This is a genomic window from Tardiphaga sp. 285_C5_N1_2 (assembly GCF_052076065.1).
Taxonomy (GTDB): Bacteria; Pseudomonadota; Alphaproteobacteria; order Rhizobiales; family Xanthobacteraceae; genus Tardiphaga; species Tardiphaga robiniae.
Window position 1 is genome coordinate 3,288,866 of sequence record NZ_CP197241.1, and the last position, 56,723, is coordinate 3,345,588.

At 61.8% G+C, this 56,723-nt stretch carries 55 protein-coding genes and 2 tRNA genes (2 of these 57 running past the window's edge); 22 read left to right on the forward strand and 35 right to left on the reverse strand.

All coding sequences use genetic code 11. The annotated features are described in order from the left end of the window. A protein-coding gene (locus AB7951_RS15770) for a CoA-acylating methylmalonate-semialdehyde dehydrogenase (RefSeq protein ID WP_120290210.1) crosses the window boundary here: on the reverse strand, positions 1-806 show its 5' portion. It extends 691 nt beyond the left edge of the window; the window shows 806 of its 1,497 coding nt (coding positions 1-806); the start codon lies at positions 804-806; its stop codon lies off the left edge, out of view. A gap of 163 nt (positions 807-969) precedes the next feature. Beyond that, on the reverse strand, positions 970-1,665 hold the full coding sequence (locus AB7951_RS15775; protein WP_120290212.1) for a TetR/AcrR family transcriptional regulator: 696 nt from the start codon (positions 1,663-1,665) through the stop codon (positions 970-972). A gap of 176 nt (positions 1,666-1,841) precedes the next feature. On the opposite strand from AB7951_RS15775, the gene AB7951_RS15780 reads away from it, so the two are divergent. The 4 genes from AB7951_RS15780 to fabF all read left to right on the forward strand — a co-directional run bounded on the left by AB7951_RS15780 (position 1,842) and on the right by fabF (position 6,588). Next, positions 1,842-2,612 carry an enoyl-CoA hydratase gene (locus AB7951_RS15780; protein WP_089267272.1) on the forward strand — a complete coding sequence of 257 codons (771 nt, stop codon included), beginning with the start codon at positions 1,842-1,844 and terminating at the stop codon, positions 2,610-2,612. Positions 2,613-2,721: 109 nt separating this feature from the next. Continuing rightward, positions 2,722-3,918, forward strand: a complete 1,197-nt coding sequence (locus tag AB7951_RS15785; protein WP_120290384.1) for an acetyl-CoA C-acyltransferase — start codon at positions 2,722-2,724, stop codon at positions 3,916-3,918. 74 nt (positions 3,919-3,992) lie between these two features. Beyond that, positions 3,993-5,276, forward strand: a complete 1,284-nt coding sequence (locus AB7951_RS15790) for an MFS transporter (protein WP_120290214.1) — start codon at positions 3,993-3,995, stop codon at positions 5,274-5,276. 49 nt (positions 5,277-5,325) lie between these two features. Beyond that, positions 5,326-6,588: a beta-ketoacyl-ACP synthase II gene (fabF, locus tag AB7951_RS15795; protein WP_120290216.1), complete on the forward strand. Its 1,263-nt coding sequence runs from the start codon at positions 5,326-5,328 to the stop codon at positions 6,586-6,588. A 1-nt stretch (position 6,589) separates the two neighbouring features. On the opposite strand, the gene AB7951_RS15800 is transcribed toward fabF, so the two are convergent. Next, positions 6,590-8,146 carry a carboxyl transferase domain-containing protein gene (locus AB7951_RS15800; protein WP_120290218.1) on the reverse strand — a complete coding sequence of 519 codons (1,557 nt, stop codon included), beginning with the start codon at positions 8,144-8,146 and terminating at the stop codon, positions 6,590-6,592. Continuing rightward, positions 8,076-9,044: an IclR family transcriptional regulator gene (locus AB7951_RS15805; protein ID WP_120290220.1), complete on the reverse strand. Its 969-nt coding sequence runs from the start codon at positions 9,042-9,044 to the stop codon at positions 8,076-8,078. The genes AB7951_RS15800 and AB7951_RS15805 overlap by 71 nt, the downstream gene beginning before the upstream one ends. A 238-nt stretch (positions 9,045-9,282) precedes the next feature. Between AB7951_RS15805 and AB7951_RS15810 the strand changes: the two genes are divergently transcribed. The 3 genes from AB7951_RS15810 to AB7951_RS15820 all read left to right on the forward strand — a co-directional run bounded on the left by AB7951_RS15810 (position 9,283) and on the right by AB7951_RS15820 (position 13,085). Beyond that, positions 9,283-9,504 (forward strand): acetyl-CoA carboxylase biotin carboxyl carrier protein subunit, encoded by a 222-nt coding sequence (locus AB7951_RS15810; protein ID WP_120290222.1) that lies wholly within the window; start codon positions 9,283-9,285, stop codon positions 9,502-9,504. 179 nt (positions 9,505-9,683) lie between these two features. Then, the gene (locus tag AB7951_RS15815; protein WP_092151923.1) at positions 9,684-10,835 is read left to right on the forward strand and encodes a TAXI family TRAP transporter solute-binding subunit; all 1,152 of its coding nucleotides are present in this window, start codon (positions 9,684-9,686) and stop codon (positions 10,833-10,835) included. A 45-nt stretch (positions 10,836-10,880) separates the two neighbouring features. Next, on the forward strand, positions 10,881-13,085 hold the full coding sequence (locus AB7951_RS15820) for a TRAP transporter permease (protein WP_120290224.1): 2,205 nt from the start codon (positions 10,881-10,883) through the stop codon (positions 13,083-13,085). A 35-nt stretch (positions 13,086-13,120) separates the two neighbouring features. On the opposite strand, the gene AB7951_RS15825 is transcribed toward AB7951_RS15820, so the two are convergent. Beyond that, positions 13,121-13,573 carry a hypothetical protein gene (locus AB7951_RS15825; RefSeq protein WP_089267265.1) on the reverse strand — a complete coding sequence of 151 codons (453 nt, stop codon included), beginning with the start codon at positions 13,571-13,573 and terminating at the stop codon, positions 13,121-13,123. A gap of 159 nt (positions 13,574-13,732) precedes the next feature. Further along, the gene (gene ilvA, locus AB7951_RS15830) at positions 13,733-15,250 is read right to left on the reverse strand and encodes a threonine ammonia-lyase, biosynthetic (RefSeq protein ID WP_120290226.1); all 1,518 of its coding nucleotides are present in this window, start codon (positions 15,248-15,250) and stop codon (positions 13,733-13,735) included. 228 nt (positions 15,251-15,478) lie between these two features. Between ilvA and AB7951_RS15835 the strand changes: the two genes are divergently transcribed. Further along, on the forward strand, positions 15,479-16,552 hold the full coding sequence (locus AB7951_RS15835; protein ID WP_120290228.1) for an acyltransferase family protein: 1,074 nt from the start codon (positions 15,479-15,481) through the stop codon (positions 16,550-16,552). Here AB7951_RS15835 and AB7951_RS15840 read toward each other — a convergent pair. After that, the gene (locus tag AB7951_RS15840) at positions 16,549-17,979 is read right to left on the reverse strand and encodes an O-antigen ligase family protein (protein WP_199712069.1); all 1,431 of its coding nucleotides are present in this window, start codon (positions 17,977-17,979) and stop codon (positions 16,549-16,551) included. The genes AB7951_RS15835 and AB7951_RS15840 overlap by 4 nt on opposite strands. A gap of 105 nt (positions 17,980-18,084) precedes the next feature. Between AB7951_RS15840 and AB7951_RS15845 the strand changes: the two genes are divergently transcribed. Further along, a tRNA-Arg gene (locus AB7951_RS15845) sits at positions 18,085-18,161 on the forward strand. 46 nt (positions 18,162-18,207) lie between these two features. Here the strand turns inward: AB7951_RS15845 and AB7951_RS15850 are convergent. Further along, entirely contained in the window at positions 18,208-19,131 is a 924-nt protein-coding gene (locus AB7951_RS15850; protein WP_120290230.1) for a hypothetical protein, read from the reverse strand. Between the two features lie 275 nt (positions 19,132-19,406). Between AB7951_RS15850 and AB7951_RS15855 the strand changes: the two genes are divergently transcribed. The 3 genes from AB7951_RS15855 (at position 19,407) to AB7951_RS15865 (ending at position 20,477) form a co-directional block, all read left to right on the forward strand. After that, entirely contained in the window at positions 19,407-19,718 is a 312-nt protein-coding gene (locus AB7951_RS15855; protein ID WP_175365533.1) for a PilZ domain-containing protein, read from the forward strand. A 205-nt stretch (positions 19,719-19,923) separates the two neighbouring features. After that, entirely contained in the window at positions 19,924-20,094 is a 171-nt protein-coding gene (locus tag AB7951_RS15860; protein ID WP_210269013.1) for a hypothetical protein, read from the forward strand. Between the two features lie 104 nt (positions 20,095-20,198). Beyond that, the gene (locus tag AB7951_RS15865; protein WP_175365532.1) at positions 20,199-20,477 is read left to right on the forward strand and encodes a hypothetical protein; all 279 of its coding nucleotides are present in this window, start codon (positions 20,199-20,201) and stop codon (positions 20,475-20,477) included. Here AB7951_RS15865 and AB7951_RS15870 read toward each other — a convergent pair. Next, complete coding sequence (locus tag AB7951_RS15870; RefSeq protein ID WP_093758827.1) at positions 20,446-20,685, reverse strand: hypothetical protein; 240 nt, start codon at positions 20,683-20,685, stop codon at positions 20,446-20,448. The two genes, AB7951_RS15865 and AB7951_RS15870, sit on opposite strands and share 32 nt — an antisense overlap. A gap of 497 nt (positions 20,686-21,182) precedes the next feature. Here AB7951_RS15870 and AB7951_RS15875 point away from each other — a divergent pair, with 497 nt between their 5' ends. Continuing rightward, complete coding sequence (locus AB7951_RS15875; protein WP_199712070.1) at positions 21,183-22,382, forward strand: MFS transporter; 1,200 nt, start codon at positions 21,183-21,185, stop codon at positions 22,380-22,382. Positions 22,383-22,386: 4 nt separating this feature from the next. On the opposite strand, the gene AB7951_RS15880 is transcribed toward AB7951_RS15875, so the two are convergent. Then, on the reverse strand, positions 22,387-22,839 hold the full coding sequence (locus tag AB7951_RS15880; protein ID WP_089267260.1) for a hypothetical protein: 453 nt from the start codon (positions 22,837-22,839) through the stop codon (positions 22,387-22,389). 402 nt (positions 22,840-23,241) lie between these two features. On the opposite strand from AB7951_RS15880, the gene AB7951_RS15885 reads away from it, so the two are divergent. Continuing rightward, positions 23,242-23,601 (forward strand): GrlR family regulatory protein, encoded by a 360-nt coding sequence (locus AB7951_RS15885; RefSeq protein ID WP_089267259.1) that lies wholly within the window; start codon positions 23,242-23,244, stop codon positions 23,599-23,601. 9 nt (positions 23,602-23,610) lie between these two features. Here the strand turns inward: AB7951_RS15885 and AB7951_RS15890 are convergent, their stop codons facing one another. Then, entirely contained in the window at positions 23,611-26,292 is a 2,682-nt protein-coding gene (locus AB7951_RS15890) for a PAS domain S-box protein (protein WP_120290234.1), read from the reverse strand. 102 nt (positions 26,293-26,394) lie between these two features. Beyond that, complete coding sequence (locus tag AB7951_RS15895) at positions 26,395-28,455, reverse strand: PQQ-dependent dehydrogenase, methanol/ethanol family (protein WP_246297257.1); 2,061 nt, start codon at positions 28,453-28,455, stop codon at positions 26,395-26,397. 363 nt (positions 28,456-28,818) lie between these two features. Here AB7951_RS15895 and AB7951_RS15900 point away from each other — a divergent pair, with 363 nt between their 5' ends. Beyond that, the gene (locus AB7951_RS15900; RefSeq protein ID WP_120290238.1) at positions 28,819-30,387 is read left to right on the forward strand and encodes a long-chain-fatty-acid--CoA ligase; all 1,569 of its coding nucleotides are present in this window, start codon (positions 28,819-28,821) and stop codon (positions 30,385-30,387) included. Between the two features lie 9 nt (positions 30,388-30,396). On the opposite strand, the gene AB7951_RS15905 is transcribed toward AB7951_RS15900, so the two are convergent. The 10 genes from AB7951_RS15905 to AB7951_RS15950 all read right to left on the reverse strand — a co-directional run bounded on the left by AB7951_RS15905 (position 30,397) and on the right by AB7951_RS15950 (position 39,699). Then, positions 30,397-31,197 carry an NUDIX hydrolase gene (locus AB7951_RS15905; protein WP_120290240.1) on the reverse strand — a complete coding sequence of 267 codons (801 nt, stop codon included), beginning with the start codon at positions 31,195-31,197 and terminating at the stop codon, positions 30,397-30,399. A 161-nt stretch (positions 31,198-31,358) separates the two neighbouring features. Next, on the reverse strand, positions 31,359-32,315 hold the full coding sequence (locus AB7951_RS15910) for a dihydrodipicolinate synthase family protein (RefSeq protein ID WP_089267331.1): 957 nt from the start codon (positions 32,313-32,315) through the stop codon (positions 31,359-31,361). 68 nt (positions 32,316-32,383) lie between these two features. After that, positions 32,384-32,848 (reverse strand): GNAT family N-acetyltransferase, encoded by a 465-nt coding sequence (locus tag AB7951_RS15915; RefSeq protein WP_439067357.1) that lies wholly within the window; start codon positions 32,846-32,848, stop codon positions 32,384-32,386. A 4-nt stretch (positions 32,849-32,852) separates the two neighbouring features. Continuing rightward, positions 32,853-33,731: an SDR family oxidoreductase gene (locus AB7951_RS15920; RefSeq protein ID WP_120290244.1), complete on the reverse strand. Its 879-nt coding sequence runs from the start codon at positions 33,729-33,731 to the stop codon at positions 32,853-32,855. 142 nt (positions 33,732-33,873) lie between these two features. Further along, positions 33,874-34,734, reverse strand: a complete 861-nt coding sequence (locus tag AB7951_RS15925) for a MaoC/PaaZ C-terminal domain-containing protein (RefSeq protein ID WP_120290246.1) — start codon at positions 34,732-34,734, stop codon at positions 33,874-33,876. A gap of 141 nt (positions 34,735-34,875) precedes the next feature. Continuing rightward, complete coding sequence (locus AB7951_RS15930; protein WP_089267252.1) at positions 34,876-35,265, reverse strand: Zn-ribbon domain-containing OB-fold protein; 390 nt, start codon at positions 35,263-35,265, stop codon at positions 34,876-34,878. After that, positions 35,265-36,413 carry a thiolase domain-containing protein gene (locus tag AB7951_RS15935; RefSeq protein WP_068730675.1) on the reverse strand — a complete coding sequence of 383 codons (1,149 nt, stop codon included), beginning with the start codon at positions 36,411-36,413 and terminating at the stop codon, positions 35,265-35,267. The genes AB7951_RS15930 and AB7951_RS15935 overlap by 1 nt, the downstream gene beginning before the upstream one ends. Positions 36,414-37,452: 1,039 nt before the next feature. Then, positions 37,453-37,890, reverse strand: a complete 438-nt coding sequence (locus AB7951_RS15940) for a DUF1489 family protein (protein ID WP_089267250.1) — start codon at positions 37,888-37,890, stop codon at positions 37,453-37,455. A 50-nt stretch (positions 37,891-37,940) separates the two neighbouring features. Then, positions 37,941-38,894, reverse strand: coding sequence for a hypothetical protein (locus tag AB7951_RS15945; protein ID WP_120290248.1), 954 nt, complete (start codon positions 38,892-38,894; stop codon positions 37,941-37,943). Between the two features lie 148 nt (positions 38,895-39,042). Next, the gene (locus AB7951_RS15950) at positions 39,043-39,699 is read right to left on the reverse strand and encodes a glutathione S-transferase family protein (protein ID WP_120290250.1); all 657 of its coding nucleotides are present in this window, start codon (positions 39,697-39,699) and stop codon (positions 39,043-39,045) included. Between the two features lie 128 nt (positions 39,700-39,827). On the opposite strand from AB7951_RS15950, the gene AB7951_RS15955 reads away from it, so the two are divergent. Beyond that, positions 39,828-40,544: a DUF599 domain-containing protein gene (locus AB7951_RS15955; protein WP_081421764.1), complete on the forward strand. Its 717-nt coding sequence runs from the start codon at positions 39,828-39,830 to the stop codon at positions 40,542-40,544. Here AB7951_RS15955 and AB7951_RS15960 read toward each other — a convergent pair. Beyond that, positions 40,519-41,454 (reverse strand): hypothetical protein, encoded by a 936-nt coding sequence (locus AB7951_RS15960; RefSeq protein WP_439061495.1) that lies wholly within the window; start codon positions 41,452-41,454, stop codon positions 40,519-40,521. The two genes, AB7951_RS15955 and AB7951_RS15960, sit on opposite strands and share 26 nt — an antisense overlap. Before the next feature lie 116 nt (positions 41,455-41,570). Here AB7951_RS15960 and AB7951_RS15965 point away from each other — a divergent pair, with 116 nt between their 5' ends. Further along, positions 41,571-41,882, forward strand: coding sequence for a DUF3253 domain-containing protein (locus tag AB7951_RS15965; protein WP_120290252.1), 312 nt, complete (start codon positions 41,571-41,573; stop codon positions 41,880-41,882). A 4-nt stretch (positions 41,883-41,886) separates the two neighbouring features. On the opposite strand, the gene AB7951_RS15970 is transcribed toward AB7951_RS15965, so the two are convergent. From AB7951_RS15970 to mgtE, 7 genes are all read right to left on the reverse strand, one after another. After that, positions 41,887-42,690 (reverse strand): YdcF family protein, encoded by an 804-nt coding sequence (locus tag AB7951_RS15970; RefSeq protein ID WP_120290254.1) that lies wholly within the window; start codon positions 42,688-42,690, stop codon positions 41,887-41,889. Between the two features lie 86 nt (positions 42,691-42,776). Next, on the reverse strand, positions 42,777-43,595 hold the full coding sequence (locus tag AB7951_RS15975; protein ID WP_120290388.1) for an aldo/keto reductase: 819 nt from the start codon (positions 43,593-43,595) through the stop codon (positions 42,777-42,779). A gap of 96 nt (positions 43,596-43,691) precedes the next feature. Further along, the gene (locus AB7951_RS15980) at positions 43,692-44,012 is read right to left on the reverse strand and encodes a helix-turn-helix domain-containing protein (protein ID WP_199712072.1); all 321 of its coding nucleotides are present in this window, start codon (positions 44,010-44,012) and stop codon (positions 43,692-43,694) included. A 292-nt stretch (positions 44,013-44,304) separates the two neighbouring features. After that, entirely contained in the window at positions 44,305-44,967 is a 663-nt protein-coding gene (locus tag AB7951_RS15985; protein ID WP_147421662.1) for a hypothetical protein, read from the reverse strand. Positions 44,968-45,154: 187 nt separating this feature from the next. Continuing rightward, positions 45,155-45,640, reverse strand: coding sequence for a lysozyme inhibitor LprI family protein (locus AB7951_RS15990; protein ID WP_120290258.1), 486 nt, complete (start codon positions 45,638-45,640; stop codon positions 45,155-45,157). A 1,047-nt stretch (positions 45,641-46,687) separates the two neighbouring features. Continuing rightward, entirely contained in the window at positions 46,688-47,911 is a 1,224-nt protein-coding gene (locus tag AB7951_RS15995; RefSeq protein WP_120290262.1) for a CaiB/BaiF CoA transferase family protein, read from the reverse strand. Positions 47,912-48,159: 248 nt separating this feature from the next. Further along, positions 48,160-49,590: a magnesium transporter gene (mgtE, locus tag AB7951_RS16000; RefSeq protein WP_120290264.1), complete on the reverse strand. Its 1,431-nt coding sequence runs from the start codon at positions 49,588-49,590 to the stop codon at positions 48,160-48,162. 166 nt (positions 49,591-49,756) lie between these two features. On the opposite strand from mgtE, the gene AB7951_RS16005 reads away from it, so the two are divergent. Together AB7951_RS16005 and AB7951_RS16010 are read left to right on the forward strand one after the other, a co-directional pair. Next, complete coding sequence (locus AB7951_RS16005; RefSeq protein ID WP_439061494.1) at positions 49,757-50,536, forward strand: polysaccharide deacetylase family protein; 780 nt, start codon at positions 49,757-49,759, stop codon at positions 50,534-50,536. Between the two features lie 117 nt (positions 50,537-50,653). After that, entirely contained in the window at positions 50,654-51,952 is a 1,299-nt protein-coding gene (locus AB7951_RS16010; RefSeq protein ID WP_120290266.1) for a polysaccharide deacetylase family protein, read from the forward strand. Positions 51,953-51,963: 11 nt separating this feature from the next. Here AB7951_RS16010 and AB7951_RS16015 read toward each other — a convergent pair whose 3' ends face one another. Beyond that, positions 51,964-52,335 (reverse strand): hypothetical protein, encoded by a 372-nt coding sequence (locus AB7951_RS16015; RefSeq protein WP_120290268.1) that lies wholly within the window; start codon positions 52,333-52,335, stop codon positions 51,964-51,966. Between the two features lie 382 nt (positions 52,336-52,717). Between AB7951_RS16015 and AB7951_RS16020 the strand changes: the two genes are divergently transcribed. Further along, complete coding sequence (locus AB7951_RS16020) at positions 52,718-53,914, forward strand: MFS transporter (protein WP_120290270.1); 1,197 nt, start codon at positions 52,718-52,720, stop codon at positions 53,912-53,914. A 124-nt stretch (positions 53,915-54,038) separates the two neighbouring features. Continuing rightward, entirely contained in the window at positions 54,039-54,467 is a 429-nt protein-coding gene (locus AB7951_RS16025; RefSeq protein ID WP_093758853.1) for a hypothetical protein, read from the forward strand. 27 nt (positions 54,468-54,494) lie between these two features. On the opposite strand, the gene AB7951_RS16030 is transcribed toward AB7951_RS16025, so the two are convergent. From AB7951_RS16030 to AB7951_RS16040, 3 genes are all read right to left on the reverse strand, one after another. Further along, a complete protein-coding gene (locus AB7951_RS16030; RefSeq protein ID WP_139285848.1) occupies positions 54,495-54,902 on the reverse strand; it encodes a hypothetical protein in 408 nt (135 codons plus the stop codon). Positions 54,903-55,270: 368 nt separating this feature from the next. Further along, positions 55,271-55,355, reverse strand: a tRNA-Leu gene (locus AB7951_RS16035). Between the two features lie 101 nt (positions 55,356-55,456). Then, complete coding sequence (locus tag AB7951_RS16040; protein ID WP_068730739.1) at positions 55,457-55,699, reverse strand: FliM/FliN family flagellar motor switch protein; 243 nt, start codon at positions 55,697-55,699, stop codon at positions 55,457-55,459. 81 nt (positions 55,700-55,780) lie between these two features. Between AB7951_RS16040 and lipB the strand changes: the two genes are divergently transcribed. After that, positions 55,781-56,509 carry a lipoyl(octanoyl) transferase LipB gene (lipB, locus tag AB7951_RS16045; RefSeq protein ID WP_120290272.1) on the forward strand — a complete coding sequence of 243 codons (729 nt, stop codon included), beginning with the start codon at positions 55,781-55,783 and terminating at the stop codon, positions 56,507-56,509. Positions 56,510-56,524: 15 nt separating this feature from the next. On the opposite strand, the gene AB7951_RS16050 is transcribed toward lipB, so the two are convergent. Beyond that, positions 56,525-56,723, reverse strand: the 3' portion of a protein-coding gene (locus AB7951_RS16050; RefSeq protein WP_120290274.1) for an acylphosphatase. 101 nt of this gene lie beyond the right edge of the window; 199 of the gene's 300 nt are visible here — the last part of the coding sequence; its start codon lies off the right edge, out of view — the gene reads right to left on this strand; it ends in the stop codon at positions 56,525-56,527.

Here is a 56,723-nt window from a genome sequence, read left to right on the forward strand (position 1 = left end):
AGCGCATCGACGGTCTGGTCCATATCCGCATCGGGCATGATGATGGCGTGGTTCTTGGCGCCGCCGAAGCATTGAGCGCGTTTGCCGGTCGCGGCCGCGCGCTCATAGATGTACTGGGCAATCGGCGACGAGCCGACGAAGCCGACGGCCTTGATGTCTTCGTCGTCGAGGATGGCGTCGACGGCTTCCTTGTCGCCGTTGACAACATTGAGGATGCCCGGCGGCAGACCGGCTTCTATCATCAATGCGGCGAGCATCATCGGCACGCCCGGATCGCGCTCCGAGGGCTTCAGGATGAAGGCGTTGCCGCAGGCGATGGCCGGACCGAATTTCCACATCGGGATCATCGCCGGGAAGTTGAACGGCGTGATGCCCGCGACGACACCGAGCGACTGGCGCATTGAATAGATGTCGATGCCGGGACCTGCGCCTTCGGTGTATTCGCCCTTCATCAGATGCGGAATGCCGCAGGCGAATTCGATCACCTCCAAGCCGCGCTGGATATCGCCCTTGGCGTCCGGCACAGTCTTGCCATGCTCACGCGCCAGGCAATCAGCCAGCTTGTCGTAGTCGCGATTGGCGAGTTCGAGGAATTTCATCAGCACGCGGGCGCGGCGCTGTGGATTGGTGTTGCCCCAGGCGACCTGCGCCTCGGCGGCATTGAGCACCGCGGCGCGCATCTCGGCCTTGCTGGCCAGCGCAACCTTGGCCTGAACTTCGCCTGTCATCGGCTCGAAAACGTCGGCGAAACGCCCCGACTTGCCCTCGACCTCACGGCCGCCAATGAAATGTCCGATCGTGCGCATGCGTTTCCTCCTGGGAGCCAAATTTGGCCCGATGTTGATCAGGCTTTATGGCGTTTGGAAAGGCCCTGCACGCGCGGCGGATTTGCGAAATTGCAGGCTCACTGCAGTTTCGCCCTGTCAGAATGTCACCGCCGCGACAATGTCGCAGGCAGTGTGCCAATTATCAGTTCTTGGCTGGAGGTACGGCCTTGGTTGCCGCCTTCTTTGCAGTCGGCTTTCTAGCCCCGCGCTTGGGAGCCTCAGCCTTGGACGCTGCAGGGTTGGACGCTGCAGGCCTCGGCGCTGCAGCACGGCCCAGCACGGCCTCGCGGCCAGCGCTCAAAAGCTCTTCGGACAACTCGCCATTACCGGCGGCGCGGGCCAGCACGATGGTGCCCATCATGGTGGCAAGCGCCGCCATCGCCTGTTTGCGCGCCGATTTGCTCGGTCCGCCATGAAACTGCTCGGACATCATTTCGATCATCTGATCGAGCTTGGCGGCAAACACCTTGCGCGTTTTGGGGCTCTCGCGCGCGATCTCAGCGCCCAGCGCGGGGACGGCACAGCCATGACCTGGGTTGTCGCGGTGCTGCGGCGACAGGTAAGAATCCACGATCGTGGCCAGGCGCTGATCCGGCGCCGCCTGCCCAGCCAACTGACGCCAGCGATCGGTCGATTGATCCATTGCATAGGCAAAGGCTTCGATCACCAGTGCCTCGCGCGAATCGAAATGCGCGTAGAAGCCGCCGTGGGTGAGACCCGCGTCTTTCATGAGGTCGGCCACGCCGATGCCATGCGCGCCCTTTTCGCGTAGACGCACGGAAGCCTTCTTCACGATCCGCGCATGCGTCTCGAGCTTGTGTTCCTTCGAATAGCGCATCGGCGGTCCATTCAAGACAAATAGATGATGTCGATCATATTACTCACGCTGCTCCGCATGCGCAACGCACACCTGGCCGCAGGCCTTGACAACACCGCAGTTTGACGCGGAATTGATAGGAGCAAGACCGGCGATCCGCGCCGGCCCAAGGAAATGCCAAGGGACGAGACGATTTCATGCATATGCTCAATCCCCATTGCGGTGTCGAACGTGACCCGCGAGGTATAGTTCGGCTGACGATCTGCAACGCCGGCTCACTCAATATTCTCAATTCAGCCGCAATCAAGGGTGTTCGCGAAGGCATTGAGGTATTGGCCACGGAACGCGCCATTCGCGCGCTTGTCATCGCCGGCCAGAGCGAAAAGAGCATGATTGGCGGCGCCGACATCAAGGAAATGGCGACGCTGGATCAGGCCTCCGCCGAGAAGTTCATTTCCGGCTTGCGCGATCTCTGCGAAGCCGCCCGCGCTTTTCCCGCGCCTGTGATCGCCCGCATCCCCGGCTGGTGCCTTGGCGGCGGCCTCGAATTTGCTGCCGCCTGCGATTTCCGGATCGCGTCGCATGATTCCAAATACGCCATGCCCGAGGTCAGGGTCGGTATCCCCTCGGTGATTCACGCTGCCCTCTTGCCGCGCCTGATCGGTTGGGGCCGTGCCCGCTGGCTGATCATGACCGCCGCCACCATCGATGCACCGACCGCGCTCAATTGGGGTCTGGTCGATGTGGTTGCGGCCGAAGGCGCGCTTGATGCCGAAGTTGAAAAGACGATCGAAGCCATACTCGAGTGTGGACCCGAGGCTATGCGGTCGCAAAAAGCCCTGCTGAAACAGTGGGAAGAGCTGCCGCTGAAGGAATCCGTCAATCTCAGCGTCGGCGTGTTCGGCGAGGCCTATCTGACCGGCGAGCCGCAGCGACTGATGCAGGGTTTCATCAACCGCAAACGCTAGCAGTTCGACCTCACGAGAATTTTGCACAGGCCGGCATTGCGTATCTTGCAGCGCATCATATGATGAGTGTCATCCAAATGACCCGCGCTTGCGCGAAGGAGCCTCCATCATGTCCGCAGCTTCAGATCCGGTCGTCATCGTCTCGGCCACCCGCACTCCGCTCGGCCGCTTCCAGGGCGAACTATCGCCCTTCTCCGGCCACAAGCTCGGCAGCCACGTCATCGGTGCCGCCGTGGCACGCGCGAAACTGACACCCGAGCGCATCGACGAAGTCTTCATGGGCTGCGTACTTCCCGCCGGCCAGGGTCAGGCGCCCGCCCGCCAGGCCGCCCGAGGTGCCAAGCTGCCGGATGCCACGGGGGCCACGACGATTAACAAGGTCTGCGGCTCCGGCATGAAGGCGACCATGCTTGCCCACGACATCATCCATGCCGGCTCGGCGGAGATCGTCGTCTCCGGGGGCATGGAGAGCATGACCAATGCGCCCTATTTGCTGCAGAAGGCACGCGGCGGTTACCGCGTCGGCCATGATCGCATCATCGATCACATGCTGATGGATGGACTCGAGGATGCCTATGAGGTCGGTCGCTCGATGGGTGACTTCGGCGAAGCCACCGCTGAGGCCTATCAGTTCACGCGTGGAGATCAGGACGCCTATGCGATCGAAACGCTGACCCGCGCGCGTAAGGCGGTGGAGAGCGGCGCCTTCAGGGCCGAGATCACGCCACTGACCATCGTCGAGAAGTCCGGACCACGCGAGATCGCCAATGACGAACATCCGCTGAAGGTCGATCCCGCCAAGATCCCGAACCTCAAACCAGCCTTCCGCAGCAACGGCACCATCACGCCCGCTGCTTCGTCCGCGAATGCCGATGGCGCTGCTGCCCTGGTGCTCGCCAAGCGTTCCCTCGTAGATCGTGAGGGCCTGCCCGCGCTGGCTGTTATCCATGGCCACGCCACGCACAGCCAGGAACCGCAATGGTTCACGACTGCGCCCATTCCGGCAATCCGCAAACTGCTCGACAAGGTCGGCTGGAGCGTCGGCGATGTCGATCTGTTCGAGATCAATGAGGCCTTCGCCGTGGTGCCAATGGCTGCGCAACGCGACCTTGGCATCCCTCGCGAGAAGCTCAACGTCAACGGCGGCGCCTGCGCGCTGGGCCACCCCATCGGCGCCACCGGCGCGCGGCTGATCGTGACGCTGCTGCACGCGCTGGAAGCCAGAGGCCTGAAACGCGGCGTCGCGGCACTGTGCATCGGCGGCGGCGAAGCCACCGCGATTGCCATCGAACGCATCGTTCGCTGAACCGCCTTTCCCAGATATGATCGTCGCGGCGATGGTCGCCGCGACGCCTATTCTCATTGATTGCAGGAAACCAGATGATTTCCGGATGGCTCTCCACTGCCCTCGCCCGCCGCAACATTCACTATGGATGGGCAATGATCGCCGTAACCTTCGTGACGGCGCTGGTCAGCGCCGCCGCGGTGGGAGCGCCCGGCGTGTTCATCGTGCCGCTGCAGAAGGAGTTCGGCTGGAGCACCGCCGAGATTTCCTCGGCGATGTCGATCCGCTTCGTATTGTTCGGCCTGATGGCACCGTTCGCCGCGGCACTAATGAACCGCTATGGGTTGCGCAACGTCACGCTGATCGCCCTGCTCGTCGTCGCTGCAAGCCTCATCTTGTCGCTCGGGATGACGCAGGTCTGGCAGCTCATGGCGCTCTGGGGCGTCGCCGTTGGTATTGGCACCGGCATGACGGCGCTGGTACTCGGTGCCACCGTCGCAGCGCGCTGGTTCAGCGCACGCCGTGGTCTCGTCGTGGGTATCCTCACCGCGAGCGCGGCCACCGGCCAACTGATCTTCCTGCCGATCCTCGCCAGCATCACCGAGCACAGCAACTGGCGCTGGGCACTGGCGCTCATGTGCGTGATGCTGGCCATAGCCGCACTCGGGGTGCTGCTGGTGATGCGGGACCGTCCCAGCGACATCGGCATTCGCCCCTATGGCGACACCAGCACCGAACCGCTGGCCGCGCCGCCACCGAACACCTCGCCGATCATGGCGGCAGCGCTCGGTGCCCTGCGTGATGCTGCCCAGACCAAGGTGTTCTGGATCCTGTTCGCGACCTTCTTCATCTGCGGCGCCAGCACCAACGGGCTCGTGCAGGTGCACCTGATCCCGATGTGCCTCGACTTCGGCATCCCGCAGATTCAGGCGGCCGGCCTACTTGCGGCGATGGGCGTGTTCGATTTCGTCGGCACCATCGCGTCGGGCTGGCTGTCGGATCGCTATGACAACCGCTACCTGTTGTTCTGGTATTACGGCCTGCGCGGCCTGTCGCTGCTGGCGCTACCGTTCACCGACTTCTCGTTCTACGGTCTGTCGCTGTTCGCGCTGTTCTACGGCCTGGACTGGATCGCCACCGTGCCGCCGACCGTGCGCCTCACCGCATCCAAGTTCGGGCCGGAACGCGCAGGCCTGGTGTTCGGCTGGATCTTCGCCGGTCATCAACTGGGCGCAGCAACGGCGGCATTCGGCGCTGGCCTGTCGCGCACGGTACTGCTCAGCTATCTGCCTGCCTTTTTCGCGGCAGGTGCGCTATGTATTATTGCAGCGCTGATCGTGCTGGCGATTTCAAAAGACAAGAAGGTCGCGATCGCCTGATCCCCGGGATTCGGGCCGCTCGCCACTCATATCAGAACGGGAATACATCATGCGCCGCGTTGTAATTACGGGGATGGGAGCGGTGTCGCCGCTCGGTTGCGGCGTCGAGATCAACTGGTCTCGGCTGCTCGCCGGCCAATCCGGCCTTCGCCTGTTGCCGGAGGCCATGACCGCTGATCTCGCCGCCAAGGTCGGCGGCCAGGTACCCGACATCGCGAACGATCCGGAAGGCGGTTTCGATCCTGACAAGGCGGCGCCGCGCAAGGATCAGAAGAAGATGGATCGCTTCATCCTGTTTGCGCTGATGGCTGCCGATGAAGCCATCGCGCAAGCCGGCTGGCAGCCGAAAGATGCGCGGGACCGCCAGCGCACGGCCACGATCATCGCCTCCGGTATCGGCGGCTTTCCGGCCATTGCCGACGCGGTCCGCACCACCGACACCAAGGGCATCCGCCGGCTGTCGCCGTTCACCGTACCCTCCTTCCTGGTCAATCTCGCGGCCGGTCATATCTCAATCCGCTACGGCTTCGAAGGTGCACTCGGCGCACCCGTGACAGCCTGCGCCGCCGGCGTGCAGGCGATCGGCGATGCAGCGCGTCTCATTCGCTCCGGCGAAGCGGATGTCGCCATCGCCGGGGGTGCCGAAGCCTGTATCGACCGTGTCAGCCTCGGCGGATTCGCCGCCGCTCGCGCACTCTCCACCGACTTCGTCGCCAATCCGGAGCGCGCCTCGCGTCCGTTCGATCGCGACCGCGACGGCTTTGTCATGGGCGAAGGCGCCGGCATCGTGGTGCTCGAGGAACGCGACCATGCCCTGGCACGCGGCGCGAAACCGATTGCCGAACTGATCGGCTACGGTACGACCTCCGATGCGTTCCATATGACAGCCGGCCGCGAGGACGGCGATGGCGCCAGGCGCGCGATGGATATCGCTCTGGCACAGGCCAACATCACGCCTGCCGATGTCCAGCATCTGAACGCCCACGCGACATCGACTCCGGTCGGCGATCACGGCGAGCTCGAAGCGATCAAGTCGATCTTCGGAACGAACGGCGGAGTCGCTGTAAGCTCGACCAAATCCGCCACGGGCCACCTGCTCGGTGCAGCCGGAGGGCTTGAGGCGGTCTACGCAATCCTCGCGCTGCGTGACCAGATCGCTCCGGCCACGCTCAATCTCGAAAATCCCGATCCGTCTGCCGATGGCATCGATCTGATCCGCGGCAAGGCGCGGCCGATGGCCATGGAGCACGTGCTCTCGAATGGCTTCGGCTTCGGCGGCGTCAACGCCAGCGTGCTACTGCGGCGAATATAGCTTACGGCCGCATCGCGAGCCGTGACGGACCTGCCGTGCGGAGCGGTTCGGCAAGACGTGCAAACTCACACAGCAGCGAGCGCGTCTTTGTGGGGTTGATGACTTCCTCGACCCAGAACTTCTCGGCCGAACGGAATGGCGAGCGCAGCTTGTTGAGGCGCTCCTCGATTTCCTGCTGCTTGAGCTTTGGATCGTCCGCCGCTTCGATCTCGGCGCGATAGGCCGCCTCGATGCCACCTTCCAGCGGCAGCGAGCCCCAATAGGCCGAAGGCCATGCGTAACGCATCGAGAACCGGTTGGCCGGCTGATGCACCACGCCAGCGACGCCGAACGCATTGCGGATGATGATCGTGCACCACGGCACCGTGGTCTGATTGACCGCGGCCATGGCGCGCACGCCGTGACGGATAGTCGCTGCCTTCTCCGCATCGAGCCCGATCATGAAACCCGGGCAATCCATGAGATAGACGACAGGCAGATGGAACGTCTCGGCGAGGTCGACGAAGCGCACGACCTTCTGGCAGGCTTCCGCGGTCCACGAGCCGCCATAGTGGAACGGATCGCTGGCAAGCAGCAGCACCGCACGGCCTTCGAGACGCGCAAAACCGGTGATGATCGGCCGGCCGAAATTTGCCGCCATCTCGAAAAACGAGCCTTTGTCGACGACGGCGTCGATGATCGGGCGCATCTTGTAGACCTGCCGGCGATTGCGCGGCACGGCTTTCAGCAGAGATTCTTCCGCACGTTCGGGATCGTCATTGCAGGCGATCGTCGGCGGCAAGTCATAGACAGACGATGGCAGATAGGACAGGAAGCGCCGCGCGCAGGCGAATGCCTCCTCTTCGGTCTCCACGGCATGATCGACGCCGCCAGCGCGCGTCTGGATATCGGCGCCGCCGAGTTCCTTCTTCTCAAGCGACTGGCCGAGGCGCGCGACAACGGGAGGCCCGGCGACGAACATCGCGGAATTCTTCGTCATCACCGAATAATGGCTGGCTGCGAGCCGCGCAGCGCCGAGGCCGGCGACTGAACCAAGGCCAAGGCCAACGACCGGAACCTGCGCCAGATTGGACGTCGTGTACCAGTACCAGCGCGTGCCCCCGACACCGCCCGGCAGATTGGCTGCGCCCCTGGTCTCGATGGTCTTGACCGAACCGCCGCCGCCAGAACCTTCGATCACACGAATGATCGGCAGCCGGAAGTCGTGCGCCATTTCCTCGGCCATCAGCGGTTTGGCCGAGATCGACGCATCAGCCGAACCGCCGCGCACGGTGAAGTCATCGCCAACAACGACGACAGGCCGGCCGTCGATCTTGCCACGACCGAACACGCAATTCGCCGGCGTCAGATGCTTCAGCTCGCCAGACGCATCGTATTCACCGATGCCGGAGACTGCCCCGACTTCGTGAAAGCTTTTTGCATCTATCAGTCTGTCGATACGTTCACGAACTGTGAGCCGGCCTTGGTCATGCTGCCGCTTGACCTTGTCAGCGCCCCCCATCTCCCGCGCGAAGGCTTCGCGCCGGGCGAGGTCGTCGAGTTCCGGCTTCCAGTTCATTCATTCCCTCCGGGAGCATTTTTTTCTGAGCTGTTGGCGCGGGAGGCGCATCTGGAACGGGCGCACTGGTCAGGCCGCTATCTGCGTTCTGAACCATCATGCTGATCGTGCCGCTGAGCTGACGCAGGATCGGAGCGATCTCGTCCTGCAGGCGCTGCTCGTCATACATGGCGGCAAGCAGACCGATGGTGACGACCACATAGGTTTGATACTGCGGCGACCAGATCGGCGTCGCAATGCCGGTAATATGCGGCGACCAAAGGCCACCTGCGAGGACGTAGCCGTTGTCACGCAGACATTCACGGTTCCCAACGATCTTGCCGCGCAGGATCTTGGCGTCCTCGGGCATTTCGCGCGCGATATCGTTGATCAGAGCATTGCCGACGTCTTCATCGAGTGCTGCGGTGTAGGCGTGGCCGGCTGCAGTCCGGCCCATGGCAATGCGGCTGCCGGTGGTCGAATGCAATCCGAGCGCGTGATCGGCGCGGGCATATTCGAGATAGACCATGTGAAAACGATCGGGAATCGTGAAGCCGATCGTGCCAGGTACCTGCTCCGCCACTTCCTGCAAACGCAAGCGGATCAGGTTACGCATCTGAAGTCCCCGCATCATCGAAGCACTCATCGCGACCGCACTCGATCCGATGCGGTACTTCTGATCTGCAGGCAGATAGGCGAGCTGGCCCATGCGCGTCAGCGTATGCGTCAGGCGCGATACGGTGGAGCGCGGCAGGCCGCAGCGATTGGAGATTTCGAGATTACCAAGCCGGGCATCATGGCCCTCGAAGCAGCGAAGAATATCAAAGGCGCGCGAGACCACCTGGATCACATCGCCGTCGCCTGCCAGATCGCTGGCGAGCATGCCTTGTTTGCTGAGCCGTTCCGAACGTCGTCCCATGATGCGTTTCCCTTAAAACGACGCATCTCGCGGGGAGCCAATCCGTTGGATTGCCCCGATGTGCGCCGCCGTCCCGTTCCACTCTGCGGAATTATATTCCACTTGCGGGCTACGCTACCTCAGGCAATCTGCGGCGACAACACCAAGCTGCTCGTTTCTTCTCATTCTTAGGAATTGTCCGGTCGCGTCGGCGCTACACCTATAGCGAGCAGCCGCCCGCGTGATCGCGGAGAATACCATGCCAGAGATCAAGATCCTCAGCGAAGTCGCCGGCCGTATCTGCTCACTGCCGCTCGCAATCGGCGATTCCGTGAATGAAGGAGACGAAGTGGCTTTTGTCGAAGCCATGAAGATGGAAATTCCGGTCGCCTCTCCTGCCGCAGGTAAAATCAAATCGATGATCGTTGCGGTCGACGAGGTGGTCACTGAAGGACAGTTGCTCGGCACAGTCGAGACGTGAGCAGACATGCAGTGACGGCCTCGACTGCCGTACCAACGTGCTGCGGCATTCTGTCTGCGATGGTGACCGCTCTCATCATCCAGCGAACTGCCTCAGGACATTGCCAGCGCCTGACGGCGATGACATGATCGCCGGACAATAAAAAGCAATTCGCAAAGCGAATGCATCTGGAGGGGAAAATGCTTCACCGGCTCATCGCGCTGGCGTCCGTTGCCGTGCTCAGTACGACCGGCGCTGTATGCGCGCAGGATATCAAGCTTCCACCGACCATGGCGGTCACCGCCTATGACACCGGCACTGCCGGCTTCAACATCGCCGTCGCCGTCGGCAAGATGATGAAGGACAAATATTCCACCGACGTGCGTGTGCTGCCTGCCGGCAATGATGTCGCGCGGCTGGCGCCATTGCGCGCCGGTCGCGCAACGATCGCCTGGATGGGCTCGGGCATCTACTTCGCGCAGGAAGGCGTGTTCGAATTCGGCGTCAAGGAATGGGGTCCACAGCCAGCGCAGGTCACGCTGTCGACCATCGACTGTAATGGCGCCTCGCTCGGCGTCGCTCGCGATATCGGCGTGAAGGAGATCAAGGATCTACGCGGCAAACGCGTCGGCTTCGTCGTCGGCTCACCTGCCCTGAACCAGAACTCGCTTGCGATCATGGCATTCGGCGGTCTCACCAAGGCAGACATCAAGCCGATCGAGTTCGCAAGCTACGGCGCAATGTGGAAAGGCATGGTGAACAACGACGTCGATGCAGCCTTTGCTACCACCATCACTGGCCCGGCCAAGGAAGTCGAGACATCGCCGCGCGGCATCATCTGGCCGCCCCTCCCCGCGGAAGACAAGGCCGGCTGGGAGCGCGTCAAGCGTGTGGCACCGTTTTTCAATCCACATGTCGCGACCTGCGGCGCGGGCATCACGGCATCAGCGCCCGTCAACATGAGCACCTACCCCTACCCCGTCGCGACCGTCTACGGCTTGCAGGCGGAAGATCAGATCTACGCGATCACCAAGGCGATGATCGTCAACTTCGACGCCTACAAGGACAACGCACCAGGCGCTTTGGGCCTCGCCGTAAAAGCGCAGTCCATGAAATGGGTCGTTCCGTTTCATCCCGGCGCCGTGAAAGCCCTCAAGGAAGCCGGCAACTGGACGCCAGAAGACCAGGCACACAATGACGGACTGCTGAAGCGGCAGGACGTCTTGAAGGCGGCATGGAGCGAATACGCCAAGGCCAGTGCATCAGCCGGTGAAAAGGAGTTTCTCGACGGCTGGATGACGGCCCGCGCGGCTGCGCTCAAGAAGGTCGGCATGCCGAACGGCTTCGAATAACGTCGTTATTTTTAGCTGTAACCGCGAACAATAATCGGGGCCATTATGTCAATTTCGTCACCCGATCATGCGCGGCCCGCATCCGACATTCCCGTAAAAATGGAACTCGATGATCCCCATGGAGTCGCCGACCTCCAGGAGTCCGAGGTCTCGCGCGTTCGCGCCTTGCACGGCGTGTGGCGCTGGGCACTGATACTAGCCACCCTCGCGACCATCCTGCTCTGCATCAACCAGCAATTTTCGCTGCGTTTCTTCGTCGATGTCACGCAACTCAACACCGAATATTTCTATCTGCTAATCGCGCTGATGCTGCCGTTCACGTTCCTGATCTTTCCGGGAACGTCGAAGGCCGATCTCGACCGTGTGCCATGGTACGACGTCGTATTGTTCGTCGCCACTTTCGCGGCCGCGATCTTCCTGATGATGAACATCCGCAAGGCCGCGCAATTTGGCTGGGAATTCGACGGCGCACCTAAACCCGTGATCGCCGCAGGCCTCGTGATGTGGTTCGTGCTGATGGAGGCGCTGCGCCGCACCGGCGGCTGGAGCCTGTTGCTCAGCGTCTTCCCCTTCACGCTGTATCCGCTGTTTGCCGACGCCAAATGGCTCGGACCGTTCCGCGGCACCCAGTCGACGCTGGAGCAGACGACGGCCTATCACGTGCTGTCGGGCGAGAGCCTGCTCGGCATTCCGATCCAGGCCTTCGCCGACACCGTGATCGGCTTCCTGGTGTTTGGCACCGCGCTGATGATGACCGGCGCTGGAAAATTTTTCATCAACATTGCCTTCGCGATGTGCGGCACCTTCCGCGGCGGGGCTGCCAAAGTGTGTATTTTTGCGTCCGGCCTGCTCGGCACCGTCGGTGGCAGCATCGTGTCCAATGTGCTGACCGCTGGAACGATGACGATCCCCGCGATGAAGAAAACCGGCTTCACACCGTCCTATTCAGGAGCGATCGAAGCCTGCGCGTCCACCGGCGCCGTGCTGGCGCCACCGGTGCTGGGCGCGACGGCCTTCGTCATGGCGCAGTTCATGAACACGAGCTATGCCGACGTCGCCCTCGCCGCCACCATTCCGTCGATCTTGTATTACTTCGGTCTGTTCGCGCAGGTCGACAGCTACGCCGCGCGCCACAAGCTCGAAGGCATCCCGCGCGAGGAACTGCCCCGCTTCATGGACGCGCTCAAGGAGGGCTGGTACTATCTCTTTGTCATCGCGATCCTTGTCGTGATGCTGCTGTACTTCAAACGCGAGAGCCACGCGCCGTTCTACGCCACCGCTTTGCTGGTCATCCTGCATCAATGGTCAGGCCCGGCACCGTGGAAGAAGGGCAACACCGCCGTCCTGGCGCTCTCGATTGTGCTGACCGGATTGATGGTCTGGCTCGATCTGCAGAACGCCTATCTATGGGGAATGTGCATCCTCGCTGCACTCAATGAATTCTTCCCTGGCAAGAATTGGGGCGGCGCGCGCTGGATCCACTTCCTCGAACTGAACGGCAAGACCTTCGTCGAGCTGATCGCGATCCTCGCCGGCTGTGGGTTGTTAATCGGCGCGTTCTCGCTCACCGGCGTAATCTCGAGCCTGGCCAACGACCTTCTGGCGATCGCCGGCGGCAACGTCTTCCTGCTGCTGATCATGTGTGCCTTCACCAGCCTGATCCTCGGCCTCGGCCTGACGACGACGTCCTGCTACATCTTCCTCGCTATCCTTGTCGCACCGGCGCTGGAGAAGCTCGGCCTCAACAAGATGGCCGTGCACATGTTCATCTTCTATTGGGGCATGCTGTCGTCGATCACGCCACCGGTCGCCATCGCATCCTTTGCCGCCGCCGGCATCGCTGGCGCACCGGCGATGAAGACCGGCTGGGAGTCGATGTGGGTGGGCAGCATCATCTATTTTATCCCGTTCTTCTTCGTGCTGAATCCGGCGCTGCTACTGCAGGGCGACAGCCCTTACCTCGAAGCGTTCGGCCTTACCGGCCTTGCCTGTCTCGGCATCGTCTTCATCTGCGGCGGCATTCAGGGCTATCAGGCCTATGTGGGCGATCTGCGCCGTGCGGGCGCAATGGAATGGCCGCTACGTGTGCTGCTGGTGATCGGTGGCTTCGTGATGGCGACACCCGGAGGCGGCATCAATCCGCTGTCGCAGTGGCAGATCATTGCCCTCGCCGCCTGCATTCTCGCACCGACGGTGCTGATCGCGCTGGCGCTGATCAGGCGCGGCGATGCGCGGCTCGCGGTGTTATAATCGCGAAGGCATTCAGGTCGATTGAAGATTGAAAGCTAGAAGAACTCTTCCGGGCAGGGATCGACGATCTTCCAGAGATCCATGCCGTTCTTGATCTTCTTCATTTCCGGCGTGAGACCGCCGTTACGCGCAAGCCAGTCTTTCACCGGCGGCGGATAATAGGCCATCAGGTCTGAGGTGCCCTCGTAGCTGATCACCTTCATGCCGAAGGTGAAAGCCTTGTCGTAATAGGCTTGATGGAAGCCAAGACTGGCGCGCGGAGTCACACAGACCTTGTTCATCGGCACAATGCCGAACACCAGCGTGCAGGCCGAATTGCAGATGCCGTCGATGATCACCCGCTCCTTGCGGTCGCGGATGCGCTCATACTTGGCCTTGTATTCCTCGACATAGCCGCCGTGGTCGCGGGTGATGCGCAAATCTGCCTTGGCCGGAGCCACGGACAGCACCAGCAGGGACATCAGGACAGGCAGCAGCGAAAGGCGCATCGCGTGATGAAACCGGTAAGGGACCCCAAGCCAACGCCCTTTTCCGGCATCAGCACACCGCCCGACTCTGGCCGGACAGTGCTAGTATTCCGTTAAGCATCGCCTTTGAGCGAAAAAAAGGCAGAAATCGGCCCTGCCTCACTCTCTGCCCCACCCGGTCTAGCCGTTCAGGAACATCCGGTAGACCGGATTTTGTGTTTCGTCCTCATAGGGATAGCCGAGGGAGGTCAGCCGCTGCGTCAGGGTCGGCCGATCGGCCCGCGGGACTTCAATCCCAACAAGCACCCGGCCGTAATCCGCGCCGTGGTTACGGTAGTGGAACAGCGTGATGTTCCAGTCCGCGCCCATCTGGTCGAGGAATTTCAGCAAGGCGCCTGGACGCTCCGGAAACTCGAAGCGCAGGATAACCTCGTCCCGCAAAGCGGGCGGTGCTCGCCCGCCAACCATATAGCGGATGTGCAGCTTGGCGGTTTCGTCCGCGCTGATGTCCAGCACCTTGTAGCCGAGCGCCTGCAATTGCCCGATCAGCTCGCCCTTGTCGTTCTTCGCGCCGCTCAGCTTCAGGCCAACGAAGACATTGGCTTCCTTGGCATCGGCATAGCGATAGTTGAACTCGGTGATGTTGTGATTGCCGATGGTCTGGATGAAGCGGCGATAGCTGCCGGGTTGCTCCGGAATGGTCACGCCCAGCAGGATCTCGCGGGCCTCACCGACCTCGGCACGCTCTGCGACGTGCCGCAGGCGATCGAAATTCATGTTGGCGCCGCTGTTGATGGCGACCAGCGCCCCCGTGCGCGTGGGATTGTTCGCGGCATAGCTCTTCAGTCCTGCCAGCGCCAAGGCGCCGGCCGGCTCCGCGATCACGCGCATATCCTCGAAAATATCCTTGATGGCGGCGCACATCTCGTCGGTGTCGGCCGTGATCACATCATCAAGCAATTCACGGCAGAGACGGAATGTTTCGACCCCAGCCTGGCGCACGGCCACACCGTCAGCGAACAAACCGACGCGATTGAGAACGACGCGCTCGCCAGCATCTATCGCGGCTTTCATCGATGCGGCATCGACGGGCTCGACACCGATGACCTTGGTCTCCGGGCGCAGAAATTTGATGAAGGAGGCAACGCCGGCCGCAAGCCCGCCGCCGCCGATCGGCACGAACACCGCCTCGATGGGATCGGGATGCTGCTGCAGGATTTCCATGCCGATGGTGCCCTGCCCCGCGATCACGTCGGGATCGTCATAGGGATGCACGAAGGTCAGCTTCTGCTCGGCCTCGAGCTTGCGCGCATGCGCCGCTGCTTCGTCAAACGTGTCGCCGAACAGCACGGCATTGCCGCCCCAATATCTGACAGCATCGATCTTGATCGGCGGCGTGGTCACCGGCATCACGATGGTTGCCTTGATCCCGAGCCGCTGCGCCGACAGCGCCACGCCCTGCGCATGATTGCCGGCCGACGCGCAAATCACGCCGGCCGCGCGCTGCTCCGCAGACAGCCCCGCAATGCGGTTGTACGCGCCACGAATCTTAAACGAGAACACCGGCTGCAAATCCTCGCGCTTGAGCAGCACGGGGCTTCCCATGCGCGCGGTCAGCCGAACCATCGGGTCTAGCGGCGTCTGGATCGCGACGTCGTAGACGCGGCTGTCCAGGATTTTGCGAACGTAGTCAGTCACAGGTAGTCCTCGAACATGTGGCAGAGACCGAACTGGCCACAGAACGGCTTGCCGACAGCTTGTCGGCGCAGATGGGCACCGAAATGGCCGATAAATCAAGCCTGTTTTCCAGAAAAGCACCTATGAACGCCCGACCGCCATTTCATGGATCGGCGTTAACGATGGTGTACGGCTCTCGGCGTATGTTGTCTTGCTGATCCAGATATTCAGAACCAGCGATGTCCTACGATGCAACTATCGCCAGCCGAAGATGCAGAAGCACCAAGATCGCAGACCGATCGCACGCGTCAGGTCTGGATTGATTTTGCACGCGGTATAGGCGTCATTCTCGTGGTCTATGGCCACGTACTCGGCGGCCTGATACCGCCACATCTGTTTCCTGACGGGCCGCTCGCGCAGTGGATGAGCTATACGCTCTACACGTTCCACATGCCGCTGTTCTTCTTTCTCGCGGGCCTGAACGTACAGCATAGCCTTACACGCGGCACTCGAGCATTCCTCAGCAGTAAGGCGTGGACGATCGCCTATCCCTATGTGCTTTGGTCGCTGATCCAGGGCAGCGTGATCATGCTGATATCACGCAATGCGAATATTCCGATCACCACCAGCGATCTCGCGGCGATCTGGTATCGGCCGATGGCGCAATTCTGGTTTCTATATGCCCTGATGATCTGCCACGTACTGGCGGTGCTCATTCCCAATCGCATCATCATGATTGTCTTCTCACTCGCTGGCCTGATCGTATTCATGTTGTTGCCGATCCGGCCAGATCTTGCGCTCACGATGCATCACCTGCCGTTTTATGTCGCAGGTCTCTATGCAACACGCATCGTGATGGCGTGGCAGCCTCATGGGCGAACGGGCTGGACCATGTTGACCGTGATCGCCGCCGCTTTCGCTGCTGCGGTCACCGTTGGAGGACAGCTCTCCGGCTTCGACGCAAATGGCATAGCATCGCTTCCGGCATGTATTCTCGGCATCACCAGCGTGGTGCTGCTTTGCAAATTGCTGAACGAGACACGGCACCGCTGGCTGGCGCTGGTCGGCGTGATGTCCATGACGATCTATGTGCTGCACATCATGGCGGGATCCGGCACGCGGATCATCATGCAGATGCTGCACATGCCGCCAATGCCGTGGGTCTATCTCCTCGCAGGCACCGCGGCCGGTGTGATCTTGCCCATGGTAACCCATGTCGTGTTACAGCGGCTGAACCTGCTGGCACCACTCGGGCTTGCGCCACTGCCGAGGCGCAAACCTGCACCCGCGCCGTTTGTCAGCCAGGCGGCCCGACCGGACTAAACTCTGCCGGTCCGCGCCTGCTCCAGGGGCATCGCAGCATCCTCGGCAGATCTGACAGTCTGGTCGTGCGGACAGGCCATCGCGAAGATCATCCAGAACAGAGCAGATATCTCACCCGACGAGATACTGGTCAGAGGCAAGTGAATCAGGATACCGCCGAGCGACAGAGCGCCGAGCACCACGCCTTCTTTGGTCGGCATCCGCCATGCCGCAGACGTGCTCCAGACCCCGACCCAGATATAGGCTGCCAAACAGAGCAGTCCAACGGGAATGCCGAGCGTGAGCCAGCTGGCAATGATCTGGCCATCGACCGGCATGGTGCCCGCGACACCGATATCGGTGAAGCTGAAACCAGATCCCACCACCATGCTGTCAGGTGTATTCCACAGCGTCACGAATTCTTCGAGACGCTCGTTGCCGCTGCCATCCTCGGAACCGCTGCCGAGCGACTGCAGCCGCTCGGTGATCACATCGCCGAAGGGCGTGAACAGGACCGCCGCCATGGCTGCGCCGACGATGCCAAGTCCGGTCGCAAGCGCCCGCCGCCGTGTGGATTGAAACACCATGCAGAACACCACGGCCAGCGCGAGTGCGATCCAGCCGGTCCGATACAGCGACAGCAACAGGCCCAGTGCAGCGGGCGCCAGGGCAATCAGCGACTGCCATCCCGGTCTCAGGAAGCCCAGCAACAGCAGTCCCGTTGCGGTGAAGGTCGCGTAAGTGGCGGGCCCGTTCATCGTGCTGAAGACGCGCACCATATAGGGTAGCGGATATCCTGCAGACAGGATCGAGGCGTAGTTCATCCAGAACCGATCCCAACTCGGCGGATCGACATATTGCCATATGCCGTAGAGACCCGTCAGCGGCAGCACCACCAGAAAGATGCGCGCCATGGCATTGACGAGTTCGCCATCAGACTTTGCGCGCTGCTGCAAAGCGATACCGTAAAGCACGGGCGCCGCCCACTTCAACGCACCTGTCGCAGCGCTCATCCAGTCATTCTGAAAAACCGACAGCATGGCACCGTAAGCGATGCAGGCCAGCACGATAGCCGGCGCGATCAGCCAGGGATCGCGCAACTGCTCGCGGGACGACAGCAATGTCCACAGGCTCGGTAACGGCGTCAGGATGAACAACAGCGGCCCGATCAGCATGATGCTGGCCGCGTCGTAGCCGACCGACACATCGACCACGCGCCGCACGAATGGTGCGAAGGCAAACAGCAGGATGGCCGACTGGATATGGGCCGCGGTGCTGCGTTGCCAGGCCAGCCAGCCAGCAGCGGCGCAGCCGACCACGAAGAGCGGACGCGACAATCCGCCCAGCGCGGGACCGACCACTAAGGTCACGATCAGAAGCAGCGCAGTCGGTAGCCACCCGGACAGGACGAAATCCACCGGACCGGATTTGAGTCGGCCTTGATTCATAAAGGCAGACTATAGCGAGCAGCCTCCCCGACGTTAGGCAAAACCGCTGCGCTCCCCCATCGCGGGGCTAGCTTTTGCGACTTTCGCCGCTATGGTGCCGCCGTCGCACTCGTAGCTCAGCTGGATAGAGCATCGGATTTCGATTCCGAGGGTCGGGCGTTCGAATCGCTCCGAGTGCACCATGACAGGTGCCCTTAAACGCCTGTGTCCATTCGGCTTTTCCAGAGACTAGGCGCTCGCTTCGCGCTCGATCATCCGCAACCGCACGAATGCCGCCCAAGCCTGGGGGAACTCGGCACTCTTGGCATCGATGGCCATCAGAGCCCGAAGGGCCTCTCGAAGTTCGTCCAGCGAAGGCCGCTGAGATGAGGTTCCTGCTTTGGACTTTACCCAGAGATCTTCAACCGATTTTGCCAGCACCAACGCCTCGGCATTCGTTCGTTTCTGGGCAGGCTTCGCCAATACGTGGTCCGGCGGAAAGACTGGCCAGACGGTCGGCGGCTTGTCAGAACGCCAGTCGGCTTCGGGGCCGGGCGTGGTTTTGAATGTCTGGTTTCCCGATTGCTGCCCGCCCGAGCCGGGTTGGCCTGCCAGACGGCCGAGTTGTTGCTCGGCCGTCCCGGCCGGTCCACTGCCCGCGGGCGATAGTTGCGATGCCATATCCGTAAGCACTGACGGATCGGCTGTCGGCAGCGTCTTTTGAACCAGCTTGATCGCCTGGAGCGCACTGGGTGATATGCCGATCTTCTGTTGAGCCAGCTTCTCTTCTTCTTCAGAGACCGGACAAGCCTTGTACGCATCGTGCCGTTGCGCGATCTCTCCATCGTCGTCGATACGCGCAAAGTCGATGGCGACCGTGTAAACGAAAGCTCGATGCCCAGTGTAAGCTCCCGATTTGTCCTTGGCGTTCACGCTGCCGCAAACATATTTCCTGTTATCGACCTGGACCGACCGCAAGCCATCGAATTGCGCAGATGACGGATTGAGCAAGAGTCGCGTGACTGCAGCACGCGCCTTCGAGTTATTGGTTGTCAGGATGGCATCCAGCGCATAGTCGGGCCGAATGAAGGACGGCTGATAATAGAACACGGATGCGGCCGCAAAAAACGCTGCACCCACGCCGGCAGATATCAGGGCAGCTGGCGTGTTCATGCAGTAACGTGCTCCGCCGAGGCCCTTCAACAAGCCATGGATTCCACTTTACATTGCACCAGCTTGTAACCATTCCGTTAACGCGCACCTCCACAACCGCCGCGTCTGAAACCCGTCGTTGCGGTTGCACGATTCAACCGAATAAGGCTGTGCGCCGCGGCGCTCTTTAAAAACAACATCTTGATGGCGTGCTGAACCGCAAAGCCTGCGGTCAGCGGCATTTACCAGCCGTTACCACCATCCAATTTAAAATCCCCGGCGCCAAGGAAGCGTCGATGACCCCTGAAAAACAAAATGCTGGCCGCGTCGCGTTCGAGCGCGGTTTCCCTGTCTGGCTCATGGCCATTGACGGCACATGGCGCCGCAGTTGCCGCATCATGGACGTGTCCGAGACGGGCGCACGCCTTATCGTCGAGAGTTCGATCGAGGGCATCAATCTCAAGGAATTCTTCTTGCTGCTGTCGTCCACAGGGCTGGCGTTCCGTCGCTGCGAGCTGGCCTGGGTCAATGGCGAGGAAATCGGCGCGACATTTCTGCGACAGGGCGCCAAGAAGAAAGCCGCTCGGCCGGCTGACACCGAATCCTGACCTCCCTGCGACCGTTTCCGGAACCTGGCACCGACACGCAGCGGCTGACGCCCTCCACGGATCTGCCCAACTTTGCGGCAGGAACATTCGCGCGCCCGAACTCTTGTTGTCCCGTTGACAGTTGGGTGCGTTTATCCGTTTGAACCCCGGAGCCGCCGTGAAGAACTTTTCCCATGCCGCGTTTCCGCCAGATACGATCTCAGTGATGAAACAGGCGCTGGACGGAGCCGTTTCAACGCTGCCGCATCCCGTCAACTCCGCTCACGTGCAATCCATCGCCGAAAGCATCCTGCGCACCACAAGCGAGGGTGAACGCGATCCCACGATGCTCCAGACCATGGCGCTGCTGGAATTGCGGATTACCCAGCGGGACTGACGGCCGACCGATCATCACGACCTCGTGGATAACGAAAGTGGGGCTTGCTGCAGCGCAACCAGATGCCATATTCCGCGTTATCGCCTCATCACGGAGGTTGCCGCATGCCCTACGCGCTGTTTTCAAATTCGGTCAAAGTCAGCAAGGCCTTCCCCAACAAATCCGATGTCTGGCGGCATGCCGTCGAGAGTGGCTTGGTGATGGAAGTCGGCTTGGGCGAGGAAGATCCGCCGCGTCGTCTTCTCGATATCGGCTATGCGATCCACGCATGTGCCGCCGATCCAGTCGAGAAATCGGCCGCTACAGGCACGAGCGAGCACGACATCAGCCAGATGATTGCCGCCTGTCAGCTCAATCAGCGGTCCGCAGCCGCCGCATCGTAAATTCAATGTCGCCGTCTGGCAGCTCGCGCCAGCGCTCAACTTCGCTCATGTAGGCTTGCTTCGGGAACCGATCCAGAAACGCCCGCGCCGTCTTGCGGGCGTTTTCGCGTGGCTGTGTGAAGCTCTCGCGCACATAGCCGTCATCAATGGCACGCCGCTGCTGGCGCGCGGCCATTCTCTCCGCCAGATCGCGCGGTGTTCCCGGCATTGCTGCTACTCCGGACACAAGCAACGTCTGATAGATTGTCACGGATGACCGGCAGATCAAGCGTCATGTTTCACGGCGCGACAGGTTTGCGCTCAGAAGAAAGGGCGCACCGATCACTCGGCGCGCCCCTTCCCTGTTCTCGCTGAACCAGGCGCCGAGACGCCCTTCCGAAGCTCAAAGAGTGAGCCTAGCGGGCGGCCTCAGCGAGGTGACAGCGCTTGGAATTAGACACTGGACCACCTCCTTTCATTGTTCGTGACAGCCTGAGTATAGGAAAGATTCGCGCCGTGTTAAGGGGCGCGATCCAGACGAGCCATGCAATCTCGCACAGGGCGCGCGAGCCAGCCGCCGTTGTGAAGGCTTGGCCATGCATGCATCATCTTTCTCTGCTGTTGCTCCGCGCATCACCTGAGCAAGCATTGGACAGCGGTAAAATCAATCAAGGACGGAAGCGACCATTGGGCTTGCCCCACCTTGTCCATTAGGTCTCTTCCCCGATGTCCAGCAATCTCGACGCCCGGCCGAAAGGCGTGATGACGCGTCGCGCTGCCATTATTTTTCAGATCGCAACGCTCGGCACTGTCGCCATGTTCGCCAGCGCACCGACACCACTCTACCGGATCTATCAGGACCACTGGCACCTCTCGCCGGTCATGGTCACGACGGTGTTCTCCGCCTATGCGCTCAGTCTGCTGGTTGCGCTGCTGACGGTCGGGGGATTGTCGGATTATATCGGTCGCCGGCCCGTGATGTTCTCGGCGCTGATCCTGAATGTCCTGGCGCTGCTGGTTTTCATTACGGCAGATTCCGTCGTGGCACTGATCACCGCCCGCACCATTCAGGGATTTGCAACCGGCATTGCCTTCGGCACCATCGGTGCTGCCATGCTCGATCTGAACCGCGCGCACGGATCGCTGATGAACAGCCTGACGCCCGTAACGGGCACAGGGATCGGCGCGTTGCTATCAGGCGTGCTCGTCAGCTACGCGCCAATGCCGACCCAACTGGTCTATCTGCTGCTCCTCGCAGTAACGCTCATACAAGCCATTCTGCTGTGGTGGATGCCGGAAACGGTTGCGCGTCGTCCCGGCGCATGGGCGTCGCTCCGACCGATCGTGACCGTACCGCCTCACGTGCGACAACCCTTGACCCTAGTCTCGCCGGGCAACGTTGCCGTCTGGGCGTTGGGCGGGTTCTACTTGTCGCTGATGCCCTCGCTGCTCCGGCTCATCACCGGATCGAATTCGCCTCTCCTTGGTGGAATCGCCGTGACGGCGCTGACCTTGAGCGGTGCCGCCTCGATGCTGGTGGCGCGCAAATGGCCTGGCACCACCATTCTGATCCGCAGCATGGTGTGTCTTATTCTCGGCGTGGTGATCACGCTGGGCGGGGTCTACACACAGAGCATCCCGCAACTATTGGTCGGCACCGTCATTGCCGGTTTCGGCTTCGGCGCCGGATTCTTCGGTAGCATCCGGACCGTTGTGCTGCTTGTCCCCGCGCATGAACGCGCTGGATTGCTCTCCGTAATTTTCATCATCTGCTATCTCGCCTTCAGCCTGCCGACTATCGTCGCAGGCTTGGCGATCCCGACGCTCGGCCTGCCGCTGACGCTCGATATCTATGGCGCCGCGGTCATTGTCCTCGCGGCGATCTCGCTGATCGCCGCGCTCGCATCGGTCCGCCGGGCGTTGTGACCAGCTACGTCATGCTACCTGGCATGAAACAACGGATCACTGTGCCGGACGAACCCTGTATCGGCCACACCATGGTGCGACCGACGCGGTTCGGCACCGTGATGACAGCTTCGTCAGGTACGTCGAGCCACATCCCGTCGATCCGCACCTTGTAGTGTCCACTGTTGGATTCCCAATCCACATCGCTGACGGCGCTGCCGTCTGCATCGGAACAACACGGACCCTTGCCGCTGCGCAAACTATCGAACCAGGCTTTCAGATCGGGGCTGGTATTGGCGAATTGTCCGCGATCGCGCGCAGCGACCGATTGCATCAGCGGCACTGATAACAGAACCGCAATACACAAGGTCGGCGCTCCCAGCTTCAGCCAGCCTGCACGACGCCGGACGCGTCGATCGTGAGAGATAGTAGTTGGCGAACACGGCGCGTCGGCGCCGGAAGTCATCCAGTCGCTCATTTGCTTGCTCCAGCCCCCGGCCGGCACAATGATGTTCAGGTTTGTCGCGGGCAAAGTACCCGCCTCTTCCGTAGTCACTCACGCAAAGCGCATCATACGACTATCGAAGAACGGCTGCGCTTCAACTTCGCGACAGACGCCCAATCAAACGATAGGCGATTCTCCATTAGCACCGGCAGGCTCTCTTCGCACTGCAGCGAATTTGTGGTGATAACTTCAATGGCAGAGGTATTTAAGAACGCCCTCGTCGCGAAGTGCCAAGGCGGCAAGCGAGCGCACCTGCGTCACTCGGTCTTTCGCTCGTGCACCAACAGCGCCCGCGAATGCGTTGACGTTGGTATACGGTCTTTGCAATACTTCTGATTGCGCAACCAAGGGACGGGTTCGCGCCATCGGGCTATTATGAAGAATGGACTCTACTCGATCCATGTCGAGCTTCTCGACGGGCGTTCAGGCAAGGGCAGCGGTGTTGTAACCTTTCGCGAAGGCGAACTGCTCGGCGGCGACGCGTACCTGTTCTACGTCGGTACCTATGTTCTCAACAAGGAAGCCGGCACCTTCAAGGGCGAGGTTTCCGTCATGCAGCACACGCCCAGCCCTGACATGAGTCCACTGTTCGGTGGCCAGAGCCAACCGGTCGGTATCGGTCTGTCGGGTACTTTCACGGATACGTCGGCGACGATGAACGGCACAGCGCTCGTCGGCAAGCACAGCCAGATATTCCGCGCGACACTGCGCAAGCTTGCGGAATTTCAGCAGTAGCAGCGTCCGCTATTCCGCAGCCATCTCCAACGGCGCGACGCGCGGCAGGATGATCTGGATGCGCGTTCCCTGCCCCGGATCGGACTGCAGATGCAGACGACCACCGAGGCGGCTGGTGACGATACTGTAGACGATGTGCAGGCCCAGGCCTGTGCCACCCTGATCCCGGCGCGTCGTGAAGAACGGGTCGAAAGCACGCCGCCGGACCTCAGGGCTCATGCCGACGCCGTTATCCGCGAAAAGAATTTCCACATGATCGTTGCCGGCTTCCTGCACCTTGATCTCGACCGAGCCACCATTGCCATCGGGAAATGCATGAGCGACGGAATTGAGGAACAGATTGGTCAGCACCTGACCATACGGACCCGGATAGCTGTTCATCGTCAGTCCTGGCTTGCAGTCGACCGAAAGCGCCAGCTTCTGTTTTCGTAATCCCGGCTTCAAACTCATCACCACCTGCTCGGTGAGATCGGCGAGATCAAAGACGCGCTGGTCGGAATAATTGCGGTCGGCGGAAACCTGCTTGAACGACTGGATCAACTCAGCCGCGCGATTGAGATTGGCGACCAATTGTGCCGCCGCATCGCGGTTGGATTCGATGAATTCGGTCAGGGTCGAGCGACGCAGCTCGCCGCGCGCAACCTCTTCGCCGAACAGCGCGATCTTGCGTTCCAGCGACGACGCCACGGTCAGGCTGATGCCGACGGGATTATTGACCTCATGGGCCACACCGGCAACCAGCCGCCCAAGCGCCGCGAGCTTCTCCGCCTCGATCAGCGAATTCTGCGTCTCACGCAGATTGCGTAGCGCCGTTTCGGCGGCGTCCTTGGCCTTGAGCATCTCCTGCTCGCTGCGCTTGCGCTGGCCGATATCGAGCGCCACGGTCACGATGTTCTGGATATCACCATCGGTCGTCAGCAAAGGCAGCTTGTTGACCAGCCACTGCCGCATCACACCGGCAGCGTCCTTGTACTCTTCCTCGTAGAAACCGAGGCCCTTCCTGGTCGCCAGCACCATCTTGTCAGGCGAGTCGGTCTTTGACGCGCCAAAGCGCATCATCAACTCGCCAGTGGTTTTCCCAATCGCCTCACCGGGCTCGATGCCGAAAATCCCCGCCATATACCGGTTCATCAAGACGTATCGCAGATCGGTGTCTTTTACGTTGATGACGGCAGGAACGGTATCGATGACCTGCTGCAGCAACCTGCGACCTTCCCTGATCGCGGCTTCGGCATGTTTCTGGTTGGTGATGTCGCGGACTGTTCCCTCATAGCGCACAACCTCGCCATTCTCGTCGCGGACCGCCGTGGCGCTGTCGGACAGCCAGAGGACCGTGTCGTGCCGTTGACGGACCTGATACTCGAATTCGCGCACCATTCCGTCGCTTGCCATGCGCTGCTGATACTCGGCGCGCGCCGCCGGATCGACATAGATGTTGCGCGAGATATCCAGCGTGGCGCGGATCAGGTCTTCCGGTGAATCATACCCCATCATCCGCGCCAGTGCCGGATTGGCATTGAGCAGCGCACCTGCCGGCGTCGTCACATAGATGCCGTCGACGGATCCTTCAAACAGCTTGCGATAACTCTCTTCCGCCAGCCTCTGCTCGGCCAACGCATGCAAGGCCGCCTCGCGCGCGGCATCGGCATCGACCAGCGTCTTGCGGAACACCTCCGCGGCGCGCGCGATGTCACCGATTTCATTCTCCAGATCCATGGCTGGGATCGGCGTGTGCTTGGCGCCACCAGCTAGCGCACGGATCGACTTGGCAATCGCCTTCAGCGGCTTCACGATCCGCCGCACCACGAACAGTGCCGCCAACAGCCCGACCAGAACGCCCGCCGTGCCAAGGATGATGCTTTGCCATCTTGCCTCGGTCAGCGTGCGCGCGAACTCGCGCGACAGCACCCGGCCACGACGGGCGCTAAGCTCCCGCAACAATTCGGTCACCCGGCCGATCAATCGGCCTTCGGCGCCAAGCACATCCCTGTCGAGATCGCCGATCTCGCTCTCGGTTTCCGAGATCGAAATGATTGCATCGGTGTAGGCATCGGCGGCCGCACGAAGTGCGGGCGTGCTGATCGGCAGCGCACGCATGCGCTGTGCGGCCTGCTCGGCTCCGATCGGATCGCGTGCCAGCAAAGCCGCCGCGATCTCGTTCTGCGCCCGGAACATGGCCTTGGCGGCATTTGAATTCGTCACATCCGGAACGGCGTTCTCGAATTGCTCGCGGAGCGGCGGGAGCGTCGCCAGCATAGCGGAGCGACGTGCAATCAGCGATGAGACGCGCTCAATCCCTTCGCGGTACTTGGTCAACCGCGCGTCGACACCGTCGATCATGTCGCGCTGCTCGGGCGCAAGCTCGATCCGGGTCTTCTTCAGGAGATCGCCCAGCGCCGTGGCAGCCTGCGAGACCTTTTCCGGCTGTGCGTCGGGATCGGTGACGAAATCGCGTGCTGCCAGCCGCAGGCTGATCAGGCGGCGGTCGATGTTTTCGGCCAGATCGCCGACGCTCTGCAGCCGCTCAAGCTCGGCGAAGGTATTGTCAATATGACGGATCGCGACCACGCTGGCGATGCTCGTGATCAGGATCACCGTCAGCACCAGCAGGAACCCGCTGAAGGTCAGCTGGCCGATCGAGAGCGAGGACGATCGGACCCGCTGAAAGAATGCCGTAATGGCAGAGGACATGGTTGTGGGACCGGACTTCAGAGCGTCCCAATATATCCTGACTTCAGGCGCGGGGGGAACATGCTGGACGGCCCGATCGGGCCGAACCGTCCAGCATGGTGTTTATTTCGGCCGTATCGCGTCGGCTGTACCCTGGATGAAGGCCTGGATCTTAACCACATCCGCTTCCGTGAGCTTGCCGGTAAAATCCGGCATCCCCTTGTCCTTGAATGGCCCGTTGAACACGATGTCCTTCAGGTTGGTGATGGTCTCGGTGGAGACATAGCCCAGGTTGGGCACATTGCCGCCCTTGTCCACGCCGGGCACGCCGTGGCAGGTCGCACAGGCATTAACGTAGATCGAAGTCCCCTCCGGCACGTGAGCGGGATCGTATTTGACCCCGGTCAGCAGATTGCCGATCTGGTACTTGGTAAAGGCTGGCAACGGCGCCTTGCCGCCAATGGCAAAGGTGTAGACCGTGCCGGGCGCCTCACGATCGGTGGCGCGCTGGGTGATCCCGAACACGCCGCCCCACCCGACCGCCACCGAGACGTATTGCACGCCATCGACCATATAGGTCGCAGGTGCGGCCACCACGCCGGTGCCGACCGGCGTCTCCCAAAGCTTCTCACCTGTCTTGGCGTTGTAGGCGATGAACCGGCCGTCCGCGGTCCCTTGGAACACGAGATTGCCGGCCGTCGTGAGCGTACCGCCATTCCAGGGCGCAATGTATTCAGCGCGCCATGCTTCTTTCTGCTTCACCGGATCCCACGCAATCAGGCGACCGAATGGCGGGTTCTTCGGCGGCTCGGCATTGAGCGAGAAGCCGACATTCCAGCCCGTGGTACCGCCGAACTTGTTCGAGCCCGGCGCATTCTGCACCAGCGTTTTCTCGCCAGTGAGGTTCAGAGGCACCCCCTGCGCCGGCAGATAGACCAGCCCGGTTTGCGGATTGAACGACATCGGATGCCAGTTATGGGCACCGAACGGTCCGGGAATGCTGTCGAAGGATTTGTCCGGCGAGCGGGCTTCCGGCACCTCGATCGGACGACCACTGGCGTCGTAGCCGGTGGCCCAGTTTACATCGACAAAGTTCTTGGCAGAGATGAACTTGCCGTTGGTGCGGTCGATGACGAAGAAGAAGCCATTCTTCGGCGCGTGCAGCACCACCTTGCGCGGTGCGCCGTCGATGGTGAGATCGGCCAGGATCATCGGCTGCGTCGAGGTATAGTCCCAGTTGTCGCCGGGCGTTTCCTGATAGTGCCAGAGATATTTCCCGGTATCGGCATTCAGCGCGACGATCGAGCCGAGATAGAGATTATCGCCGCCTCCCGGACTGCGCAGATTGCGATTCCACGGCGAGCCGTTGCCGGTGCCGATATAGACCATGTTCAGGTCGGGATCGAAGGTGATCGTATCCCAGGCCGAGCCGCCGCCGCCATTGACCCAGTATTTGCCGGCCGGATCCCAGGTCTTCGCAGCGGCAGCCATCGAGTCGTCCTCGAACGGCTTGGCCGGATCGCCGGGCACCGTGAACCAGCGCCATGCCTGATTGCCGGTCTCAGCGTCATAGGCCGTAACGTAACCGCGCACGCCATATTCGGCGCCACCATTGCCGATGACGACCTTGCCGTTGAACACGCGCGGCGCGCCGGTGATCGTATAGGACATCTTGCGGTCGATGACGGTGTCCTTCTCCCAGACCTTCGTGCCGGTCGCGGCATCCAGTGCGACCAGCCGGCCGTCATAAGCCCCCACGAACACCTTGCCCTTGTAGAGCGCGACGCCGCGATTCACGACATCGCAGCAGCCACGATAGCCCTTCTCGCGATCTACGCCGGGATCGAATGTCCATAGCCGCTTGCCGGTCCGGGTATCGACGGCATGCACCACGCTCCATGGCGCCGACACATACATGATGCCGTCCACCACAAGCGGCGTCGCTTCGACGCCGCGGATGGATTCCAGATTGTACGTCCACATCAGGCCGATATCTTTGACATTCTCGGCCGTGATCTGATTGAGCTTGCTGAAGCGCGTCTCGGCATAATCAAGGCCGTAAGTCGGCCAGTCCTTGGACGTCGCCGTATTGGCTGTGATCGCGGCACTATCGATTGCCGATGTAACCGCCTTTATGTGATCCGGTGTGCCCTTGGTCTGTGCGTTGGCGGCACCGCCCAACAACGTCGCGCCGAGCGCTACTGCGATGGATGTTCGGAGCCAACGGTGCAGTATTCTATGTGAGTTGAGTGTCCCGTTGAAAAATGGACGCAAGGGCGCGCCCCGACGAGCAAGCTGTCTCATGCATTTCACTCCCAATGGCCTCTGGCGGGCCTGTCGCGATGTTACGCGCAGGAGTTGAATCGTCAACAGATGAGAACAGTTCCAGATTTTTCTCTGACGCGTTTTGCATCGCAAAGATCGCGGAGATCTTTTGAACCATCTGGTGAGATATAAGCGATCAACCGCGCTTGCCCGCCCCTCACCCATCGTTATGATCGCTCGACAGAGATGCGCACAGCATCCGCAGTATCGAGGGGAAACGCCATGAACATCACGCAGGGCCTGCGCCGTGCGCTGCAAACCAGCCCGCAGACAATAGCTACTATCGACGGCGATCGCCGCCGGACATGGCGCGAGGTTGGAGACCGCGTCGCGCGGCTCGCCGGTGCGCTGCAAAAGCTTGGCGTCAAGCATGGCGACCGCGTGGCGGTGCTGATGCTGAACTCTGACCGCTATCTCGAACTCTATCTGGGTATCGCCTGGGCCGGCGCTGTGATCGTGCCGACCAATGTGCGCTGGAGTCAGGCCGAAATTCTCGACTCCCTGCTTGACTGCCGCGCCAGCGCGCTGGTCGTCGACAGTGCCTTCGCCGCCATGGGCGTCGAACTCGCCAAGGCCATGCCGCTCACGCTGGTCTATGCGGACGACGAAAGGGGTCCCGCGGAAGCGCATAATTACGATGAACTCGTCAAGTCGACCGAGCCGGTGCCGGATGCGATGCGGACACGCGAGGATCTCGCAGGTATCTTTTACACCGGCGGAACGACAGGCCGCTCCAAGGGCGTGATGCTGAGCCACGGCAATATCATGAGCAACTCGCTGCACATGATGAGCGAAGGCCTGCTGCCTTACGGCTCGGTCTATCTCAACGCCGCACCGATGTTTCACGTCGCCAATGGCGGCGTGATGTTCACCTCGCTGGCCTCTGGCGGCACCAATGTCATCGTCCGGATGTTCAATCCGGAACTGGTGATGCAGACCATCGCCCGCGAGAAAGTATCGGCGACGTTGATCGTCCCGACCATGATCCAGATGCTGGTCGATCACCCCGCATTCCAGACTGCCGATCTTTCATCTCTGAAGCTCATGATGTATGGCGCCTCACCAATCAACGAAGCGCTCTTGAAGCGCGCGATGGCCGGAATGCCCGATACCGAATTCCATCAGCTCTACGGCATGACCGAACTGTCGCCGCTGGCGACGCACCTGCCGTGGGATCAACATTTCGGCGAGGAAGCCACCGCCAAGAACCGTCAACGCGCCTGTGGCCGCGCGGCGATCGGCTGCGAGGCGCGTATCGTCGACGCCAATCGCAAGCCTGTGCCGAATGGTGAAGTCGGCGAGGTCGCGGTCCGCGGCCAGAACGTCATGATGGGCTATTGGGAGCGACTGGAGGAAACCGCCAAGGCCGTGATCGATGGCTGGATGCATACAGGCGACGGCGGCTACATGGACGATGAAGGCTACATCTATCTCGTCGACCGGATGAAGGACATGATCATCTCAGGCGGCGAGAACGTCTACTCCACCGAGGTCGAGAATGTCGTCGCACAACACCCGGCCGTGGCGCAATGCGCCGTGATCGGCATTCCCGATTCGCAATGGGGCGAGACCGTACACGCCTTCGTCATTCCGAAACCCGGTGCGAGTGTCAATGCCGGCGAGATCATCGCTTTCTGCAAGGAGAAGATCGCCGGCTACAAGTGCCCACGCAGCGTGGACGTCCGCAGCGAGCCCTTCCCGCTGTCGGGTGCCGGCAAGGTGCTGAAGCGCGAGTTGCGGCGGCCATTCTGGGAGAATGCCGCAGCGGCGCCGCAAGCCAGGGCGGGATAGGCCCGAACTCTACGGCGCACCGGTGAGCTCGAACACCTCGCCGTCATAGCCGGCCTCGATCGGAATCCGCAACTGGCGCTTGTCGCCATCGCGCGTGACGATGGGTGTGACGCTGACGATCGTACTGCGGCTCGCGTCGTCGAGTGCCCCCGCGACGCTGGGCTGCTTGCCGAGCTTGATCAGATTCCGCGTGGTCGGGAACGGCAGCGTGAAACGGCCCGATGCGCCGCCTTCCAGCGCTTCGCGTGGCGACAGCCAGATCGAATCCGTGGACTCCTTGCCGTCATGCATACCGACCTGTTCAGGCGGCGCCTCGGCGAGAAAGAACCAGGTGTCGAATCGCTTCTTCATGCCCTCCGGTGTGATCCAGTGCGCATAGGGCACGAGCAGATCGAGCGCGAGCTCCAGATCGTTCTCGGCAATGATATCGGCGAATTTGACCTTGCCCTCATTCAACGCATCGCGATGCTGATCGGCGATGGTGCTCGCCTTCGTCGCAGCGATCAGGTCGTTAGAGCCGCGCGGTCGCGCCAGCAGGATGCGGCTTTCCTCGAAAGTCTCGCGGATCGCGGCGATCTTGAAAGCCAGCGCATCGGGATCGAGGCCGTCACCGCCGCTATATAGGTTCGGCTGCGTACCGATCTCGCGATCTCCGGCATCGACGCTGCCGCCCGGAAACACCAGCGCACCGGATGCGAATTCGATCTGATAGTGCCGCACCATCATGAAGACGTCGATGGCGTCGGTTGCACCCTTGCGCAGCAGGAGGATGGTGGAAGCAGGACGCACAACGCCGGGCTCGCTTGGCATTCAGTTTCTCCCTGATCGGCATTCTTTGATGCCTGTTGTGCCGGCGATCGCCGACCTCTCGTTTGTCATGCCCGGACTTGATCCGGGCATCCATCTTTTACTTGGCAACCCTGAAGATGGATGGCCGGGTCAAGCCCGGCCATGACACTTCTGGGGAATTATTAACCCGCAGCGCTCGACTGCGGTGCGATGTTCGCGCGCTTATCATAGCGAGCCACGCGCGACAGGAGATAATCGACCTCCGCCTTCGCCTGCGCCGTGATCGCCACACCCGGCTTGCGCTGCGCGCTTGATGCAATAACGCCGCGCTTCTGCAGTACATATTTCCGGACCGCGAGGCCGATCCCGAGCTGCTGCTCGTAGCGGATCAGCGGCAGATGAGCATCGAACAGATCATGTGCCTTGTCGCGCTCGCCCTTCTTCTGAAGATTGACGACGTCGATCAACAGCTCAGGGAAGGCATAACCCGTCATCGCGCCATCGGCGCCGCGCTCCATTTCGAAATCCAGGAACACGCCGCCATTGCCGGTGAGGATCGAGGTTTCGCGCAAGCTGCCGTCCTTCTGGAAGTTGCGCAGCGCGGTGATCTTCTCCAGGCCCGGCCAGTCCTCGTGCTTCAGCATCACGCAGGACTTGGAGTCCATGATGATCTTGCGGATCACCGCGGGGGTCATGACCACGGTGAGGGTCAGCGGATAATCCTGCAGCACCCACGGCACGTCATCGCCAATGGCATCCACCGCCTGCTTGAAATAGTTGGTGATCTGATCGTCGGTGCGCAGATGCGGCGGCGGGGCGATCATGACGCCGGCAGCCCCCGCATCCATCGACTTCAGCGCCAGCGAGCGCATGGCAGCGAAACCGGGCGCGGAAACGCCAACGATGATCTGCATCTTGTCGCCAGCACGCTTGATGAAGCGGGTTGCCACGGCCTCGGACTCGGCCCCCTCCAGCTTCGGCGCCTCGCCCATGATGCCGAGCACGGTTACGCCGTTGCAGCCGACCTCCGCATAGAAATCCGTCAGGCCGTCGATTGATTTGTCGTCGATGCGGCCGTCGTCGAGGAACGGGGTCGGTGCGATGGCGAAGGTGCCTGCGGCTTTGGCGGTCAGTTTCATGGTTACTCTCTGGATATTGGCGCTTGGAACGACATTCTGGTCGGACACTATCATCCATCGACAAGGCTTCAAAGTGCGAGAGACAGCTTCGGAATGCATCGCCCCGGTATCGAGCCGGACGCGACCGTTCCCGCATCCACCGCACCCTCACGGCGGTAAAACCCGGCTGCGCCCGGATCAGCCTCAATGATCATGACCACGGCACCCACTTGGCGCGCTGCTGCCTTTGCCCAGTCCAGCAGGATGCGCCCTGCTCCCGATCGCAGTTGATCCGGCTCGACGAACAGTCTGTCGAGTTGGGCGACTTCGCCCGCGATCCCGACCTGAACCATGCCGATCACGCGTCCGTCGCGGACGGCGACCTGAAGTAGCGAGCTGCCAAAAGTCTCAGGCGTCAGCGTGAGTTCATCACGGCACGCCGCCATGAAGGCAGCGTCATAGCCCCAGACGGCCTTGGAGCGCAGGCAGAGTTCGGTCAGCGCTGCGGCCTCGTCGGGATGCGCGCCGCGAAGCGTGAGCATCCCTGAGGTCATGGACCTAGAACCGCCGCGCGCCGTGTTTGGTGTCTTCCTCCGAGAAGAATATCTCGCCGGCATGGGTCACCACGTCCTGCGCGCTCCAGCCGTCATGGGGCGGCTTCCAGCCTTCCATTTCCATCATCTTCATCTCGCGAACGCCGCGCGGGCCGGACACGCCGAGAACCTTGCCGGTCTGGCTGCCTGAGAGATCACTGACCATGTAGAGCACCGCCGGCGCGATACCGTCCGGACCCAGGGCCGCGCCGGGATTTTCGATATAGCGCGGCAGGTCCGCGGTCATGCGGGTCAGCGCGCCCGGCGCCAGCGTCCAGACGCGGATATTGTATTTGCGGCCCTCGATGGCCAGCACATTGGACAGGCCCCAGATGCCGCCTTTGGCCGCGCCGTAATTGCTTTGGCCGAAGTTGCCGATCAGGCCGGAAGTCGAGGACGTGTTGACGATGACGCCGCCGCCATTTTCTTTCATCCATTTGAAGGCCGGCTGGGTGACGCAGAACGTGCCTTTGAGATGCACCTTCATGACCTTGTCCCACGCCGCCTCAGACGCCTTGGCGAAGGTCTGGTCGAGCAGGATGCCGGCATTGTTGACGAGGATGTCGACCTTGCCGAAGGCCTTGATGGCGGCGTCGAACACCGACTGGCCGCCGGCCATGGTCGAAATGTCGGAACCGTTGGCGACGGCCTTGCCGCCTTCCTTCTTGATGGCATCGACGACCTGCTGCGCCATCGAGAGGTCGGAGCCGGAGCCGTCGCGCGGGCCACCGAGATCGTTGACCACGACGGATGCGCCTTCGCGTGCGAACAGCTTTGCGTAGGCTTCACCGAGGCCGCCACCGGCGCCTGTGATGATGGCAACCTTGCCGTCGAGAAGACCCATGACGTTCTCCCTGTATTTTTATGATTTTGTTTTTTGTTTTGCTCCGTCATGGCCGGGCTTGACCCGGCCATCCACGTCTTACGTTTTGACCAAGACGTCATGCCCGGCACAAGGCCGGGCATGACGTCGAGAGGATTGAGTCCTACGCCAGCACGGTCTTGCCGCTCTTGATCACGGTGACGCCGCGTTCTTTCACTTTCGCCTCGAACGACACCACGTTGCCGTCCTTCCACATCTCCATGGTGACAGTCTCGCCCGGATAAACCGGCGACGAGAAGCGCACTGCGTGCTGCTTGAAGGCCGATGGATCGTAGTCGGCATAGGTCTGCAACACGCCGCGGCAGGTGATGCCGTAGGTGCACATGCCATGCAGGATCGGACGCGGGAAGCCGGCGCGCTTGGCGAATTCGGGGTCCGAATGCAGCGGGTTGCGGTCGCCGCAGAGGCGATAGATCAGCGCCTGATCGGGCCGCGTGGTGATATCGACGGTTTTGTCCGGCGCGCGCTTCGGCATCGCATGCGGCTCGGGCTGGCCCTCGGACTTGCCGCCGAAGCCGCCATCGCCGCGGGCGAAACGTGAGGCTACCAAAGTCGCCAGCGCTTCACCGGCTTCATCGCGCAGGATTGTCTGATGCAGGATCACCGCCCCCTTGTCGGAGCCCTTGTCGAACACGCCGAGCACGCTGCTATCGGCGGTGATCTTCGCAGCCACCGGCAGCGGCTTGTGGAAGGTGATGTCGCGCTCGCCATCGACGACGAGCAGCTTGTTGAGACCCATCTCGCCCGGGCCCGAGCCCCATGCGGCAACCGATGCATAGGTCGGCACGACTTTCAGCGGACGCGGCGTATAGGTGCCTTCATTGACGAAGGCCAATTCCTTCTCGTCCATCGGATCGGCGCCCATGCCGATGCCATAGGCGTAGAGCATCACTTCGCGATCGGTCCAGGCATACTTCTGGCCGATATTCTTCATCGCCATCAGGGCTTCGTAGTTGATGGGCATTTGAGTTCGCTCCCGATTTTCTTGCTTGTTGGGTTTGTCCCGAACTGTCATCGCCCGGCTTGACCGGGCGATCCAGTACACACAGGCCTTTCGGCGTTTACTGGATCACCCGCTTTCGCGATGACAGCCTGTGTGTGTTGCTTACGCCGGCGTGAAGAACGGCAGCGGTGCGCCGTCGGTGGGCTTCCACACGAGTTTCACCTTCTGGCCGATCTTCAGACTGCCCGGATCGCAGTCGACGATGTTGGTCTGCACCGAGGGGCCTTCCTTCAGCGTCACATAGGCGATCACGTAGGGACCGGTCGCCGATTTGCGCATGTGGCTGTAAGTGTAGATTTCGCCCTCGCCCGACGACTGTTCCCATTCGGTCTTGTCGGAGAAGCAGAACGGGCAGATCGCGCGCGGGAAGAAATGCGCTTCGCCGCAGGTCGTGCAGCGCTTGATCATGAACTTGCCGTCCTTGGCCGCATCCCAGAACGGCTGCGATTCAGGATTGCCGGCGGGCGTCGGATACTTCTTGGCTTCAGTCATTACACGCGCTCCAGAATAGCGGTCGATGCGGCGTGGCGTACGCCGAGCAGGCCTCCGGTGCCATGGGCAATCGCGAGATCGCAATTCGGCACCTGCACCTTGGGATGGGCTTCACCGCGCAGCTGGCGCACGGCCTCTAAGATCTTGGTCATGCCGCCGCGATTGACGGGATGGTTGCTGCAGAGGCCGCCGCCATCGGTGTTGAACGGCAGCTTGCCGACGCCCGAGATCAGGTTGCCGTCGGAGACGAACTTGCCGCCGTCGCCCTTCTTGCAGAAGCCGAGGTCTTCAAGCTGCATCAGCACGGTGATGGTGAAGCTGTCGTAGATCGACGCATACTTCATGTCCTGCGGCGTCACGCCCGCTTCCTCGAAAGCACGCGGACCGGACCACACACCGGCCGAGTAAGTGAGGTCGAGATCCTTGCCGCCGCGCGGACCCTTCATGGCTTCGCCATGGCCGATCAGGCGCACCAGCGGCTTCTTCAGGCTCTTGGCGATTTCCGGCGTGGTCACGATCATCGCACCGCCACCGTCACTGACGACGCAGCAATCCATGCGATGCAGCGGATCGGAAATCATCGGCGAGTTCAGCACGTCCTCGACGGTAACAACGTCCTTGAGCATCGCATGCGGGTTGTACTGCGCGTGATGCGAGGCCGCGACCTTGATCCAGGCGAGCTGTTCGCTGGTCGTCCCGTAGTCGTGCATATGACGCATGGCACACATGCCATAGGCATTGTGCGTGGTCGCACCGTAAGCGGTCTCAAAATCGGCTTCGGCGCCCTGCAGACGCGGCGGCATCACGCCGGTGCGCGGCTTGCCGGCCAGTGTGACGAGTGCGATCGAGCACTTGCCGGCGGCAATCGCCTGCGCGGCATGGCCGAGATGAATGATGTAGGAGCAGCCGCCGGTCTCGGTGGAGTCGACGTGACGCGGCTTGAGGCCGAGATAGTCGACCATCGGCCACAGGCCCCCCTGCGCATCGCCTGCGCAGAAATAGCCATCGACATCCTTGTGCGTCAGGCCTGCATCCTCGAGCGCGCCCTTGGCGACTTCGGCATGTAACTGCGCAATGGATTTGTCCGGCGCATGCCGGGTCGGGTGTTCGTAGATGCCGGCGATATATGCCTTGCCCTTGATGCTCAAACGTCTCTCCGATTGGTGTTTCGTCCCAGTTCAGTTTTTTGTGACCTTTCACGGCAGCCTTGGCAAGCGACAACATTTCACGCTGCGGACGTGAATTTCACAGAGCGGAATGGATGCAACACAGCCGGGAGCTTTTTCGCCAGTGATTTAGCTCTTTACCAATCTGGTCAGCGAGCTCTCACAAAAGCGGAGGTCAGGATTTCCGGAAGTGGTGGGCTGGACGGTGCCGACGACAGCGCGCGTTACGCGCAGGCCGCGACGTTCGATGCGGATTCAACTGTCAAACAGCCACAGCCCTTCAGACATGCGTCATCGCCCCCATTTTTTGCGGCGCGGGGGCGCCGTCGTCGCTTGCATTCCCGCCCCCTTGTGAGAGGGCGTGCGGAACGCCAGGTGCCCGTTGCACCCGTGGGCCTGATGCGAATGCGGTCTTCCGCAATCTAGAGTGCATCAGGACTTTCGGAGGCGCCGAGCGATTGCCCAGCGTTCCGCCTGCGGTGTTTTTTCGGTTGCTTGCACTTTGCCTCGACGAACGCTCCGATCGCGAATTAAAGTCCCAAGGCGATGGGAAGGGAGCCTCAAGCGAGTAAGCCGAACGCGTTTTGACTTGGTCGTCCGTCACACTGTCCAGGATTCTTTCCATCCGAAGGTCGGCCGTCTCCTGCCAGTGGCAGTGCTGGCGCAGATCCGTCCTGCCCGAAGACAGACGTCCCCCCCAAACCGCGTGACGCCGCATCTCCGGCGTCCACCGCATCCCACCCCGCGAACGTGACGATCGCGATCGCCCCTCTCGGTGGGGCAGGACATAGCGGAATATAAACCTTATGGGGATGTTGTCAATCGGAAGATAGGAAAATATGTTTGGGTGGCCCACGCTGTCATTCCGAGGCGTGGCCGGCACTTGCCGGACGCGAACCCGGAATCTCGACCTGTTCAGCGCAAAACACTCCGGGATTCCGGGTTCGCGCTTCGGCGGCATTGCCGCCTTCGCGCGCCCCGGAATGACGGGTATGGGGTGGAATGACGAGCGAGCCCTGCCCTACAGCAGCCCCAGTTCCCGCAGCTCGCGCCGCATCGGCTCCGGCATTGCCTCGATACTCGCGGCAGCCTTGCCGAGATCCGGCGGGGCGTCCTTGTCGGTGAGGTAGCGCCAGCCCTGGAACGGGCGCAGCGGACGCGGCGCGACGGTGACGGGTTTCGGCTGCATCACTAGGCGACAGCGGTTGATGCCGTCGCTATCGCGGAACGGTTCGATAGCGAGAATTTTCTCACGCAGCGCGATCTCACCCTTGATCACCCAGTAGAGCGAACCGCCGTCGAGCAGTTCGACATCGCGTTTCGGCACCATGCGGGTGATGTGGATGTGATGCTGAGGTGCGCCGCGCGCTTTTGCTGCGCGCATCCGTTCGGCGAGATAGCTCTTGAAATCCGCGATGGATTCGCAGCCAACGGCGAGCTTGATGAGATGCAGGGGCATGGGTCAGAAATCGGCAGTGCGACGCGGTTTTACAAGGCGTTATCCACCGCTCAGTTATCGGCCGGCGGAGCCTCCGGTGCAAGCTGCACGGGCGCTGGGGCGGCAGGCGCCTGTGGACGAGCGGCGGTCTTCGGTGCGGGCTGCTTCTTCGCGGCCGCAGGTGGCGGCGTTGCCGTCGCGGCGCGCGGTGCCGGCGCCTGCGCATTGGCGGCCGCCGGTGGCTTCACGGGTGTTTCGGTCATGATCGAGATCGGCGGGATCGAGGATGATGACGGGAAATCGGCCGTGGTCGGCTTTCCGGTCGGAACCGACGCCGGCAATCCAGCCAGCGCGCCCGTCGCAGCGGCCGCAGCCGCAGGCGGCGCGTTCCAGCCGGGCGCATAGCGTGTCACGAGGCCCTCATAGGTGCGCTCTTCCATATTCGCGGCAATCCGCTTGTGATCGGTCAGCGCGGCATAGGCAGCGCAGCTCTCCGGCATGCAGCGATCGCGCGATTGCAGCACATAGGCGATCAGGCCGTAGCGATCGCGCTCGATCGCGCGGCGCAGCCCCGCCAGTTCAGACGTCATGGATTTATTCGCTGCCGCGACATCGCTATACGACGTCAAACGATTGATCTGCGCAGCCGAGGCCGATACGGCAGCCGCCACCGAATCCGCCGAGCCGAACAGCACCTTCTCGCAGCCCGCGAGCACCATATCGCCGGCGAGATCGTCGAGGCAGGACAGCGCCGGCAGCGAGGCATTCACCTGAGGCACTGCAACGGCGGCGTGCGATGCGTCCTGCCCTGCGCTTTCGGATTTGCGCAGCGTCGCCGCAGCAGCAACGCCGATCGCCAGCAGCGTGATCACGGTCAGCGCGCCATTGGCGACAGACTTCTCGGCGCGCAGCAGCGTTGCCAGCACGATCAGGGCGAAGAAGATGGAGGCAGCCAGCGCGAGCCACATCGGAAGCGTCGGCGCGCGCCAGATTTGATCGAGCGAATTCGCCCATACCCCGTTCATCGAGTCGTCCCCGCATGTGTGGAAGCCATTTTTCCAAAGAAAGCCCTGCTTCCGAAGAAAATGCTTCCAAAGAAAGTCCGGCTGCCATGAACCCGCAATATGCGGTTGTTATGGCACGGCCCCAGTCATGACGAAATCGTGGCGGCTTTCAGTCATCCTCGAAGCGCGGTATGACGATGGTTTCGGCGAGGCCCTCGTCGGTCCATTGCCGGAACGCCGGCAGCGCCTGCATCGTATCCATATACGCACGGGCTTCCGGCGTGACATCGATGTCGTAGGTCAGAAAACGATGCACCACCGGCGCATACATGGCATCCGCGCCGCTGAAGGCGCCGAACAGATACGGTCCATATTTGCCGTAGCGTGCGCGGCAATCGGCCCAGATCTGCTGGATACGCCGGATATTGGCCTTGGCATCGTCGGACAGCGCCTTCGCGCGGACCGGCCGGTGCAGGTTCATGCCGCATTCGTTGCGCAGCGGCATGAAGCCGGAATGCATCTCGGCGGACACCGAACGCGCATGGGCGCGCGCGGCCCGGTCTTCCGGCCACAGCTTTGCATCCGGAAAACGCTCCGCGGCATATTCGATGATCGCCAGCGAATCCCACACCGTGATCTCGCCATCGACCAGCGCTGGCACTTTGCCGGACGGGGTCACATCGAGAATGCGCTGCTTGTCGGCGGCATCCGTGTACAGCGGCACAAACACCTCCGCGAAGGGGATGCCGCAGGCTTTCAGCGCAACCCATGGCCGCATCGACCAGGACGAATAATTCTTGTTTCCGATCACCAGCGACAGCGACATCAACCACTCCTTGCGACACCGGTAAATTGCCACGCATGAGCCTCTGCAAGCAAGCCGCGTGCACAGGCTTGTTGCTGCATCACGGCATGCGTGGCAGAAGTGCCAACTGATACGATGGGTGCTTCATGATCAACTATTCCTGGGTCGACGTCTTCGCGCTGGGCTTCTTCATCCTGGAGTGGACGACCTATGCGATCACGCTGGAGCACACCAAATACGGCCGCGACAGCCTGTCGGCACGCATGCACGCCTATCGTGAGGTCTGGATGCGCCGTCTGCTGGAGCGCGAGGCGCGTATCGTCGATACCCACATCATGACATCGCTGCAGAACGGCACGGCCTGGTTCGCATCGACCACGCTAATCGCCATCGGCGGCTCGCTGGCCCTGCTGCGCGCCACCAATGAAGTGATGCCGATGATGCAGAACCTGCCGCTCGGCTTCAACACCACGCCCGGCATGTGGGAGATCAAGTGCTTCGGGCTGATTTTGATTTTCGTCTATGCGTTCTTCAAATTCGCCTGGTCGTACCGGCTGTTCAACTATGTCGCGATCCTGATCGGGGCGATGCCGCTGGCCTCGAAGCGCGACACGCCGGAGGCCGAAGCGCATGTGGTGCGCACCACGCGGATGTTTGGCGCGGCGGCCCGGCACTTCAACCGTGGGCAGCGCGCCTTCTTCTTCGCGCTCGGCTATCTCGGCTGGTTCGTCAGCCCCTGGGTGTTTCTGGTCTCGACGGCAGCCGTGGTGATCGTGACCTGGCGCCGGCAGTTCGCCTCCAATGCCTGGCAGGCCATGGCACCAGATGCCGAAATAAGGGTTACCCCGCGAAATCCTGCGGCGTAAAATCGAGATCGAGCACTTTCCACTCGTCGTATTTGTCGGCCGGCAGCATCGCATAAGGCTGGCAGGCTTCCAGCGCCTGCTTGGCCGCCTGCATCAAGAGCGCGGCCTTGGCCGGCCGCCGCACCTCGATCACCGTGGGCTCGGCGATCAGCCGGCCATCCGGCGAGAACACGGCGCGCAGCTTGACCTTGGCGTCATCGCCGCGCGCGACGGTGGTGGGCAATTTCGAACAGGTTTTGAGATGCCGCCGAAAAGCGGCGATGTCGAGCTTGGACAGGTCCGCCTGCTCTGACGCGCCGCCGCCGAAGCCTTCGGGCAAGCCCAGCATGACGCCGTATTTCACGGTGATATCGGCCTCGGGCTGCGGCGGCACCTGCTGCGAGCCCGGCTGCGGCGCCGGCGGCTGAGCCTGCTGCGCAGCCTGCTGCTGCAGCGGCGGCTGCGTAGCGGGCGGCGCTGACGGAGGCGGCGTTGCGGGTGTGGCCTGCGGCTGTTGCTGGGCTTGCTGCTGAGGCGGCGGCGATTGCTGGGTGGCCTGCTGCTGCGGTGACGGTGCGGGTTGCTGCGGCGACGTCTTCTGCGGCTGCGGCGGGGTGTTCTGCGCCGATGACTGCGGTTTGGCGGCGATGGCCTGGGTCTTCTGCTCTTCCAGGGTCGGCTTGTTGGTCAAATCAGGCAGCCGAAATTCCGGCTCAGGCTTCCTCTCTGGCTTTTTCTCGGGCTCCGGCGGCGTCTCCTCGGCCTTCTTCTCCGCCTCTGCGAGCTGCTGCGGCGTTACCAGATCGACGGCAACGCTCTCCTCGTGCTGCTCCATCGGACGCGCATCGGCGAAATAGACCCCCGCCGCCAAAGCGAGGTGGCCGACCACCGAGACGGCGATCGCTGCGCGGATGAGGTGCCTTGGTTCCATGGGGCTAATGAGACTTCTGTACGCCGACTGGCCCGATCATAGCGTCGTGCCCTGCCCCGCGCCATGTCCGCCAAGCCACAGCTTGCGTCGTGCTGCCTGATCGGTCATGGCAGTGCATGGCCAAATCCCCTCCGAAGACCCCGAAGCCGTCAGCCGCCAAGCTGGCCCCGAAACCGAAGCCCTTGCCGCTCGACGAGGCGATCCTTGACGCGCTCACCCGCAACGGCGCGGGCACGCTGAGCCCTCCTGAGATTGCGCATGTGATCGAGCCCGAGGGCGATTGGCACGCGCTCTTGATGCCGATCCGCCGCGCCGCCGTGACGCTAGCGCTCGCCGACCGCCTCGTGATCTATCGCAAGGGCAAGCCGGTCGAGGATCCCAACGACTTCCGCGGCGTGTACCGGCTGGGGCTGCCGAAGGTGGAGTGACGCATCACCGCTTCTTCGGCGCCGGCAGCAACTCGCTGCTGCGGCCGGCGAGCCAATAGGTGATCAACCCGACCCATTCGTGAACCGCGATGTCGCTCCGGCCAAGGCCGGCGCTGGCGGAATCGAAGGTCTCGGTGGCGTCGATCCAGCCGCGCGTGCGCCAGTCCACCGGATAGGCGTCAACATCGAAGCCGCCCCTGCGGAACGCGCCGATCGCGCGCGGCATATGCCAGGCGGACGTCACCAGCAGCCAGCGCTCGCCGGGCTTCGGCGACACCAGGCCTGCGGTGAAGGCGGCATTTTCGTCGGTGGTGCGGGAAGCGATTTCGAGCGTGACGCGTTCCGGGGCCACGCCGAAACGCTGCAGCAGCTCGCCGGCAACGGGCGCTTCGGACAGCGACTTTTCAATCAGGCTGCCGGCGCCGCCGGTGAAGACGATACGCGCCTGCGGATAGCGGCGCGCCAGCTCCAGCATCGCCGTTATCCGCTCGCCGGCCGAATTGATCTCCAGCGAGCTGCGTGCCGCGGACGAATCCGAATCGATGGCGCCGCCGAGCACGATGATGCCGTCAGGTGCACGGCCATCGTCCTGCCATTTTGGAAAACGCTCGGTCAGCGACAGCATCAGCACATTGCCAACAGGCGAATAGCCGAACAGCAGCAGCAACAGGATGCCAAAGGTCACCAGCAATGTTCCGACACGCTGGCGCTGCAGCAGCACCAGCACAATGCCGACCACGCAGATGATGGCGATCGCATTGGACGGCTCCGTGAAGAAGCCGAGCATCTTGGAGAACGTGAAAAACATGAGGGCCTTGGCTTGCCGGACGGTGTCACTGCATGAGCCATCCTGCCCACAAGATCAATGCGGCAAATGCCGGTCGGCCTGATGGATCAATCCCATTTCGGCGCGAAGCCGTAGTCGGTCAGCCGCCCCTTCGGATGCGCCAGATGCGAAATCCGCGTCATCTCGGTTTCGGACAGCATGAAATCGAACACGTCGATATTCTCCGACAGACGCTCGACCTTGGAGGTGCGCGGGATCGCCACCGCGCCCTGTTGGACCAGCCAGCGCAGGCAGACCTGTGCTGCGCTCTTGCCATGTGCCTTGCCGATCTCGGCAAGCGTTTCATCGCCGCGGACATTGCCCTGGGCGATGGGGCTGTAGGCGACCATGGCCAGACCATTCTGCCGGCAGGCGCCCTGCACCTTTACCTGGTCAAGATAGGGATGATACTCGACCTGATCGCAGACCAGCGGCGCGGGACATGCGGCCACAGCCTGTTCGATCAGCGCCACGGTGAAATTCGACAGGCCTATATGTCTGGTCAGGCCCATCTGCCTGGCATGCGCCAGCGCGCCGAGCGTTTCCTCCAGCGGCACCTGCGGGTTCGGCCAGTGCAGCAACAGCAGATCGACCTCGGTCATGCGCAGCCGCGTCAGGCTTTCCTTCACGGAGCGTTCGAGATTGTGAGGCGCGAAATGCGTGGTCCAGACCTTGGTCGTCACGAACATCTCGTCACGGCGAATGTGCGCGGCATGAATGCCCTCGCCGACATCGCGCTCGTTCTCATAGACCTGTGCGGTGTCGATGTGGCGATAGCCGAGCCGGATCGCCTGCTCGACGACACGCGCACAAATGCGGCCGCGCAGTTCCCATGTCCCGAGGCCAATGGCCGGGATGCGGGCGCCGTTTGCTTCCACGAACTGCATCATCTTCTCCTCTGACAGAGGAACGATACGAACGCCGACAAGCTTTTCCTGGACATGGCCGGCGCGTCAGCGCAGGCGATGATCCACAGTGATCGTTCAGGCGTCCGCAGCAACCGGTGCAAGCGCCGCGAACACCGTCTCCGGTGCGTGTGCGATCACCGCCAGCAAGGCACGGGCTGGACCGCGCGGCATGCGCTTGCCCTGCTCCCAATTGCGGATCGTCTCGACAGGAACGCCAAGACGCGCGGCAAATTCCATCTGGGTCAGCTGCGCACGGCGGCGCAGATCGCGCACTTCGGCTTCGCCGGGTCGCACCGCGACCGGCTCCGGCACGACAGGCATATCGGGAATCAGCGGCACCTCGTGCCCGTCCCGCAATTCGACGATCCGTCCGTCAGCCTTCAACCGCAAGCGCATGTTCGACCTCATTGCGCGTGATGGTCGTCGATTGCAGTTAAGGAGCCGTGAAGACAAGTGAGCCGGCGATCCCGGTGTTGGCGATCGTCGGCCCCAAGAGATGCGGGATGGCCGGGCACCCATGTTGCTGAAACCGCGTGAAACATGCTTCGGCGAGCGAGGCCGCTTTGAACCATGAGCCGCCATCCGGGCATCGATAGGCATTCGGCTCGGGTATGTGATGCAGGTCGTGCGGGAGCGGGCATGGCTCGCTCCCATCCGTCGCAAAGCGCGAACGCTGCTCGCAGCCACTTCAATTCGTTGTGGTCTTGCCGCCGCGCATGGACACAAGCTTGTTTTCACGAAATCGGAGAATGAGCCAAGCGGTCTCATCGAAACCGTCTGCGAGCTTTCCCTCGTGCGAATACACGATCTGAGCAGCTTCCGACTTCGACGGCGGTCCCAACGCCGTGATTACCTCCTGACGCGACATACCTAAATGCAGCTTGCCGTCGAAGATGACGGGCGAGAATTTTTCCGGGATAATGCCGCAATCGGTCGAAGCACCGGCGTCTTTCTCGGTGAGCTCTTCAACGATTTCCGTGACGAGATGATCCGGGCCGCCTATCTCCCCGCCGGACACGACCCACAATCGATGCTGCGCGGGCCGATAACACAGCCAATAGATACTATCTCCAGCGTCGCCTCGGTGTTGGATGGTCCCTTCGCCCAGGGCTTCGCGAACCGCGTCGAGCCGCGTCTCCTCGAAGCGGCCCGCAAATGAGCCTAGCGAAAAGCGGGTCGCCAACCTCGTTACGACTGTCGGCGGCACGCGCTCGAACGCACGTTCGTTGATTGGGGGCGGCGGTGTCTGCGCGGAGCAGTCATCCGAGGGGATCGCAAATAAAAGCAGGAGCAAGAAGAGCGACTTTCGACCATCAACTCTGTATTGGCTTACATTAGAGATTGAGCGCATCTGCAATAGCTTCTCTCGTTTAACAACGATGGTCGAACCAAATAAAATCGTGACGAAAGAGGAATACTTCAGGTTTTGTTCGAAGGGCTGTCACGTCGTTGCAAAAACAGCGGAAAGCTCTCGCGCTCTGCCCCCACATCGACGATAAGCCTATGCGAGAGACAATCGAGAGTGGGACTAAGAGGTCTCAGTGCTCGTTGACCGCAGCGCCGAGCTTGATCAAGCTCAGCGCGCGGTTCGCGGTCTCGCGCAGGCGGCAGTAGTTCGCGTCGCCCCGGTACATGCCGGGCTCGACTTTGTCGAAGACCGCGCAGAAGCGATCACGCGACGCGGCGAAGGTTGTCTGCGAGTCCTTGACCGCCTTGATCTTGTCGGCGAACCCACCGGCCTCAACCTTCTTTAGCGCCTCATTGGTTTTCTGCGTCCAAATGGCGAGTTCGCGCGCCGCGCAGGCTTTCCATTTGGCGACATCGTCATTCACGCCCTCCGCCTTTTTGATGCAGGGGTCGGCGACGAGCCCGACACACGCGCCGCCGAAACCGCCGGTTTCCTCCGCGGTCTTCAGGCAAGCATTGATCACTGCAACGTCGGCGGGCGCGGTGCCCTGGGCGAAAGCTATCGATGAGAGCGGGAGGCTTGCGGCGAGCAGCGCGGCGGAAAGTTTGAGCTTCATTTGAGATCTCCGTTCGGCGCATCGAAAATGTGGAACACAATACCACTGTGAGCAAATGAAGCCCCGCGAGCCGGTACACCGGCGGGTGTGGCGGAAGGGCTGGACGTCGAGTGGGAAAGCGAAACGAGCGGGTACGCGGCTCTCACTACGCTCTCTTCAATCAATGCCTTTGAATATGCCTTGACCTGGCTCACGAGATTTTCAGACAATAAGTGACGCATGCAACTTTGGTCATCGAAGGCCCAGCATTGGTTCATCTGAATGTGGAATAGGAGCGCCGATGTGGCGACTCTGAAGATCGCAATTCAAGTTGTATGGACGATATCTGTAGTTGGAGCGGCCACATTTTCAGTGCTCCTTATGGCTGGCAGCAGCACGGATTTGTTGGCGCTCTCGCCCTAGGCTCTGTCGGCTTCGCTTTGAGTGCCGTTGTCGCCGCAAGCCTGGCCTTGGTGCTGCAATTGTTGCGTTGAGCACGCTGCTACGTTGACGGATAACGACGGCAGGACCGGTTTGGGGCACCCACCGGCTACGTCGCTGGCAACACTATGAGACTTCAAAATTGAACAAGATCGCCACGAAGACTGACGAAGGTGGCATGAAACGCTTTCTGATTTTCCCGGCTCTCTTTCCGCCTCTTGCGTCGGTCGTATTCACGGCGCCTGATGGGTTTAAGAATCTTCTCGATTGGATGGTTGAGTCCTACGCAATCGCGGTTATCCCGGCCTTGCTGCTGGCTTGGGTCGATTGGATGCTTTCTGCAAGGCCACTCCGAGTTATGGGAACGGCGGTGACGGCAGCACTCCCTGCAGTCTTGATCATGCTTTTCATGTGGGGAGGATCAAACGACTTATGGCCAATCTTGATGGTTGGGCTCGTCGGAGGACTACCGGCCGCGGTGTGTTCGTGGCTATCCGATGGCCGAACGTTAAGCATGAACGCGCGAGCGAACAGCTAAAGTTTAATTGGCTCTCCGACCGACTTGCGGTCGGTCGGAGATGAGAGCGAATACAGGTGTGACGCCATCGATCGCCTGCCCCGACCGGCCTAGACGATGCCCTTCGTCCTCAGCGCGGCGATCCGTTCGCCGTCGTAGCCGATGGTGGACAGGATTTCGTCCGTGTTGGAGCCGAGAAGTGGCGGCGCGTGATATTCGGTGATCGGCGTGCCCGAAAACATCAGCGGATTTCGTACGAGCGAAAGCGCCGGCTCGAAGGGATGGTTTGAGCTCACGCGCATACCGCGGGACTTCACATGAGGGTCCGCGAAAACCTGATCGAAGTCGTTGATCGGGCCGGACGGTACGCCGACCGCCTCCAGACGCTCCAGCCAGTAGGCGACGGGCTGCTTCAGGAAAAGACCGGCGAAGATGGCCATGATCTCCTTGCCATGCTGGACACGATCGTTGTTCTTCAGGAAGCGCGGATCCTTGGCCAGGTCCGGCTCTCCGAGCACTTCGCATGTCCGCTGGAACTGGCCGTCATTGCCATTCACGAGCATCAACTCGCCATCGGTGCAACGGAAGACACCGGCAGGCATGCCGCCATTGCCCCAGGTTCCGCGCCGCGGCGGGACTTTTCCGCTGATGAGATAGGGTTGGAGCCAATGTGAAAGGGAGGCGATCACCGTATCGAACAGACAAGCATCGATTTGCTGCCCCTCGCCGCCGCCGGCATCGCGATGATAGAGCGCCGACATCACGCCGATGGTGGCATTCAAGCCGGTCATATAGTCCACGATCGAGGGACCGACCTTCATGGGGCCCTCGCCCGGCTCGCCATCGAGATGGCCCGTCACGCTCATGAGACCACCCATCGCCTGCAGGATCGCATCATAGCCGGCGCGTGTGGCGTAGGGACCGGTTTGTCCGAAGCCCGTCACCGAGCAGTAAACGATGCGCGGGTTGATGGCCTTGATCGCGTCGTAGTCGAGGCCATAACGCTTGAGGTCACCGACCTTGTAGTTCTCCAGCAACACGTCGGCCGTCTTGACGAGCTCGCGAATGATCTCCTGGCCTTCAGGCTTGGCCACATTGACCGTGACCGATTTCTTGTTGCGGTTGGCGCAAAGATAGAAGGAGTTGTCTCGCCTGCTACCGTCCGGATCGTTCAGATAGGGGGGGCCGAATGCGCGGGAATCGTCGCCGGTTCCAGGGCGTTCGATCTTGATGACTTCGGCGCCGAAATCGCCAAGCATCTGACCCGCGATCGGGCCGGCAAGCACCCGCGTCATATCGATAACCTTGATGCCCGAGAGCGGCAGAGCCGGCATGTATTCCTCCTGTTATATTCATTCGTCGCGTCGGCCACGGAGAACGTGTGAAGCGAGCGCTTACAGGAAAATCACCCCGAGTGCACCGCTTTGTGAGCATGAGGGCTATCCCATTCAAGAGGGCACAGCTCGTGAAGCAGATAGAGGCTTATCTGGACATCGGGCTTGCGCAGCCCGATGGCACGGCAGTCGCAAAGGGCAATTGAGCATAAGATGGATCAAGACGGCTGAAACGTCGCGAATGATCCCTACTTCAGCCCGAACCACAGCGTCGCGATCCCCAAGAACGCGAAGAAGCCGACCACGTCGGTCACCGTGGTCACGAAGGTACCGGAGGCCACGGCCGGGTCGGCCTTGACGCGTTCGAGCACCATCGGGATCAGGATGCCACCGAGTGCGCCGGCGATCAGATTGCAGATCATTGCAAGGCCGATGACGATGCCGAGACCGGGCGTCCTGAACCAGGCATAGGCGGCGATGCCGGTGATCACGGCAAAGGCCAGACCATTGATCAGGCCGACAAGGCCTTCGCGGATCACGATGCGCATGGCGTTGTTGGGGTTGAGCTGCCGCGTCGCCAATGCGCGCACCGCAACCGTCATGGTCTGGGTTGCGGCATTGCCGCCCTGACTGGCGACAATGGGCGCCAGCACAGCCAGCGCCACCATCTGCTGCAGCTGGTCCTCGAACAGGCCCAGCACCGACGACGCGATGAAGGCGGTGGCGAGATTGATCAGCAGCCAGGTAAAGCGGCCCTTGGCGATGGTCCAGAAATTGTCCGACAGTTCTTCGTCCGACGTGACGCCGCCGAGCGCCTTGAGATCCTCGTCGGCTTCCTCCTCGATGACGTCGACGACGTCGTCGATGGTGATGACGCCGACCAGCCGGTCATCGGTATCGACCACGGGCGCGGCGACAAGATTGTACTTGCCGAACATCCGCGCCACTTCCTCCTGATCGTCCATCACCGAGACGCGGCGGCGGTCCTCGTCGATCAGATCAGCCAGCAGCACCGGACGGCGGGCGCGCAGCAGCGCGTCCAGCGACACTGCGCCCTGCCAGCGCTGATCGGCGCCGACGGAATAGATCTCGTAAAACCGGTCCGGCAGGTCCGGCGTTTCGCGCATATAGTCGATGACCTGACCGACATTCCAGTCCGGCGGGACCGCAATGAACTCGGTCTGCATCCGCCGGCCGGCGGAGTTTTCCGGGTAAGTGAGGCTGCGCTCGAGCGCCACGCGCTCGGACAGCGGCAACTTCTCGAGGATCTCGTCCTGGACCTCCTCGTCGACGCCTTCCAGCAGTTCGACGGCATCGTCGGAATCGAGCTCGCGGACACCCTCGGCGACGGTTTCCGGTTCCAGCTCCTCGAGCAATTCCTCGCGGACGGCATCGTCGACTTCGTTGAGCGCCGAGAAGTCGAAATCGGCGCCGGTCAGCTCGATCAGGGGCGCGCGCTCGTCGGCATCGAGGGCTTCGATCAGGTCGCCGAGATCGGCCTCGTGCAGCTCGCCGACGATCTCCTTGAGAAATGCGGTATCGGCAACCTGAACCGCGTGCGAGATCGCCTCGACAAATTCGGGGCGAATGTCGCCGTCATCGTTGCGCATCGGCATCCTGTCGAGCGCCGACAATTCCTCGGGAGCGACCGATTGGGCGAGATCGACGTCATCGGCCATGCCGCACCTCGCCTGCTTGTTTGGGGGGTGACGGAGCTAGCGCTATCCTGTCGGAAATGCGCTAATCCATCTGTGAACAGAAGCTCGCATCAGGCATTACCCAATGCGCAATGCCTGATGCAATCGGAAAAATGCGGTGCGCCAAATCAGCGGCCGGGAAAGTGTCGTGATCGTGTTGAAGGCCGCCATTCTTGCCTTGATTGCATCGACCGTTGTCGCCCATGCCGAAGACTGCCCGCGCAAGGACACGCTCGGTACCGCACGCATTCTCACCGTGGATCCCAAGACCACTCCGCGGGTCGGAACGCAGAGTTTTCCGGACACGCTGCCGCTGGAAGACCGCGAGGTCGTGCTGACCTTCGACGATGGCCCGAATGCGCCGACCACGACGAAAATTCTCACGGCGCTGTCGCGCGAATGTGTTCGCGCGACCTTCTTCCTGATCGGCAACAGCGCGATGGCCAATGCGGCGCTGGTGAAGCGCATGGCAGCCGAGGGCCACACCATCGGACATCACACCCTCGCCCATGCCGACCTCAAGAAGATCAGCAATGCGGCTGCCGTCGAACAGATCGACCGCGGCATCAGCGCCGACGAAATGGCGCTGAATGGCAAGGCCACCACCGTGCCGACCACGCCCTTCTTCCGGTTTCCCTATTTCGAGTCGACGCCAGCCCTGCTGGACATGCTGCAATCCCGCCGGATCGCAGTGTTCGGCGCGGATTTCTGGGCCAGCGACTGGAATCCCATGACCCCGCAGCAGCAACTGGAGCTGATTACCGGCCGGCTCAAGGCCGCCGGGCGGGGAATCATCCTGTTTCACGACACCAAGGCGCAGACTGCCGCGATGCTGCCCGATTTCCTGCGCTATCTCCGGGAGAACCGCTACCGGGTCGTGCATATCGTGCCGCCGGCCGCAGGGTCCGCCCGCTCCAGTTCCCAGTAGAACGCGCGACCATCAGGATGCGGAAAATACCGTCGGCGGGCCGACATGATTAACATTGCGTTCACAGCCGCCCCGGTAACTTCACAGCCGACATCAAAGCGAGTGACGGATCGACCAATGAACAAGGCGACGACTGACCGGGCACGACGCCTTCTGTGCCTGAGCCTGCTCACCGGCCTGACCCTGTTCACCGCCGCCGCAGCCTCCACCACCAGCGCTTTGTCGGCCGAGGCGTGCCCGGGCAATCCCGGCGCGCTCGGCACCTCGCGCACCATCGTGGTCGATCCCCGCGAGCATCCCAAGATCGGCACGATGCAATATGCCGAAACGCTGCCGCTCCAGGACAAGGAGGTCGTGCTGACCTTCGACGACGGTCCGATCCCGAAACACTCGAATGCGATCCTCGATATCCTGGCCTCCGAATGCGTGAAGGCGACGTTCTTCATCATCGGCCGGATGGCGAAGGAACATCCCGAAGGCGTGCGCAAGCTGATCGCGCTCGGCCACACCGTCGGCACCCACAGCCAGAACCATCCGCTCAGCATGAACCGCATGCCGATCGAGAAGGCGCAGCAGGAGATCGAGGACGGCATCGCCAATACCACGGCGGCGCTCGGCGATCCCGCACTGCTGTCGCCGTTCTTCCGGATTCCCGGCCTGCTGCGCGCCAGCGTCGTCGAAGACTATCTCGCGTCACGCGGGATCCAGACCTGGAGCGCCGATTTCCCGGCCGACGACTGGCGGCATGTGTCGTCGCAGAAGGTCCATGACCTCGCGATTTCGCGCATCGCCGCCAAGGGCAAGGGCATCCTGTTGCTGCACGATATCCAGCCGCGGACCGTCGCCGCTCTGCCCGGCATCCTGCGCGACCTCAAGGCCGGCGGCTATCGCATCGTCCATGTCGAGGCGGCCACGCCCGACAAGCCCAAGACCCCCACGGAGCCGCAGCAGTGGCGGTTGCATCCGGTGTCGGAGACCGTGGCCGTCACGCGCTGGCACAAGGTGCCGACATTCGCCTTTGCCCATGACGACATGCTGCCGGCGCCGGCGATCTCGGCCTCCGACCAGATGCTGTCGCTGACCGAGAATTTCGATCGCATGCGCCGGCCGCGCAATGCCGTGCCATTGCCCGAACAGGCTCCGTGGCCGCGCGCCGCGGCGCTGCATGCGATGACCAGCAGTGCCTCGCTGCCGGTACCGGCACAGGACCTGTTCGAGCTCGCCGAACGTCACGGCAAGCCGATCAAGGCACTCGTGCAGCTACCACATCATGCACAACAGACGGCGCCTGCCCGCGGCAGCGATTCAGATGCGATTGCGAAACTGATCTCGATCGACGCCAGCGCCGCCAGACGCACCATCCCCGGCGCCATTCCGCCGGGCCTGCATCCGACGGCAGTTGCCGTCCCGCGCTGAGCGCGACGGGATCAACTGACGATCTTGGCGATGCACAGCACCACGATGATGCCGAGGAACAGCAGGTCGATATAGGACTTCATCTCGCCGGCCTGGCGCTGCTCGACCACGTCCTTCACAACCATCTTGCGTGTTGCAACGGCAGCCGGGCCCTCACCGGACAAGCCGCCGAGCCGGCGTGCTTCGAGCTCGAGCTTCTCGATCGCCTTGAAGAAGACGAAGGAGCGCAGCGCCGAGATCGCCCGCATGCCGGCATAGGCCAGCACCAGCGCCGCCACGATGGCGCGCTGCTGATAGGCGCCGACGAAGTTCAGGCTGAAATAGACCAGCGCCAGAAAGGCAAAGTTGGAGATGAAACGATAGGCATAGCTCAGATATTTCATGTCCGCTCCGGAAGATCGACGCTACCGGCCATGTCTAGCTGCCGGACGGCGGCGTTGCTACTGGCAAGTCGTTACCCGAGCGCTAAAGGATGATGACAACTGCAATGCATCTGGAGATTTACCCGCAACGCGCCAACGGACTTTTGTCAACGACGGCGCGTGGCACCGACCAAGCCGAACGAGGAGCGACATGTTCGGGCGACGTGCCTAAGCGCGATCATGCGGCAGCGCTTCCCGCACTATACAACCTTGACAGAGGAACCTGCTTCGCCGTAACCAGCCGTCATTGCAGGGTGTCTCCCCGCCGTAAGCGTTAACGTCACTCAACGTGCTCAGCTCCGGACAGCCCCAATGTGGCTGGCCGCCTCGAAAGCACGTCGACATGAATCAGAACGCTCCCCCAAAATTCAAAACCGCATCCAAACCTGCGCCGCTCAGCCGCGACGACCGCGCCAGCCTGATCAAGCAGGTGCTGATCGTCTTTTTCGGCTTCCTCTCGGTCGGCCTGCCGCTGCCGCCGATCTCGCTCTACATACACGACCAGCTCGGCTTCTCGGCCGGCGTGATCGGCTTCGCCATCGGCATCCAGTCGGTGGTGACGGTGCTTACCCGGCACCGCGCCGGCACGCTCAGCGACCATCACGGCGCGCGCTACGCGATCCGGCTCGGCCTGCCGCTGTCGGCGCTGGCCGGCCTGTTCTATCTGCTGGCTGCCACCCTGCCGCTGCCGGCCGAAGGCAAGCTCACGCTGCTGCTGATCGGACGCGTCGCGCTCGGCTTCGGCGAAAGCCTGTTCATCACCGGCGCCATGAGCTGGTGCATCGGACGGCTCGGCCCGCACCGCACTGGTCTGGTGATGTCGTGGCAGGGCATCGCGATGTATTCGGCGATTGGATTGGGCGCACCGATCGGCCTCGCGGTCTATGCCTCCATCGGCTTTGCCGGCGTCGGCGTGCTGGCGGCCATCTCGCCACTGATCGCGCTGGGGATCGCCTACGCCATCCCTGACGTGCCTGTGTCGGGCAGCACCGAACGCACGCCGTTCTACAAGGTGATCGGACTGATCTGGCGTTCTGGCACGGTGCTGTTCCTCGCCACCATTCCCTTCGCGGGGATCACCGGCTTTCTCGCGCTGACCTATGTCGAACGCGGCTGGTCGGGCGCCGGCATTGCGCTCGCCGCCTTCTCCACCGGCTTCATTGTCGTGCGCCTGGTCGGCAGCCATCTGCCCGACCGGTTCGGCGGCGCGCGCGTCGCGATGACGTCGTTGGCGATCGAGGCGCTCGGCCAGGCGCTGATCTGGCTGTCCACGAGTCCGATGCTCGCACTACTCGGCGCGCTGGTCACCGGCATCGGATTCTCGCTGATCTTTCCCTCAATGGGTGTCGAAGCCACGCGCCGCGTACCCATCGAACAGCGCGGCCGCGCGGTGGCGAATTTCATCGCCTTCTTCGACCTGGCGATCGGGCTGACTGCGCCGGCAGTTGGATATGCGGCGGGCGTTTTCGGCTATGGGACGGCGTTTCTGATCGGCGCCGTCGCAGCGATCTGCGCGCTGGTGCTGGCAATGTCAGGCTGAGAGCTCGCACGGCATTTGCGCATCAACCGTCCCCTCAAGACCGACAGCCGCACTTGCCCTCTCCTTCTGGTTGATATTTGATTGAGAGGTACACTTTTAAGCGATAATCTTTTGGAGGACGGAAATGCTGGAATTGCCCATTGCAGCTTCGGGACTTTCAATACTTGCATCGCTGCTCAGCATCGGGCGTTCAGTGAAAGACCTGATGGCCACCCAGAACCTCAGCACAGATCAGGCACTGGACAAATTTAAGGGAAACGCATCCGGGACCAACGCAGAGGTGCTGGCGATGAAGGGGAGCGACAGCGCAATCAAATCGATTGTCATCATCCCAGGCCAACTCCTTGATCAACTCGTGTCCGAGATCAATGGCTGCGTGGACCGACAGGTCGAAGCACGCAAGAAAGCCAAGAATCAGGTTGGCAAGGACAAAGCCGACCGTGCCGCGGCAGTATGTGTGTGTAGCGGCTTGGGCAGCATCAAGCTGCACAATAGCGGGAAGCTACCAGAGGGCACGCTTCGCGACTTGTGGAAGGCCTATGGCTGCAACTAGCCTTTTGCGACTAGCTCAAGCAAACCTTCATTGCACAAGCCACTCATCCGGATCACGAGCAGTACGATACTGACTGACCATTTCTTCAAGATGCAAGGAAAGCAGGTCTTTCACCGATAGCCGTTCAACCTCTCGGGTCAATGAGGCGCTCGGCCACATCACGCGGCACATGCCATTTCCCAAAAAAGCCACTTCGACCGCTTTCATCTCATCATGCATTTGGACGAGCCACGTCAGAACCAATATTTGTTCTTGTGACGCTGCCGTCGCCCCTGAAATCAACGGGCGATAGAAATTGTCGGGAAGGCTATCGAGATAGTACTCGGCATCCCTGATCGCGCTTTCGATATTCGGATCATGAGATTTGCGACTGGCGGCCGGGCGACCAGCGATGAAATAGGCTCGGTCTCGAATCATTTTGTGCGGAAGTTGCATTCGACCTGCCTCAGAGCCACAACCCTAGATTAAAGCAAGAATCCGTCCAGTCTTGTCACTTTCTTGCAACAGCACACGTTCAAAGTGTTTGCAGAACAAATCACCACAACGGCGATTTTAAGGATTTCCGATTACGAAACTCCCAATCGCCAACCTATACGATTCCGTCCGAAAAAACTATCGCTAGTAGTTACAGCGACGTCACACCACCACCGAATGTTGGCTCCTGCTCCGACGGCGCGAGGTTCTGGCCGTCGCCCGGACGGAGCTGTCAGGGGCGCAATACAAATCTCAGCCTATCATCCTACGATGAGAAAAGCCGGCTCGTTTACCCGATATGGCAGCAGTCTTTTGATGTGTGTGAGGTGTGGTGCGCTCGGAGGGACTCGAACCCCCACCCTGTTACGGACTGCCACCTCAAGGCAGCGCGTCTACCAATTCCGCCACGAGCGCTAAAGAAATCCGGCGAGGGCAAATCGCCCGGCCGGATCAACCGGCGCCGATGTAACAAACCAATGATGGGGAGACAAGGCCTCTTGGCCTCTCCGGGTCACCTATCTGTGGTCAGGCGACCGGGGCAGCATCTGCTTGACCTCGACCGCAATCCGGTTGCGATCGACCATCACCACGCCTGACGCGACAGGCAGGTTGTTGGCGAGGATTTTGACCTCGTCCTGCTCTGTGGCATCCAGTTCGATGATGGCACCGCGGCTCAGCCGCATCACCTGATGGACGGGCATGGACGTGGTGCCGAGAACCACCATGATATCGACGGTAATTTTATCGAGGGTTGGCACGTCGGCCTCAAATTCCCAGATGCAGGATCGCACAGATGCAAGATTGCGGTGCCTGCGAGATCAACATGTTATGGTTAGCCAATGGTTAATGACCGCCAAACCCTCGATTTGACAGTGTTTTCTCGCGGCCTCCCCGGCCGGCCGGTGGAATGGCGGGTATCCGATGCCCCGATTCCCTATCCTGAGGCCGTCGCTGAGATGGAAGCCCGGGCTGCGGCCATTGCCGACGGCACCGCGCCGGAACTGGTCTGGCTGCTGGAACACCCCCCGCTCTATACGTCCGGCACATCAGGCAAGTCTGACGACCTGCTGGATGCCCGATATCCGGTGTTCGAGACCGGCCGCGGCGGCCAGGTGACCTATCACGGCCCCGGCCAGCGGGTGGCCTATGTGATGCTCGACCTCAAGGCGCGCCGGCCCGACGTTCGGGCCTATGTGGCGGCACTGGAAGACCTGATCATCCGGACGCTGGACGCCTTCAACGTGAAGGGCGAGCGGCGCGAGGACCGCGTCGGGGTCTGGGTCGCGCGCCCCGACAAGGGCGCGGGATATGAAGACAAGATCGCCGCCATCGGCGTGCGGCTGCGGCGCTGGGTCTCGTTCCATGGCATCGCCATCAATGTGGAACCGGACCTCGCGCATTTCGACGCCATCGTGCCCTGCGGCGTGGTCGATCCACGTTACGGCGTCACCAGCCTGGTCGATCTTGGCCTGCCCGTTAGCATGACCGATGTGGACGTGGCGATGCGGCAGGCGTTCGGGGAAGTGTTTGGCGAGGCAGAGCAGTTCGCGGCGGAAACGGCGGTCTGAGCGACGCGATCGAAATTACAGCGTCGGCAATTGCGAGAAAACCTCGCCGTTAACGCGTAGGGCAAGCATCTCGGGCGTGGCATCGCTCACCACGACACTATCGACACGCGCGGCCGTGGGACCGCCGCGGCACGTTTCGATCATCTGCGTCACGACCGCGTCCGGCCCCGCAAACACCGCTTCCACGCTGCCATCGCGGCGGTTGCGCACCCAG

Coding starts and splice junctions, on each gene's coding strand:
- AB7951_RS15790 (WP_120290214.1), top strand. CDS start 3,993: ATGATTTCCGGATGGCTCTCCACTGCCCTCGCCCGCCGCAACATTCAC.
- AB7951_RS15825 (WP_089267265.1), bottom strand. CDS start 13,573: ATGCGCCTTTCGCTGCTGCCTGTCCTGATGTCCCTGCTGGTGCTGTCC.
- AB7951_RS15805 (WP_120290220.1), bottom strand. CDS start 9,044: ATGGGACGACGTTCGGAACGGCTCAGCAAACAAGGCATGCTCGCCAGC.
- AB7951_RS15780 (WP_089267272.1), top strand. CDS start 1,842: ATGCATATGCTCAATCCCCATTGCGGTGTCGAACGTGACCCGCGAGGT.
- AB7951_RS15880 (WP_089267260.1), bottom strand. CDS start 22,839: ATGAGCGACTGGATGACTTCCGGCGCCGACGCGCCGTGTTCGCCAACT.
- AB7951_RS15995 (WP_120290262.1), bottom strand. CDS start 47,911: ATGCCGGCTCTGCCGCTCTCGGGCATCAAGGTTATCGATATGACGCGG.
- AB7951_RS15850 (WP_120290230.1), bottom strand. CDS start 19,131: ATGAACACGCCAGCTGCCCTGATATCTGCCGGCGTGGGTGCAGCGTTT.
- AB7951_RS15865 (WP_175365532.1), top strand. CDS start 20,199: ATGCCCTACGCGCTGTTTTCAAATTCGGTCAAAGTCAGCAAGGCCTTC.
- AB7951_RS15920 (WP_120290244.1), bottom strand. CDS start 33,731: ATGGGTCTTCTCGACGGCAAGGTTGCCATCATCACAGGCGCCGGTGGC.
- AB7951_RS15940 (WP_089267250.1), bottom strand. CDS start 37,890: ATGCCCCTGCATCTCATCAAGCTCGCCGTTGGCTGCGAATCCATCGCG.
- AB7951_RS15775 (WP_120290212.1), bottom strand. CDS start 1,665: ATGCGCTATTCGAAGGAACACAAGCTCGAGACGCATGCGCGGATCGTG.
- AB7951_RS15870 (WP_093758827.1), bottom strand. CDS start 20,685: ATGCCGGGAACACCGCGCGATCTGGCGGAGAGAATGGCCGCGCGCCAG.
- AB7951_RS15910 (WP_089267331.1), bottom strand. CDS start 32,315: ATGAAACTGACCGCCAAAGCCGCAGGCACCTTCGCCATCGCACCGACC.
- AB7951_RS15810 (WP_120290222.1), top strand. CDS start 9,283: ATGCCAGAGATCAAGATCCTCAGCGAAGTCGCCGGCCGTATCTGCTCA.
- AB7951_RS15815 (WP_092151923.1), top strand. CDS start 9,684: ATGCTTCACCGGCTCATCGCGCTGGCGTCCGTTGCCGTGCTCAGTACG.
- AB7951_RS15915 (WP_439067357.1), bottom strand. CDS start 32,848: ATGACCTCAGGGATGCTCACGCTTCGCGGCGCGCATCCCGACGAGGCC.
- AB7951_RS15875 (WP_199712070.1), top strand. CDS start 21,183: ATGTCCAGCAATCTCGACGCCCGGCCGAAAGGCGTGATGACGCGTCGC.
- AB7951_RS15900 (WP_120290238.1), top strand. CDS start 28,819: ATGAACATCACGCAGGGCCTGCGCCGTGCGCTGCAAACCAGCCCGCAG.
- mgtE (WP_120290264.1), bottom strand. CDS start 49,590: ATGGCCGATGACGTCGATCTCGCCCAATCGGTCGCTCCCGAGGAATTG.
- AB7951_RS15945 (WP_120290248.1), bottom strand. CDS start 38,894: ATGAACGGGGTATGGGCGAATTCGCTCGATCAAATCTGGCGCGCGCCG.
- AB7951_RS15785 (WP_120290384.1), top strand. CDS start 2,722: ATGTCCGCAGCTTCAGATCCGGTCGTCATCGTCTCGGCCACCCGCACT.
- AB7951_RS15800 (WP_120290218.1), bottom strand. CDS start 8,146: ATGAACTGGAAGCCGGAACTCGACGACCTCGCCCGGCGCGAAGCCTTC.
- AB7951_RS15855 (WP_175365533.1), top strand. CDS start 19,407: ATGACCCCTGAAAAACAAAATGCTGGCCGCGTCGCGTTCGAGCGCGGT.
- AB7951_RS16015 (WP_120290268.1), bottom strand. CDS start 52,335: ATGAAATATCTGAGCTATGCCTATCGTTTCATCTCCAACTTTGCCTTT.
- AB7951_RS15885 (WP_089267259.1), top strand. CDS start 23,242: ATGAAGAATGGACTCTACTCGATCCATGTCGAGCTTCTCGACGGGCGT.
- AB7951_RS15975 (WP_120290388.1), bottom strand. CDS start 43,595: ATGCAGTTCGTGGAAGCAAACGGCGCCCGCATCCCGGCCATTGGCCTC.
- AB7951_RS15840 (WP_199712069.1), bottom strand. CDS start 17,979: ATGAATCAAGGCCGACTCAAATCCGGTCCGGTGGATTTCGTCCTGTCC.
- AB7951_RS15970 (WP_120290254.1), bottom strand. CDS start 42,690: ATGTTTTTCACGTTCTCCAAGATGCTCGGCTTCTTCACGGAGCCGTCC.
- AB7951_RS15990 (WP_120290258.1), bottom strand. CDS start 45,640: ATGAAGCTCAAACTTTCCGCCGCGCTGCTCGCCGCAAGCCTCCCGCTC.
- AB7951_RS15980 (WP_199712072.1), bottom strand. CDS start 44,012: ATGCGCTTGCGGTTGAAGGCTGACGGACGGATCGTCGAATTGCGGGAC.
- AB7951_RS16020 (WP_120290270.1), top strand. CDS start 52,718: ATGAATCAGAACGCTCCCCCAAAATTCAAAACCGCATCCAAACCTGCG.
- AB7951_RS16030 (WP_139285848.1), bottom strand. CDS start 54,902: ATGCAACTTCCGCACAAAATGATTCGAGACCGAGCCTATTTCATCGCT.
- fabF (WP_120290216.1), top strand. CDS start 5,326: ATGCGCCGCGTTGTAATTACGGGGATGGGAGCGGTGTCGCCGCTCGGT.
- AB7951_RS15985 (WP_147421662.1), bottom strand. CDS start 44,967: ATGCGCTCAATCTCTAATGTAAGCCAATACAGAGTTGATGGTCGAAAG.
- lipB (WP_120290272.1), top strand. CDS start 55,781: ATGGTTAATGACCGCCAAACCCTCGATTTGACAGTGTTTTCTCGCGGC.
- AB7951_RS16025 (WP_093758853.1), top strand. CDS start 54,039: ATGCTGGAATTGCCCATTGCAGCTTCGGGACTTTCAATACTTGCATCG.
- AB7951_RS16010 (WP_120290266.1), top strand. CDS start 50,654: ATGAACAAGGCGACGACTGACCGGGCACGACGCCTTCTGTGCCTGAGC.
- AB7951_RS15860 (WP_210269013.1), top strand. CDS start 19,924: ATGAAACAGGCGCTGGACGGAGCCGTTTCAACGCTGCCGCATCCCGTC.
- AB7951_RS15960 (WP_439061495.1), bottom strand. CDS start 41,454: ATGGAACCAAGGCACCTCATCCGCGCAGCGATCGCCGTCTCGGTGGTC.
- AB7951_RS15905 (WP_120290240.1), bottom strand. CDS start 31,197: ATGCCAAGCGAGCCCGGCGTTGTGCGTCCTGCTTCCACCATCCTCCTG.
- AB7951_RS15835 (WP_120290228.1), top strand. CDS start 15,479: ATGCAACTATCGCCAGCCGAAGATGCAGAAGCACCAAGATCGCAGACC.
- AB7951_RS15930 (WP_089267252.1), bottom strand. CDS start 35,265: ATGACTGAAGCCAAGAAGTATCCGACGCCCGCCGGCAATCCTGAATCG.
- AB7951_RS15950 (WP_120290250.1), bottom strand. CDS start 39,699: ATGTCGCTGTCGCTGGTGATCGGAAACAAGAATTATTCGTCCTGGTCG.
- AB7951_RS15890 (WP_120290234.1), bottom strand. CDS start 26,292: ATGTCCTCTGCCATTACGGCATTCTTTCAGCGGGTCCGATCGTCCTCG.
- AB7951_RS15925 (WP_120290246.1), bottom strand. CDS start 34,734: ATGCCCATCAACTACGAAGCCCTGATGGCGATGAAGAATATCGGCCAG.
- AB7951_RS15820 (WP_120290224.1), top strand. CDS start 10,881: ATGTCAATTTCGTCACCCGATCATGCGCGGCCCGCATCCGACATTCCC.
- AB7951_RS15965 (WP_120290252.1), top strand. CDS start 41,571: ATGGCCAAATCCCCTCCGAAGACCCCGAAGCCGTCAGCCGCCAAGCTG.